The following is a 57,332-nucleotide window of genomic DNA, read 5'->3' as shown; positions in this document are numbered from 1 at the left end:
CGATCGTGCTCAACTCGATGTTCGACCGGGAGATCTACCCGATCTCCGACGAGCTGTGCGCGGTGAAGTGGTGACCGCCGCTGCTCCCGAGCCTTCGGCTGTACCCGATGTCGACGGCGTCTGGTTCCAGCTCGTCCGGGACGACCCGAGCGCGAGTACGCCGTACGGGCAGTATCACCGCGAGGACGACCTGGTCTGGGCCGAGTTCTACGCGGGTGGATCGCTGCGCAGCGGGCGGCTGGTCGGCCGAATGCAACCGGACGGGACGATCAGGGGTGCCTACTGCCTGCTGACCGCTGACGGCGAGCTGGTCAGCGGCGAGTGCCGCAGCATCCCGGAGTACGACCTGCGCGGCAACATCCGGATCACCGACCACTTCCGCCGTAGCGACGGCACTCGCGGGGTCTCCTCCATCGAGCAGATCCCGGCTCCGATCAGGGAGGTCTGAGAGATGACGACGAGACCGCACCTGCTGGTGGTGGCGACCGGGATGCGCCTGTTCCGGGAGTACATCCTGCGCTCGATCGCGCCGCAGTACCGGATCCACATGTTCCTGCACGCGGAACCGACCTGGGAGAAGGAGTACATCGAGGGCTGGACGGTACTGGAGAGCACGCTCGACGCCGAGGCGCTGGTCGTCGCGGCGAAGAAGCTGCACGCCGAGCAGCCGATCGACGGCGTGCTCTGCTGGGACGAGGCCCGCATCCTGCAGACCGCCCACATCGCCGAGACGCTCGGCCTGCCGGGCGGCGACGTCGAGATGATCAACCGCTGCCGCGACAAGCACCTGACCCGTACGGCGCTCGCCGAGCGCGGTGTTCCCCAGCCGGTCTCCGTGCTGGTGGACACCGTCGACGAGGCGCTCGAGACGGCGGACAAGCTCGGCTACCCGGTGATCCTGAAGCCACGGGCGCTGGCCGCCAGCCTCGGCGTGGTGAAGGTCAACTCGGCCGAGGAGCTGAAGGACAACTGGGAGTTCGCGCACGACACCACCGTGCCCGAGGCGCCGCACTACGACGTCAAGGTGCTGGTCGAGGAGTTCGCCGACGGCTACGAGATCAGCATCGACTCGGCGATCTTCCACGGCCAGGTGACGCCGTTCTGCCTTGCCCGCAAGGAGATCGGCTACCCGCCGTACGCCGAGGAGATCGGTCACTTCGTCGACGCGGCCGACCCGCTGCTGGCCGACCAGGAACTGATGCAGGTGCTGGCCGACGCGCACGCGGCGATCGGGTTCACCGACGGCGTCACGCACACCGAGATCATGATCACCGCCGACGGCCCGAAGGTGATCGAGATCAACGCCCGGATCGGCGGCGACATGATCCCGTACCTCGGCCTGCAGGCGACCGGGGCCGACCCAGGCCTCGCGGCCGCGGCGGTGGCGTGCGGCCGCACCCCCGAACTCGTGCCTGACCGGGCGATGGTCGGGGGCGTCCGGTTCTTCTACGTCGACGAGAACGACACCGTGCTCGACTCGGTCGGCTTCGACGAATCGGGGCTGCCGGCAACGATCGACCAACTCGTCGTGCTGATGGAGCCCGGCGCGACCACCAGTCCCCCGCCGATCGGCACGCTGTGGGGCCGGATCGCCTACGCGACCGTGGTGGCCACCACGCTGGACGACTGCCGGGCCGGGCTCGACGCGGCCGAGCAGGCGCTGCGCTGGTCCGGCCACCCCAAGGAACCCGAAGAGGCGACACCATGAGTTCGACGACCGACGAGAGCACCGGCATCTGGGCGACCATCAAGGGCGCCCCGCTGCCGGTGAAGGCGCTGCTGGTCGGCGTCTTCGTGAACAAGCTCGGCTGGTTCCTGCAGGTCTTCCTGGTGCTGTTCCTGACCACCTCGAAGGGTTTCACCGACGTCCAGGCCGGTACGGCGCTGGGCATCTACGGCGGCGGCTCGGTGATCGGCCTGATCATCGGCGGCTCGCTGTCGGACAAGGTCGGGCCGCGGGCCGCGGTGATGATCAGCATGTTCGGCATGGCCGCGTTCGTGCTGGGAATCGCCTACGTCCCGAGCTACACCGCCGTCCTGATCGTGGTCGCACTGGCCGGTGCGGTCGGGCAGTTCTACCGGCCGGCCTCGGCGGCACTGCTGACCGAGCTGACCCCGAAGAACCGCCAGGTGATGATCTTCGCGGTCTACCGGCTGGCGATGAACCTCGGGACGACGGCGGCTCCGCTGATCGGTGCCGCCCTGGTCTCGATCTCGTGGAACCTGCTGTTCATCGGCGAAGCCCTTGCCGCGTTGGCCTACGCGACCGTGGCGATCATCGCGCTGCCCGGCCGGAAGCCGGCGGCGGTCGCCGACGACACGGCCGACGACCCGGCCGCGCCGGAACCGAAGGGCGGCTACCTCGCCGTACTGCGGGACTACAAGTACGTGCTGTTCCTCGTGTGCATGTTCATCAACGCGGCGATCTACATGCAGTACCTGGCCGTCCTTCCGCTGCACATGAAGTCGGAAGGGCTGTCCACCTGGTGGTTCAGCGCGGTCGTCGCGCTGAACGGCTTCATCGTGATCACCTGCGAGTTGCTGGTGACCAAGGTGGTCCAGCACTGGCCGGCCCGGATCGTCGCGATCATCGGCTTCGTCCTGCTCGGCGGCGGCCTCGCGTTCTACGCGCTGCCGGGCGGGGTGGCGATCTTCGTGATCGGCACCCTGCTGTGGACGCTGGCCGAGATCATCGCCGGTCCGACCATGTTCGCCTATCCGGGCATGGCCGCCACGCCGAAGCTCCTCGGCCGGTACGTCGGATCGGCCCACGCCATGTTCGGCCTGGGCTCCGCCCTCGGTCCCTTTCTCGGCGTGTGGGTCTGGAACAACGCCGGCACCCGGGTCTGGGTCTGGTGCGGCGTGGCCGGCGCGATCGGCGTCGTCCTCGCGTACTTCGGCATGTCCAGCGGAGCCGACACGGCCGCCGAGGAACCAGCAGTCGACATCACCCCGGCCAGCGAGCCGTTGCCGAGCGAGAGCTCGTAGGAGGGCCTCATGTCTAGCTACACGATCATCGTGGACCCGTTGTCCACCGGTCAGGAATATCCGGCGGCCTTCAAGGAGGCCGGCCAGGTGCCGGTTGCGGTCCTGAGCGGACTGGAGCCGCCACCGGCGTACACGACGAGTTGGCACCCGGAGGATTTCGAGCACGTGCACTACTTCACGGGTGACGTGGAGGCGCTGGCCGCGGAGTTGCGGGTGTACGAACCGGAGTACCTGGTGCCTGGGGCGGAGAGTGGGGTCGAGTTGTGCGACCAGCTCACCGAGATCCTGGTACCGGGCAGCGGGAACGTTCCTGAACTGGCGTCGGCGCGGCGGGACAAGTGGCAGATGGCCCAGGCGCTTTCTGCTGCTGGGGTTCCGAGGCTGCGGCAGTTCCTGACGTCCGACCCGGCCGAGGCCGAGCACTGGCTGAAGGAGAACGACCTGCTCGGCAAGCGGCTGGTGATCAAGCCGCCGAAGAGTGCCGCCGGCGACGAGGTCTACATCGTCTTCGAGGACGGCGACTGGCGGGAGCGGTTCGACCAGGTGCTCGGCCGGACCAACAAGATGGGCATCACCAACGACGCAGTACTGATCCAGGAGTACGCCGAGGGCACCGAGTACCTGGTGGACAGCTACTCGGTGGACGGGGTGCACTCGCTCGTCGACGTCTGCCGCTACACCAAGGTCAGCCGGGGCGACAAGATCGGCATCTACCACCGGATCGACTTCCTCGCGGCCGACGACCCCGAAGTACTGGCGTTGTGGCCGTACACCCAGCAGGTGCTCGATGCCGTCGGCATCCGGGTCGGGTGCGGGCACTCCGAGGTGATGATGACGGCCGACGGACCGCGCCTGATCGAGGTCGCGGCCCGGCCGGCCGGTGGCGGTCACCAGATGGTCAGCGAACTGGCCACCGGCGACAACCACATCAAGCGGACCGTCGCGCACCGGGTCCGCGGCGAGGTGCGGGACAGCTTCGACCTGGTCCAGCACCTGCGTGGCATCTTCATCTCCGCGGTCCGGGAGGGCTACTTCCGCAACCGCGAGGTGCTCGCTCCCGCCGAAGAGCTGAAGTCCTTCCACTGGATGAAGATCCTGCACGAGGAAGACGCGATCGTCCCCGAGACGGTCGACCTCTTCACCTGCCTGGCCTGGGTCATCCTCATCCACAGCGACGCAGCCACCCTCGACGAGGACTACCAACGCGTCCTCGAAATGGAAGCCGCCATCGTCATCGACGCACCCTGACTTCGGATCTGCGGTAGACAGTGTCTACGCGAATCGTGTAGACACTGTCTCCGTGACTGAAGAGTTGAAGGACCTGGTCTGTCTGCACGCCGCCGGGAGTGCGCCGGCGACGTGGGACGGCGTGCGGGCCGGCCTGGAAGAGGCGGGCTATCGGGTGCACTGCCCGACGCTGGCTGGGCATCGCGGGGCGGCTCGGCGTAGGGCGTACCGGCTGGAGGACTTCCGCGACGACGTGGTGCGGGAGTTGGACGAGCTCGGGCTGGAGCGAGTGACGCTGGTGGGGCATTCGCTCGGGGCGTTCGTGGCGAGTCTCATTGCTGTGCAGGTGCCGGAGCGGGTTGAGCGGTTGGTGCTGGAGGAGCTGCCGGTACCGCCGCGGGGTGCTCAGGATGGGCCGCCGAGCGTCAAGGCGGGTACGGGCGCGGCGCTGCGGGTGATGGGGTTGCTGGGGCGGAAGAAGTTCGATCCGCTGATGTTGCGTGAGGTCGTGGCGGAGTTACGGAAGCCGCAACCTGCGTGGTGGGACGGGCTCATGGCGGTGCCGGCACCGACGCTGCTGCTGGCGGGTGGACCGAAGAGTCATCTCGACCAGTCCCGCTTCGAACTCGTCGCGCAACAGATGCCTACGGCAACCATCGCGACGGTCGACGCCGGCCATCGGATTCACCGGCATGCGCCGCAGAGGTGGCTCGCCGCGGTGACGAGCCACCTCCGAGGCGCCTGAGCTCTAGCGGCGGCGGCGCCAGGGGCCGGTGATGGCGTAGGTGATGCCGGGGGTGTAGACGTTGAAGAACATGGTGCGGCCGTCGGCGGAGAAGCCGACGCCGGCCAGTTCGCCGTACTCCGGGGCTTCGGGTGTGCCGTTGTTGACCGCGTTGCGGGCGAACTTGAAGACCTGACCGTCCTCGGTGGTGCCGAGGATGTGCTGTTCACCGAGGCCGTCCTCACACATCATCAGCCCGCCGTACGGCGACATGGTGATGTTGTCGGGGGCATCGAACTCGGGGTCGTCCGAGCCGGGCTTCGGCCGGGTGAAGATCACCATCAGTTTCAGCGTTTTCGCCCGCGGGTCGTAGCGCCAGACCTGGCCGTCGTGGTCGACCTTCGGGCCGAGTTCGGTGCGGGCGAACGACGACACGAAGTACACGCAGCGGTCCAGCTGGCCCCACCAGCAGCCCTCGAGCTTGTACCCACCGGTGGTCTGCTTGCCGTAGTCCTGGGCGCGGACCGACTCGGTCGTCGCCAGCGGGTCGGGCACCTTCACCCACTCGACGCCGTGGAAGACCGTGCCCGCCTCCTGCACCACCGACAGGTCCGGCAGGTCGGGGATCCGCATCGCCTGGAGTTCGCCGCCGGCCCGCAGACTCCCCCAGCCACCACGTGGACGATTCGGCAGGAACCGGTAGAAGCCACCGAGCGGCGCGACGAAAGCGTCCTCGGTCTCGTAGACGATGCCCGTCGCCGGGTCGATCGCGACCGCCTCGTGCTGGAACCGGCCCATCGCCGTCAGCGGAGTGGGGTGATTGTTGCGGCGGTCGTCGTACGGATCGACCTCGAAGATGAAGCCGTGGTCCTTGGTGTAGCCGCTCTGGCCGGCCTTGAGTTCGGTCTCCTCACACGTCAGCCAGGTGCGCCACGGGGTGATGCCGCCCGAGCAGTTGATCGCCGAGCCGCCCAGGCTGATGTGCTCGCTGGTCTTGTGGTTGTGCCGGTCGACGACCAGGGTGCTGGTGCCACCGGCGCCGGCCGGGTCGTACGTCCGCTCGGGCGGCGCGACCACCTTGATCTTCGCGGTCGGGCTGCTTTCGTGGTTGCGGACCAGCCGGTTGCCGCCGAAGCGGTCGGGGAAGGTGCCCATCCCGTCGAACCGGGACGGCGTCGGCAGCCCGTCCGGCCGGACCGTCCCCTCCCTCGACAGGATCTGGTAGCTGAATCCGCGCGGCAGGTCGAGCATGCCGGCCGGGTCGGGAATCAGCGGGCCGTAGCCGATCTTCGGGCCGGACGTCCCGAGCGCGGGCTCCGCCGTGTAGAGGGCCTCGACGGCTCCCACCACGCTGACGGCGACACCAGCCGCGGCGGCACGGGCGACGAACTGGCGTCTGGACAGGGCATGCGAGTCTTCAACGGACACGGGCGGTCTCCTTGTCAGCACAAACAGTGGTCGCCAGTGAACGTACGGTAAACAACAACCGAACAGCAACAGAGCGCGTGTCAGGTTCTTACAGCGAGCGCACCCAGTTGGCCAGCAGTTCCGCGCCGGCGTCGCCGGACTTCTCCGGGTGGAACTGGGTGGCGGTCAGCGGGCCGTTCTCGACCGCGGCGACGAAACGATCACCGCCGTACGTCGTCCAGGTGACCGCCGGCGCCACCGAGGCGCGGGTGTCCTTGAGCTCCCACTCACGAACGCCGTAGGAGTGGACGAAGTAGAAGCGTTCCTTCTCGATCCCATCGAAGAGCACGCTTCCCGAGGGCACGTCCACGGTGTTCCAGCCCATGTGCGGCACCGGCTCGCCGCCCGTAGGTTGGAGCCGCTCGACGACGCCGGGCCACTGGTCGCAGCCTTCGGTCTCGACGCCGTGCTCGATCCCGCGGGCGAACAGGATCTGCATGCCCACGCAGATCCCGAGCACCGGTCGGCTGGCGGCGAGCCGGCGGTCGACCACGACGTCGCCGCGGACCGAGCGAAGTCCCGTCATACAGGCTTCGAAGGCGCCGACGCCTGGTACGAGCAGGCCGTCCGCGTTCAGCGCGTCCTCGAAGGACGACGTCACCGTCACGTCGGCGCCGACTCGTTGCAGGGCGCGCTCGCCCGAGCGGATGTTGCCCGAGCCGTAGTCCAGCAGGACGACCTTCGGGCTCACAGAGCGCCCTTCGTCGACGGGATGCCGGGCTGGCGTGGGTCCAGCTCGGCCGCGTCGCGGAGCGCCCGCGCGAAGGCCTTGAACTGGGCCTCGACGATGTGGTGCGGATCCCGGCCGGACAGCACCCGGATGTGGATGCAGATCGCGGCGTTGAAGGCGAGTGTCTCGAAGACGTGCTGGGTCAGCGAACCCGCGTAGTCACCGCCGATGATCGCGTACACCTGGCCGTCGGGCTCGCCAGTGTGCACGCAGTACGGGCGGCCGGACAGGTCGACCGTGCAGTGCACGAGCGCCTCGTCCAGCGGCACGGTCGCGTCACCGAAGCGGCGGATGCCGCGCTTGTCACCCAGAGCTTCGCGAAGCGCCTGGCCGAGGCCGATCGCGGTGTCCTCGACGGTGTGGTGCGCGTCGATCTCGAGGTCGCCGACGGTGTTCACGTGCAGGTCGAGCAGCGCGTGCTTGGCCAGCGCGTTGAGCATGTGGTCGTAGAAACCGACGCCGGTACTGATCTCGGCGCGGCCGGTGCCGTCCAGGTCGAGCTCGATCAGCACCTTCGACTCGCTGGTCTCCCGATCGATCCGGGCAGTCCTCGTCATAGCGTTCTTCCTACCTCTGTCTTGAGCACCTTCTCCAGCGACGCGCGGAACGCTGCCATCTCGGCGCCGGTGCCGATCGACACCCGCAGCCAGCCGTCCGGTCCGGTCTCGCGGATCAGCACACCGTCGTCGAGCAGCGACTGCCAGACCGCGTGCCGGTCGGCGAAGGTGCCGAACAACACGAAGTTCGCATCGGAGTCGACCGCGCGCAAACCCTGTGCACGCAGCCATTCCACGGTCTCGTCCCGCTCCACCCGGAGCTGGTCGACCCGGCTGAGCAACTCGTCCGAGTGCCGCAGCGCCGCCCGCGCGACCGCCTGGGTCACCGCGGACAAGTGATATGGCAACCGCACGATCCGCAGCGCGTCCACCAGTTGCTTGCTCGCGGCAAGGTAACCGACGCGTCCACCGGCGAGCGCGAAAGCCTTCGACATGGTCCGAGCCACCGCGAGATTGCTGTACGCCGGCAGCAAGGTGACCGCGCTCGGCGTACCGGCTCGGCGGAACTCCGCATAGGCCTCGTCCACCACCAGCACCGCCCCGATCGCCTTGGTGCGGGCGGCAACCGCCTCCACCAGGTCGATCGGCAACGCAGTACCGGTCGGATTGTTGGGAGAGGCAAGCAGTACGACGGACGGCCGGTGTCGCGAGATCGCCGCGAGCGCTTTGCTCGGGTCGAGGGTGAAGTCGTGCGACCGGCGTCCGACGACCCAGCCGGTGTTCGTGTCGCGCGCGTACTCGGGATACATCGAGTAGGTGGGGGCGAACGACAACGCAGTACGGCCTGGTCCTCCGAATGCCTGCAGGAGGTGCAGCATCACCTCGTTGGAGCCGTTGGCCGCCCAGACCTGCTCGGCGACCAGGTGCGCACCCGACTCACGGCCCAGGTACGCCGCGAGGTCGGCCCGGAGGTCGAGGAACTCGCGATCCGGGTAGCGGTTCAGCCCGCGTGCCGCCTCGGCCACCGACGCGGTGATGTCGGCGACGGTCGCCTCGCTCGGCGGATACGGGTTCTCGTTGACGTTGAGCAGGACCGGTACGTCGAGCTGCGGTGCGCCGTACGGCTCGAAGCTCTTCAGCTCGTCGCGGATCGGCAGTCCGTCGAAGTCAGCCATCGACGGACTCCGTAGCTGTGTCGGGGAAGCGAGCCGTGACGGCCGCGGCGTGACCCGGCAGGTCCTCGGCGTGCGCGAGGTTGACGACGTGCTGGGCGACATCGGCCAGCGCCTGTTGGCTGTAGTTGATCACGTGGACAGCCTTCAGGAAGCTACGGACAGAAAGGCCCGACGAGTGGCATGCGCAACCGGCCGTGGGCAGCACGTGGTTCGACCCCGCGCAGTAGTCGCCCAGTGAGACCGGCGACCAACCACCGACGAAGATCGCGCCCGCGTTGTTGATCTGCGCGGCCCGCTCCTCGGCGTCGGCCGTCTGGATCTCCAGGTGCTCGGCGGCATACGCGTCCACCACAGCCGTCCCCTGATCGAGATCATCGACCAGTACTACGGCCGACTGCTGCCCACCGAGCGCTTCCTCGACCCGCTCCCGGTGCTTGGTCTTCGCGACCTGCTTCGGCAACTCGGCTTCAACAGCCGCGGCCAGCGCCTCGCTCGGCGTCACCAGCACGCTCGCAGCCATCGGGTCGTGCTCGGCCTGGCTGATCAGGTCGGCCGCGACGTGCGCGGCGTCGGCAGTGTCGTCAGCAAGTACGGCGATCTCGGTCGGGCCGGCCTCGGAATCGATGCCGACTTCGCTCTGCAGGAACCGCTTGGCCGCGACCACGTAGATGTTGCCCGGCCCGGTGATCAGGTTGACCTTGCGGCAACCCTCGAAGCCGTACGCGAACCCGGCGATCGCCTGAGCGCCGCCCATCGCGTACACCTCTTCGATCCCGAGCATCGCGCAGACCGCGAGCACCGTCGGGTGCGGCAGACCTCCGAAGTCCTTCTGCGGCGGCGAGGCGACAGCAAGCGACTGCACCCCGGCAACCTGAGCCGGTACGACGTTCATCACGACGCTCGACGCCAGCGGCGCCCGGCCGCCCGGCACGTAGAGCCCGACGCGCTGCACCGGCACCAGCCGCTGGGTGACGCGGCCGCCGGGTGCCGGCTCGGAAGCGACATCGGCACCACGCTCGTCCTCGCTCACTTCGCGGACGCGGCGGATCGACTCCTCGAACGCGGACCGCACCGACGGGTCGAGCTCCTCCAGCGCAGTCTTCAGCGCCTCGGCGGGGACCCGCAGGTCCGCCACAGCCACATGGTCGAACTTCTCGCCGTACTCCCTGATCGCCTCCAGGCCCCGATGACGGACGTCCAGGCAGATCGGTCGGACGACGTCGAGGGCGGCCTCGACGTCGAAAACGGCTCGGGGGACCAGGGCTTGGAGGTCGAGAACCTCTCCGGCTGCCACTCGGCCCCGCAGGTCGACGCGGCGAATCATGCTCGCCAGTCTAGTGGTCGGCTCCGCGCTCCCCCGCGCGCCGTCTACAGCGCGGACCACGGTCGTCGATGGTTGGCACTAGGCTCGCCGTATGGATTCCCGCCTGCCCCTCCTCACCGTCGACACGGTGATCTTTCCCGGGCTGGTGCTTCCCATCCCCGTGACCGACGTCCAGGGCCGCGCGGTGATCCGTGACCTGGTCGAGAACGGCGGCGAACTCGTCTGCGGCGCGGTCGCCGTACGGGACGGCTACGAGCTCGGCGACCGGGTGTTCCGGTCGCTCTACGGCACGGGCTGCGCCGCGACCATCTCCGAGATCGCCCTCGACGCCGCCGACGACGGCCCGGTCGAGATCACGCTGACCGGCAACCGCCGCTTCAAGGTCGCCGAACTGGACACCGAGGGCGACTACCTGATCGCCGACGTCGAATGGCTCGCCGAGGACCCGGGCGACGATCCGCTCGGTACGGCGAACGTCGCGGTGCAGCGCTTCCACCGGTACGCCGCCGCCGTCACCGAGATCAGCCAGCCCGGCCTGCACATCGGCTCCCTCCCCGACGACCCGAGCACCCTGTCGTACCTGATGTCGGCCGCGATGACCCTGATGACCCCGGACCGCCAGAAACTCCTCGAAGCCGTCGACACCACCACCCGCCTGGCCCACCTCGTCGGCCTCCTCGACACCGAAATGGCCGCGATCAAAGCCCTCCCGTCCCTCCCCGCAGTAGACCTCAGCTGGTCGGACATGGCCCCCAACTAACGGTCTCCGATGGCACCCCACCGCCGTACTGTCAGGTGGAAGGGATTGGGGTGGGGATTGTGGAACTGCGGGACAAGTACGTACTCATCACCGGCGGGACCAACGGGATCGGTCTCGCGGCCGCGAAGGCGCTGGGCGCTCGCGGTGCCCGATTCGGTCTCGTCGCCCGCAACGTGGCGAAGGCCAAGTCCGCCGCGGCCGAGATCCGCGCGGCGGGCGGCGAGGTGGCCGACATCTTCCAGGCCGAGCTGACCTCCCAGGCGTCGGTCCGGACCCTCATCGAGGACGTGGCGGTCCAAGCGCCGCCCATCGACGTACTGGTCAACAACGCCGGCGCGATGTACGGCAGCCACCAACTCTCCCCCGACGGCATCGAACTCACCTGGGCGCTCAACGTGCTCGCGCCGTTCCTCATCACCACGCGACTCACCGACCACCTCGCCCCCGGCGCCCGGGTGGTCTTCACGGCCTCCGACGAGCACACGAAAGTCAAGGCCGTCGACTTCGACCACATCGACGGTTCGCAGTACTACAGCCGCACCGCGAAGCTCACCGGCGGCGCCCTGCGTCGGTACGGCGAATCCAAGCTGGCCCTGATCATGCTGTCCGCCGAACTCGCCCGCCGCTTCCCGGCCGTGCACAGCTACTCCTTCGAGCCGGGCTTCGTCGCGACCGGCTTCAACACCAACAACGGCCTGCTGATGCGGGCGATGATGGCGATGGCCAAGCCGTTCGCCCGGACACCCGACCAAGGCGCCGAGACCCTCGTCTGGCTGGCCACCTCCCCCGAAGTCGCGACCGAGTCGGGCCTCTACTACACGCGAAACCACCGCGCAGACCCTTCGCCGGCCGCTCAGGACACTGCCGCCGCCGCGCGGCTCTGGGAGCTCTGCTCGACGCAGACTTCAGGCTGAATCCCATAGTGGTATGGTTCTGGTATGAGTAAGCAGATCACCGTGCGGTTGCCGGACGAGCTGGTCGACTTCATGGACCAGTTGGTCGGCGACAACAAAGCAGCCAGCCGGGCGTCGGTCGTCGCCCGGGCGATGGAGCGCGAGCGCCGCCGGGAGCTGGCCGCACGCGATCTCGCCATCCTCACCGAGCACGGCGACTACCCGGACCTCGACGGACTGGCCGACGCCGCCGCCGGGACCGTCTTGTCCGACCTCGACTGAATGCGCCCGATCCACATCGCCCGGCTGGACAAGCCGAGGCCGGTGGTCGTGCTCACCCGCGAGCTGATCCGCCCGCGCCTCACCAACGTCACCGTCGCCCCCATCACCAGCACCATCCGCGGCCTGTCCACCGAGGTCCTGGTCGGCACCCGCAACGGTCTCGACCATCCCAGCGCCATCAGCTGCGACAACATCCAAACCATCCCCAAGCTCCAACTGGGCCGCCTGATCGGCTACCTCTTCCCCGACCAGGAACCAGCCCTGACCGAGGCAATCACCCTCGCCTTCGACCTGGAGGCCTTCTAGCCTGGGCAAATGGTGGGGTTCGAGCATCACGAGCGGCGGGTGCACCCTGCGTTGCGGTCGTACCTCGGGGATCTCATCGGGTACGCGTACGGCGGCGAGCCGCCTGACCTCCATCGTGGGTTGCCGTCGCAGTACCTGACGGTCGTCATCACGCTGGACGAGCCGTTGGGGCTGGCTGTCGCCGATGAGCCGGTGGAGAAGTTCAGCACGTTGGCGAGCGGGCTGCATTCCACGGCTGTGCGGATCGGTGGTTCGCCTAATCGCTCCGGGCTCCAGCTCGCGCTGACCCCGGTCGGTTGTCGTGCGCTGTTCGGTGTGCCGGCCGGCGAGCTTGCCGCGACTACAGTCGACCTTGACGAGTTGGTTGGTCACACGGCGGTCGAACTCAGCGATCGCCTTCGCGAGACGTCTGACTGGGAGCAGCGGTTCGACATCCTGGAGCAGCTGTTCCTCGAGGCGTGGCGCGACGAGCCGGCGCCCGAGCCGCGCGCTGAGCTCAGCTGGGCCTGGCAGCGGTTGCGCGAGACGGCCGGCGGCGTCGGCGTACAGGAGTTGGCGCGGGAGGTCGGGTGGAGCCGACGGCACCTGAGCGAGCGGTTCCGCGCGGAGTACGGCTTGTCGCCGAAGGTCGCGGCGCGGGTACTGCGGTTCGAGCAGGCGGTCTCGATCTTGAAGCGCCGTCCAATGACCCGGCTGGCAGACCTCGCGGCAGATCTCGGGTACGCCGACCAGGCGCATCTCACCCGCGAATGGCACTCCCTCGCCGGCTGCTCTCCCCGCCAGTGGATGACCGAAGAGCTTCCTATCGTCCAAGCCCCGGAGCCCGCCCCGGCCGCACGCTAGGGATATCTGTGGAGTGCCGGAAACCTATAACGGCGAGTTGTCCACAGGGGTCGAACGGTGTGGTGGTGATTTCCGTAGGATTGCCGGGTGGCTGCTGCTGAGTTTCCGGAAGACGATCCTGCGAGCGAGGCTGCGCAGGTCCTGCACCGCGTCTTCGGGTACGACTCGTTTCGTGGCCAGCAGCAGGAGATCATCGACACCGTCGTCGCCGGCGGTGACGCGCTCGTCCTGATGCCGACCGGTGGCGGAAAGTCGCTGTGCTACCAGATCCCGGCGTTGGTCCGGTCCGGCGTGGGAGTGGTGATCTCGCCGCTGATCGCGCTGATGCAGGACCAGGTCGACGCGTTGACCGCGCTCGGCGTGCGAGCCGGATTCCTCAACTCCACCCAGGATTTCGACCAGCGGCGCGAGGTCGAGCGGGCCTTCCTGTCCGGCGAACTCGACCTGCTCTACCTGGCGCCCGAGCGGCTCCGGGTCGAGGCGACCACGCGGCTGCTCGACCAGGGCAAGATCTCGCTGTTCGCGATCGACGAGGCCCACTGTGTCTCCCAATGGGGGCACGACTTCCGGCCCGACTACCTGATGCTGTCGCAGTTGCACGAGCGCTGGCCCGACGTACCGCGGATCGCGCTCACGGCCACCGCGACGGAGGCGACCCACCGCGAGATCGCCACCCGGCTGAACCTGACCGAGGCCAAGCACTTCGTCGCCAGCTTCGACCGGCCCAACATCCAGTACCGGATCGTGCCGAAGGACAACCCGCAGCGGCAGTTGCTCGACCTGCTCCGCACCGAGCACGCGGGCGACGCGGGCATCGTCTACTGCCTGTCCCGCAACAGCGTGGAGAAGACAGCGACCTTCCTGACCCAGAACGGCATCGAAGCCGTTCCGTACCACGCGGGTCTCGACAGCCGCACGCGCGCGAAGAACCAGTCCCGCTTCCTCCGCGAGGACGGTCTGGTCGTGGTCGCGACGATCGCCTTCGGGATGGGGATCGACAAGCCCGACGTGCGTTTCGTCGCGCACCTGGATCTGCCCAAGTCGGTCGAGGGCTACTACCAGGAGACCGGTCGCGCCGGTCGCGACGGGCTGCCGTCGACGGCCTGGCTGGCGTACGGACTGCAGGACGTCGTCCAGCAACGCAAGATGATCGACACCTCCGAAGGCGATGCGGCCCACCGACGGCGGCTCGGCACGCATCTCGACGCGATGCTCGCGCTCTGCGAGACCGTGCAGTGCCGTCGCATGCAGCTTCTCGCGTACTTCGGCCAGACGGGCGAGGCGTGCGGCAACTGCGACACCTGTCTGACCCCGCCGGAGTCGTGGGACGGCACGATCCCGGCGCAGAAGCTGCTGTCGACCGTCTATCGGTTGCAGCACGAGCGGAACCAGAAGTTCGGCGCCGGCCAGGTGATCGACATCCTGCTCGGCAAACCCACCGAGAAGGTGAAGCAGTTCCGCCACGACGAGCTGACCGTCTTCGGTATCGGCACCGAACTGAAAGACACCGAGTGGCGTGGCGTCATCCGCCAACTGCTCGCCCAGCGCCTGCTCACGGTCGAAGGTGATTACGGCACGCTGCTGCTCACCGACGACAGCGCCGAGGTGCTCGGCCGACGCCGCGAGGTGATGATGCGCCGCGAGCCGGAGCGGGTCGGCCGTTCCTCGCGCTCGTCCTCGGCGAGCAAGAAGAAGACGGCCGTCGCCGATCTGGCACCCGAGGCGGTCGAGGTCTTCGAACGCCTCCGCAACTGGCGCGCCGCGACCGCCAAGGAGCAGGGCGTACCGGCGTACGTGATCTTCCACGACGCGACTCTTCGCCAGATCGCCACCGAACTCCCCGGCACCCTCGCCGAACTCGGCACCATCAGCGGCGTCGGCGAGAACAAGCTCGCGAAGTACGGCGAAGGCGTGCTGGAAGCGCTCGTGGCCTAGCAGGGCGGCCGACGTGCAACTCGTCGGCGACCGCCACGAAGTACCGCAGCTTCGGCAGGTCCCAGATCCACCGGCCCACCTCCTGCGCTCCGGCAGGTCCCAGATCCACCGGCCCGCCTCCTGGGTCTTACCGACGGGCCTTCGGTCAGCTCTGGCCGGCGAAGAGCTTGTTGTGGTCCTGGTCGTAGAAGGTGAACATGGGTGGCACGCCCGGCCAGTTCATCAGCGCGTCCGCGACGACGCCTTGGCCGGTCAGAGCGGCGTGAGCTGCGGCGGCATCGCCGGTCGCCAGCCGGATGCCCGTGTCGGTACCGGCCGGGAACGCGTCAGTGGCCGGGATCAGGGCGATCGACGTACCGCCACCGGGAGGTGCCACGACCAGCCAGCGGCCGCCGAGTTGCGGCAACGGCGCATCCAGCTCTGTCACGAACCCCAGGGTGTGGACGTAGAAGTCGAGCGCCCTGTCCTGGTCGGTGACCGGAACGGCGACCGTACGGATGCCGGTGAAGTGGTTCATCTCGTACTCCTCAGAAAGTGTGCTGACACCCTGAGGTAGAAGCCGCCGCCCGGTTTTCGACATCACCGACGAGCTACTTGGCGACGACTCGCAGCGTGAAGTCCGCTTCGCCGTCGCCGGTGACGCGGGTGCTGAACCCGGCCGAGCGGAGCGCGGCGTAGTCCTTGTCCGAACTCACCTTGCTGCTCAGCGATTCGATCGCCTCGAAGTCGACGTACCCGACCAGTACGGCGTTCTTCGTGTCCGGCACCGCCTGCTTGAAGTTCTCGGTCTGGCCGAGGTTGCCGCCCTTCAGCACCTGCTCGGCGTAGCCCTGGTCGGTCGCGATCACCAACGTGTCGTCGTCCTTGGCCTTCTTGACCGGGATGTTCGCCGTGGTCCGGCTGTGCATCAGGTTCAGCAGCTTGTCGACGACCTCCTCGGCCTTGCCCGGGTCGGTGTCGATCCGAGCCGCGATCTTCGGGCCGTCGGCCTTGTCCTTGTCGATCGCGAGCGCCAGGTTCTTGCCCAGCAAGGGCTTCAGGTCGTCCGGCAGCGTGATGCCGTACTCGTCGGTGAAGTTCTTGGTCAGGTCACCGAGGTTGATCCCGGCCTGACCGGACGACTTCTCCAGCTGGGTCCAGATCGTCCCGACCAGGTTCGCACCGTCGGACAGCGCGAGCGCACCGGCGGTGGTGTCCGGGAGCTTGCCGATCACGTCGCCTGCGTCCTTGGTGCCGACCTTCAGGCTCTGGTCACCGTGCACGACGCCCTTGAGTTCGACGTACTGCGAATCGAATCGCAGAACGGCGGCCGCACTTCCCTCGGGCAACGCGGCGCGCTGCTGCTCGGTCAGCTTGCGCCCTGCCGCCAGCGCCAGGCCCTTGGTGTCTGCCCAGAACGACGCGAACCCCTGCTCGCCCAGCGCGGACATGTCCTTGCTGAACTTCTCGTTGTCCTGCAGCGACGATCCCTTGCTCGCGGCAACGGCCGAGTCGAGCACGGACTGCTCACCGGACAGCAGCACGTACTTTCCGGCGAAGGCTCGCTTCGGTGCGTGGTCATCGTTGGCGAACAGCTTGTCCAAGCCCTTCGTGGCCTTGTCCTGGTTCTTCACCTCGACGGCGACCACGGCCTCGGCCTTGCCGTCGTCGGCTGGTACTGCGGCGACGCCGGCGCGATCGCCGAGCCACGGCTTGATGTCCTTGTCGAAGTCGACGTCGGCGAGGTCGTCACCGGCGTCCTTCTTGATCAGGTCGAACAGCTTCTGCCGCAGGTCGTCCTTGTCGCTGGTGAGCCCGATCTTGTCCTTCGCGGACGGGAACTTCATCAGGAACCGCAGCGCGGCGACCCGCTGGCCGGCCGACGGGTTCAGGTCGATCCGCGCGTAGGCGACCGAGTTCGCCGGCAGCACGCTCGCCGGCTGGTCACCGCCGTTGAGCTTGGCGTAGGCGAAGATCCCACCACCACCGATGACGGCGAGCACGGCCAGCACCGCGATCAGCGGCACCCACTTGGTCCGCTTCTTCCGCGGCTCCGGCTGCCACTGCTGCACCGGCTGCCCCCCGAACGGCGGCTGCCCACCTTGCCCATACTGCCCCGGCCCGTACTGCGCCTGCCCACCCGGCCCGTACTGCGCCTGCCCACCCAGCCCGTACTGCGCCTCCCCACCCGGCCCGTACTGCGGTCCCTGCGGGTAATCCGCAGCTCCCGGCTGAGGCCAAAGCGCCCCCGGATGCCCTTGCCCCGGCCCCTGCCCGTACTGGGGCTGCCCCTGCGAACCGCCATACCCAGGCTGACCCAACGGACCACCTTGAACAGGCTGCCCCTGCGCACCGCCTTGACCAGGCCGGCCGTCCGAACCGCCGTAACCCGGCTGCGCCTGCGAGCCGCCGTACCCAGGCTGGCCCTGTGGACCGCCATGACCCGGCTGGCCCTGCGGACCGCCGCACGGGTGGTGCGGGCCGCCCTGGGGCGGATTGGTGTTGTCAGACATTGATGTCCCCCTCACGTCGCCGGTGGCCTCACCACCGGGCCGGGACAGGTTAGTGCACCTGCGGCGATCCCTCTGACGCGGGAGGCAGCGCGTCGGTTGCAACCGGTTCGCTGCGCCAACTCGCCGCGGCGATGACCGCCGCAGCCAACGCCGCACCGACCAGCCACGCCGCAACCGGCGTCCACGTATGCAGTTCCAGCGGAGCGTCCAGCAGATCACCTGGCTTGGCGTGCTCGAGCCGCGGCTGCAGCGGATCGTGCCCGAGCAACATGCCGACACCCCACGCGACACCACCGCCCAGCACCGAGCCGACCGCGATGATCCCGACCACCCACGGACCGTAGTTGCGCAACCACCAGAACAACGCGGCACCGAGCACCAGCGCGGTGAGGAACCCGATCGCGGTGAACGTCCCGTCCGGACCGAACACCTTGGTCATCTGCTCTTCGCCCAGCGACCCACCGCGCTCGTCCACCGTGTACTGCGCGAGCGGCGAGAACCGCTGCCAGGCCCAGCCGGCGATCGCACCCGCGACCACGAACACCGCCACGGTCACCGCGATCGCCTTGGCCCACGGCAGTCGCGGCTCCGGCGGCGCCTCGAACGGAGTACCGAAAGACTGATACGGCTGCGGCTGATCTGGCTGACTCACCGCCCCAGTGTGGCTCATTCCCGCCAACGCCGGCCCACCGACCCGCTCAGCCCACCAGACAGACAGACCCCAGCAGCGCAGCGCAGCTCAGCCCACCGGGCCGACGGACCCGGGCAGCGCAGCTCAGCCCGCCAGACAGAGGGACCGAGCAGCGCAGCTCGGCCCGCCAGACCGACGGACCCGAGCAGTGCAGCTCAGCCCGCCAGGCAGGACGGGCCGAGTAGCGCCTTCAGGTCCGCCATCAGCGACGAGGTCGGGGTGACCCGGAACCGGTCGCCGATCCGCATCACCGTGGTCTTCCTGCTCGCCTGCAGCCGGAGCTGCACCTCGGTCATCCCCGGGTGCGACTTGAGCACGTCGCGCAACTGGTCGACGACCGGCGGCGTACACCGGTTGATCGGCATCGTGATCACCACCGGACCGCTCGGTCCCTGGGTCAGATCGGGCACCGTGACCTCGTCACCGCTCAGCTCGACGCGGTCCTCGCGGCGGCGGATCCGGCCCTTCATCAAGATGATCGCGTCGTTGCTCAGCAGGTGCGCGTGCAACTGGTACGCCGAGGAGAACATCATCACCTCGATCGAACCTTCGAGGTCCTCAATGGTGACGATCGCGTAGATGTCACCGCGCTTGTTCACCTTGCGCTGGACCGCGGTGACCAGACCGCCGATCGTCACCCGGGTGCCGTCCGGCCGGTCCTCGTCCGCGAGCAGCTGGCCGATCGTGCAGTCGGTGCCGTTGGTGAGCACGTGCTCGACGCCGAACAGCGGGTGGTCCGAGACGTACAGACCGAGCATGTCGCGCTCGTGCGCGAGCTTGGTCGCCTTGTCCCACTCCTCGATCTCCGGCACCCGCACCGTCAGCCGGCTGTTGCCGTCGGCATCGTCCGTGTCGTCGTCGCCCATGCTGAACAGGTCGAACTGGCCGTGCGCCTCGTTCCGCTTGAGGTCGATCGCCTCGTCGACGGCCTGCTCGTGCACCGCGACCACCGCGCGGCGGGCGTGGTTCATCGAGTCGAACGAGCCGGCCTTGGCCAGCGACTCGATCACGCGCTTGTTGCAAACCGGCAGCGGCACCTTGTCGATGAAGTCGACGAAGTCGGTGAACCGGCCCTCGGACTCGCGGGCGGCGACGATCTCGGCCACCACGTTGACGCCGACGTTGCGGATCGCGGACAGTCCGAACCGGATGTCGGTGCCGATCGGGGTGAAGTTCGAGTCGGACTCGTTCACGTCCGGCGGCAGCACCTTGATGCCCATCCGGCGGCACTCGTTCAGGTAGATGGCCATCTTGTCCTTGTCGTCCTTCACCGACGTCAGGACGGCAGCCATGTACTCGGCCGGGAAGTTCGCCTTCAGGTAGGCGGTCCAGTACGAGACGAGCCCGTACGCCGCCGAGTGGGCCTTGTTGAACGCGTAGTCGGAGAACGGGACCAGGATGTCCCACAACGTCTTGATCGCGGCCGCGCTGAAGCCGCTCTCCTTCATGCCGGCCTCGAAGCCGACGTACTCCGCGTCCAGCACCTCGCGCTTCTTCTTGCCCATCGCCTTACGGAGCAGATCCGCTTTGCCCAGGCTGTAACCGGCCAGCTCCTGGGCGATCCGCATCACCTGCTCCTGATAGACGATCAGCCCGTACGTCGGGCCCAGGATCGGCTTGAGCGCTTCCTCCAGCTCGGGGTGCAGGTAGCTGATCTCCTGCTGCCCGTTCTTGCGCAGGGCGTAGTTGGTGTGGCTGTTGGCGCCCATCGGGCCGGGACGGTAGAGCGCGCCGACCGCGGAGATGTCCTCGAAGTTGTCCGGCTTCATCAGCCGCAGCAGCGCCCGCATCGGGCCGCCGTCGAACTGGAAGACGCCGAGGGTGTCGCCGCGGCCGAGCAGTTCGAAGGTCGGGCCGTCGTCGAGGGTGTGGCTGAGTGCGTCGAGGTCGACGGTGAAGCCGCGGCTGGCCTCGATGTTCTTGACCGCGTCGTCCATGATCGTCAGGTTGCGCAGACCCAGGAAGTCCATCTTGACCAGGCCGAGCGACTCACAGCTCGGGTAGTCGAACTGGGTGATGACCTGGCCGTCCTGCTCGCGGCGCATGATCGGGATCAGGTCGATCAGGGGCTCGCTGGACATGATCACGCCGGCCGCGTGCACACCCCACTGGCGCTTCAGGTTCTCCAGGCCGCGCGCGGTGTCGACGATCTTGCGGACGTCCTGATCGGCCTCGTACAACTGGCGGAACTCGCCGGCCTCGGAGTACCGCTTGTGCTGCGGGTCGAAGATGCCGGACAGCGGCACGTCCTTGCCCATCACCGACGGCGGCATCGCCTTGGTGATCCGGTCGCCCATCGCGAACGGGTAGTCCAGCACCCTGCCGGCGTCCTTGATCGCCTGCTTGGCCTTGATCGTGCCGTAGGTGACGATCATCGCGACCCGGTCGTCGCCGTACTTCTCGGTGACGTAGCGGATCACCTCGGGGCGGCGGCGGTCGTCGAAGTCGATGTCGAAGTCGGGCATCGACATCCGCTCGGGATTCAGGAACCGCTCGAAGATCAGCCCGTGCCGCAGCGGCTCCAGGTCGGTGATCCGCATCGCGTACGCGCAGATCGAACCGGCACCGGATCCACGCCCGGGACCGACCCGGATGCCCTGCTTCTTGGCCCAGTTGATGAAGTCGGCGACGACCAGGAAGTACCCCGCGTATCCCTTCGAGACGACGATCTCCATCTCGTAGTCGGCCCGCTTGCGGATCTCGTCGGTGATGCCGCCCGGGTACCGGTGGTGCAGCCCCGCCTCGACCTCCTTGACGAACCAGGACTCCTCGTTCTCCCCCTCCGGGCAGGGGAAGCGCGGCATGAACCGGCCCTCGCCCTCGGTGAAACCGACATCGCACTGCTCCGCGATCAGGAGTGTGTTGTCGCAGGCCTCCGGGTAGTCCTTCCAGACCTCGCGCATCTCGGCGGCGGTCTTCACGTAGAACTCGTTGGCGTCGAACTTGAACCTGTTCGGGTCGGACAGGGTCGAGCCGGACTGGACGCAGAGCAGCGCCGCGTGGGCGACCGCGTCCTCGGGCTTGGTGTAGTGCAGGTCGTTGGTCGCGACCAGCGGCAGCCCGAGCTCCTTGGCCAGCTTCAGCAGGTCGCCCTGGATGTCGCGCTCGATACCGAGCCCGTGGTCCATCAGCTCGCAGTAGTAGTTCTCCGCGCCGAAGATGTCGCGGAACTCGGCGGCGGCCTCGACGGCCTCCTTGTACTGCCCGAGCCTCAGCCGGGTCTGCACCTCGCCGGACGGGCAGCCGGTGGTCGCGATCAGGCCCTTGCCGTAGGTCTGCAGGAGCTCGCGGTCCATCCGGGGCTTGAAGTAGTAGCCCTCGAGACTGGCCAGCGACGACATCTTGAACAGGTTGTGCATGCCCGACGTGTTCTTCGCCAGCAGCGTCATGTGCGTGTACGCACCGCTACCGGAGACGTCGTCGCGGCCGCTGTTCGCGTCGCCCCACTTGACCCGCTTCCGCTCACTGCGATGCGTGTGCGGGGTCAGGTACGCCTCGACGCCGATGATCGGCTTGACGTCGTACTTCTTCGCCGTCTTCCAGAACTCGTACGCCCCGAACACGTAGCCGTGGTCGGTGGTGGCGATGGCCGGCATGCCCATCTCCTGGGCGGTTTTGAACAACTCGTCGATCCGCGCGGCGCCGTCCAGCATGGAGTACTCGGTGTGCACGTGTAGATGCACAAAACTGTCGCTGGACGCCATGTCTTCGCAGACCTCCCAGAGGCGTGAGTGAGCGGGACTGCCACAGCCTATGCGGGCCCACCGACAGTCCTGGAACCGGCGCTCCGACGACGTGCGGGGCCGCCCGCTATCCGGTCGTGGACGAGACCACCGGCACACCAGTTGGATGCTCCACTCTCTCCGCCCGGAGGAGACGGAGAGAGTGGAGCGGCGGGCCCTGGGCCGGAGCAGGGGGGTTTCACGGCCAGGCCCGCCGGTCTTCAGTGGTCCCGCAGCAGGAACCAGCCGGCGCTGTCGGGTGGGAGCTTCTCCCCCACGTCCGGATCGCTGCCGATCACCAGGTCGCCCTCGACCGGAGTACAGACCGGCTTCGACGAGCAGTTGACGACACAGGCGACCCCGTCGCCGCGGGTGAAGGCCAGGACGCCCGGCTCGGTCGGCAACCAGCGGAAATCGCCGCCGGAGAAGGTGGGGATCAGGCGCCGCAGGGCGATGGCCTCGCGGTACAGGTGCAACATCGAGTCACCGGAGTCGAGCAGGTGATCGACGGCGTGCCGCGCGAACCAGTCGGGCTGCGGCAGCCACGGCGCGGAGGACGCGGTCATCGCGGAGAACCCGAAGTGATCCTCACCGGTTGCCCAGGGCAGCGGCACCCGGCAGCCGTCCCGGCCACGCCGTACGCCGTTGCTGCGGTGGAACATCGGATCCGCCAGCACCTCCTCCGGCAGATCGGTGACCTCCGGCAGGCCCAACTCCTCGCCTTGGTAGAGGTAGACCGAGCCCGGCAGCGCGAGCATGAGCAACGCTGCCGCCCGGGCGCGGGCCAGCCCGACCTCGACATCGCCAGGACCGGCGCCCGGCGCACCACCGGCGTACCGGGTGACCGAGCGGGGCATGTCGTGGTTGTTGAGCACCCAGGCGACGGCCGAGCCGGAGGCGGCGATCGTCCCCAGGCCGCGGTCGATCACCTCCGACAGCGTCCGGTCGTCGAAGTCGGCGCGAAGGAACTCGAAGAAGAAGTTCTGGTGCAGTTCGTCCGGCCGCTGGTACTGCGCGACCTCGTCCGCGTCCAGCACGCCGACCTCACCGACCAGGACCCGCTCCCGGCCGGTCCGGGCGGTGTACTCCTCGGCGATCGCTCGCCAGCTTCGCCACACATCGTGCACCTCCGGCTGGTTCCAGGCATGCGGGTTGACCGGATCGCCGGTGAGTTCGTCATGACCGGCGTGTTCGTGGTCGGGCAGACCGTCGCGCTTGTGCAGCCCGTGCGCGACATCGATCCGCAAGCCGTCGACGCCACGGTCGAACCAGAACCGCAGTACCTGCTCGAAGTACGCCGTGACGTCCGGATCGCGCCAGTTGAAGTCGGCCTGCTCGGCGGCGAACGTGTGCAGGTACCACTGCCCGTCCGGCACGCGCTGCCAGGCGGACCCGCCGAAGATGGAGCGCCAGTTGTTCGGTGGCAACTCGCCGTACCGGCCGCTGCCGTCGGCGAAATGGAACCGGGCACGTTCCCGGCTGCCGGGTCCCGCGACCAGTGCCGCGGTGAACCAGGAATGCTCGATCGAGCAGTGGTTGGGGACGACGTCGATCAGCACCTTGAGATCCAGCCGGTGCGCGTCCCGCACCAGCCGGTCGAAGGTGTCGATGGTTCCGTAGTCCGGGTGCACCGCGCAGTAGTCGGACACGTCGTACCCGTGATCGTGCTGCGGCGACGGGTAGAAGGGGTTGAGCCAGAGCCCGTCGACCCCGAGGCTGCGCAGGTACGGCAGCCTGGCCCGGACCCCGCCCAGGTCGCCGATGCCGTCGCCGTCGGCATCGTGGAAGCTGCGCACGTAGACCTGATAGATCACCGCGGTACGCCACCATCCTGGCCCGGCGCTCGGTTCGGTCTGCATGGAGAAGCCTCGTCACGATGTGTCCGTCGTTGTCAGCGCAACGATCCCGGTTACCGGCCGTCCGGGGCATCCGTAGACCTACGGGTTTGTCTACGGACGTGGGAGCGTGCCCACGCCGTGCAGGCGAGTTCAGTCGGTGCGAGTCTCGGCGATCCAGCGCGCGACCTGCGCCCGGGAAGTGAACCCGAGCTTGCCGAGAACGTGCTCCACGTGGGTCTCGACGGTTCGTTGGCCGATCACGAGCCGGGCAGCGATCTCCTTGTTGCTCAGCCCCTCGCTGAGCAGTACTGCGATCTCGTGCTCGCGGCGGGTCAGGCCGCCGGCTCGGCCCGGACTCGCCGCGCTCTCCCGCTCCGCGTCCTTGCCGAGGGCCAGCGACACCGCCTGCTCGAACGAGTACGCCGCGCCCTGATCGAAGGCCTGCTCGAAGGCGGCATCGCCCAGCGCGGCCCGGACCCGCTGCCGCGACTGCTCGTCGAACTGGCTGTACGGCGTGGTCTCGTCGACGTGCGCGCCGCTCGATCGCCAAACGGCTCGGGACGCGCCCATCAGCCGGGCAGCGAGTTCGTTCGGCGCCGCCGTACTCGCGCACCACGACAGCGCTTGAACGCAGAATCCGATGCCGGTCCGGTCGTTCAGCGGCAGCCACAGCCGGATCGCCTCGCGGAAGGATCGAGCGGCCTGCTCGGCATCGTCGTGGTCACGCCATTGGACGATGCCGAGAGTCCAGAGCGCATAGGCCTTCGACGATGCCGCGCCGCGGCTGTCCGCGAGCTCGAACGCCTGCCGGCTGAACTGCTCGACCCGTGGATCACCGAGGAAGAAGGTGGCCGCCGCCAGCAGGATCAGAACGTCGAACTCACCGAGAAGGTTGCCGACGGCCCGGAATCCGGCCAGGCCTTCTTCCAGTCGTGCCACCGCCGCGGGGAGTTCGCCTGCGTAGTTCAGGGCATGGCCCGAGACCTCCGCGATCCTCGCCCGCAGCAGGTCGTCGCCGAACCGCTCGGCCAGCACTTCACACTCGGCCAGCAGTCGGCTCAGCTGCTCCGACTCACCGAGGAACATGGCCAGGTAGCTACCCGCCCACAGCGCCTTGGCGCGGGCCGGTGTCGACTCCTGGGCGAGGTCGAGGGCCCGGAGGAGATAACGGTGACCTTCGCGGAGGAACCCGGCGAACCAGAAGTTCCAGATCGGCGCGGCGATCTCCAGTGCGGCCGGCGCCTCACCGGGTTCGGACAGGCAGAAATCGAGTGCCGCCCGGAAGTTGTCGTGCTCGCGGCGCAGCCGGATGAACCAGTCGGCCTGGCGGGGGCTGAAACTGTCTGCCTCCCACTCCGCGGCCATCCGCCGGTAGTAGTCGCGGTGCCTCATCCGGAGTTCCCGCGCCCGGCCCGCCGCGGTGAGCCGATCCACGCCGTACTGGCTGATGATGCCGAGCAGGTCGTACCAGGCGACGGTGTGATCCGTCATCGCCTTCCGGGTGATGATCGACTTGTTCATCAGGCCGGCGATCAGCTCGAGTACCTCGGCGCGATCGATGCCGTCACCCGAGCAGACCTCCTCAGCGCCTTCGAGGTCGAATCCACCGGCGAACACCGACAGCCGTTCCCACAGCGCCTGCTCAGCCGGCGAGCAGAGGTCGTAGCTCCAGCCGATTGCGGCATCGAGCGCCTGCTGTCTGGCCGGCGCGGCCGTTTTACCTGTGGCCAGCAGCCGGAAGCGGTCCTCGAGCCGGTCGAGGATCTGGGCCGGCGACAGCGTCCGCATCCAGACGGCCGCCAGCTCGATGGCCAGCGGGATGCCGTCGAGACGCCGGCAGAGCTCGATCACCAGTGGGCGGCCGGCTGCGTCCAGCTCGAACTCCGGCGACACCGATCGGGCACGATCCGCGAAGAGCTCGATCGACTCGTACCGCCCGGCGTCGCCGGCCGTCAGCGTGGTCTCCGGCGGAGTGGACAGCGGGGGCACCGGGAAGATCTGCTCCCCTTCGACTCCGAGCACATGGCGGCTGGTGGCGACGATCCGCAACTGCGGGGCCGCCGCGAGCAGCTTGCTCACCAGTACCGCGCACGCGTCGGCCAGGTGCTCACAGTTGTCGAGCACCAGCAACAGATGCTTGTCCTCCAGGTACTCCGCGAGATCGGCGGTCGGATTCGCCGAAACCTGGCTCAGTTCGAGTGCTCCCGCCAGCGTGTGCCCCAGCAGGCCGGGATCGTGCAAGGCGGCGAGCTCGACGAACCAGACGCCGTCCGCGAACGTACGCCGTACGTCGGCACCCAGCCGCATCGCCAGCCGGGTCTTGCCGACCCCACCCACGCCGGTCAGGGTCAGCAACCGGGTGCTCGCCAGCAGCCGCCTGGTACCGGCCAGCTCGCGGCGCCGGCCCACGAAACTGGTCAACTCTGCCGGTAGCTTTCCGCGAGTCGTTGCCAAGGGCTTCGTCTCAGCCATGCCGATCGCTTCCCCGCCTTCCCGGGTCTGTCCCAGGGTAGGCCGGTTCAGCAGACTTCCGGGAGCACCTGCGCCGCCGGAAGCCGTCTCGAGTTACTGGGTGGCGGCGAGTTGGTCGAGGGCGCTGTCGAGGTCTTCGGGGTACGCCGAGGTGTACTCGACGTACTCGCCGGAGCCTGGGTGCGTGAAGCCCAGTCGCATGGCGTGCAGCCATTGCCGGGAGAGTTGCAGGCGCTCGGTCAGCACCGGGTCGGCGCCATAGGTGAGATCTCCGCAGCACGGGTGCCCGATCGCGGCCATGTGGACGCGGATCTGGTGCGTCCGGCCGGTCTCCAGGGTGATCTCCAGCAGCGTGGCGAACCGGAACGCCTCTAGCGTCTCGTAGTGCGTGACGCTCGGCTTGCCGCCCGCGACGACCCCGAACTTGTAGTCGTGATGGGGGTGCCGGTCGATCGGGGCGTCGATCGTGCCGGTGAACGGATCGGGGTGGCCCTGGACCAGCGCGTGGTAGATCTTCTTGACCGTGCGCTCCTTGAAGGCGCGCTTGAGCACGGTGTAGCTGTACTCCGTCTTCGCGACCACCATCAGCCCCGACGTACCGACGTCGAGGCGGTGCACGATGCCCTTGCGCTCGGCGGCGCCGCTGGTTGAGATGTTGAAGCCGGCTCCGGCCAGGTGCCCGATCACGGTCGGCCCGGTCCAGCCCGGCGACGGGTGGGCCGCGACGCCGACCGGCTTGTCGACGACCACGATCTCGTCGTCGTCATGAACGATCCTCAGGTTCTCGACGGTCTCCGGTACGACGGTGATCTCGCCCGGCGGCGGGGGCAGTTCGACGTCGAGCATGACGCCGGCCGATACCCGGGTGGACTTCATCGCCGCAGCCCCGTCGACCTGCACCAGACCAGACTCGATCAGCTCGGCAGCCTTGGTCCGGGAAACCCCGAACAACCGCGACAACGCCGCGTCGAGCCGCTCCCCCGCCAGCCCGTCCGGCACCATCACCGTCCGCGAATCGGCACTCACTTCTTAGCCACCTCTTTGGTGCCGTCGAGCTTGACGCCGCGGAGTGTTTGGATGACCAGCAGGAGGGCTGCCGAGGTGACGGCCATGTCGGCGACGTTGAAGATCGCCCAGTGCGGCGTCTGCAGGAAGTCGACCACGTGACCGTGGAACGGCGACGGCTCGCGGAAGATCCGGTCGGTGATGTTGCCGACCGCGCCGCCGAACAGGAACCCGAACGCGATCGCCCAGCCGATCGAGCCGAGCCGCCGGGACAACCACACCACGCCGACCGCCACGATGATCTGGACCGCGCTGATCACCGGCGTGTAGCTCGTACCGAGGCTGAAGGCCGCTCCCGGATTCCGGATCAGGTTGAACTTCAGCAGCGAGCCCACCACGTTGACCGGCTCGCCCGGCGTCAGATGCTGCAACGCCAGCACCTTCGTCAACTGATCCAGCCCCAGCACCACGAGCCCGACCAGCGCGAACAGCACCACCATCCGGCGCCGTGGGCGTGAAACAGAGCCGGCCGACTCGGCGTCGGCCGACTCTGTGGAGTCTTCAGCTGTGACGTCCGCCGGTGGGGTGGACGCTTGCTCTTCGCTCAGCGGCGTTCTTCGCGTTCTTTGCATGACACGCACAGTGTCGCACGCGGGAACGCCTGCAACCGACCTTTGCCGATCGCCTGGCCGCAGCTCTCGCAGACGCCGTAGGTCCCGTCGTCGATCCGGGACAGCGCCCGCTCGATCTGGTCGAGCATGTCGCGGGCGTTGTTCGCCAGTGACATCTCGTGGTCGCGCTCGAGCGTGGTCGAGCCGACGTCGGCCTGGTCGTTGCCGGCCCCGTCACCGCCGTCGCGGAGCAGTCCGACGATCTCCTGCTCGGCGTCGCGGATCTCTTCCTTCAGGTGCACGGCGTCGGCTTCGAGCTCGGCGCGCAGCTCCTCCACCTCGGCGGCGGTCCACGGCGTCTCGCCGTCCTTGACCTTGAACGAAGTGGGCGACTTCGCGGGTGCCTTGGCCGGCGCGGTCGCCGGGGTCCTGTTCTCGTTCGTCTTCATGGCCACCCTCTTCGTAGGTGTCTGCTTGGCAGGGGTCTTCTTGGCCGGGGCCTTCGATTCTGAAGCCTTCGTGGCCGGTTCGGTGGATTTCGCGGCACTCTTCTCGACCGCGGTCTTGCGTTGGGGGGCGGACTTCTTCGGAGCCGATGTAGCCATCTTTCGACTACCCCCTGCCTTCGTCGGAGACTGAAGCGGACTGGTCGCAAGACAGTAGGGCACGCGAACCCCTCGTGCCAGCCCGACGCGCAGACCGTGGACATACGGTAGTCGGTTCTTCAAGCCCGCTCGATGTTCCGCGCGTCACAACCACATCCCGGACGCGCGTTCAGGCAAGCACTCGCTTCACCCCAGCCGCCACCGCAACAGAATTGTCATGGACGAACCGCGCCGCGGCCAGTGATTAACGATTCGTAGCGGAGTGGATCAGAGTCGTACACTTCACACGCCACCGCAAGGCAGTGATGGGGCCATCACCCCGGAGCCGCCGGAAGAACGGTCCGAGAGGGCTTATTAGAACCGGCAGCGGAAGCAAATGAAGTGGGTGACCCCGTGTCACCAAGGAGGGTGGTACCGCGGAGCCCCGGCGACAGCGCCGGCGCCTCGTCCCTTCGTCACCGAGACACCAGGTTCGTGAAGACGAAGGACGAAGAGATGGCCGAACACCCCAGCACCGGTTGGCAGCAGGTCCCGGCTCAGGTCGACCTGCCCGCGATCGAGCGTGACGTGCTCGAGCACTGGGACACCAACGACACCTTCGCCAAGAGCCTCGCGCAGACGGCCGACGGTCTGCCCTGGACCTTCTACGAGGGCCCGCCGACGGCCAACGGCATGCCCGGCACGCACCACATCGAGGCGCGCGTCTTCAAGGACGTGTTCCCGCGCTACCGGACGATGAAGGGCTTCTCGGTCGAGCGCAAGGCCGGCTGGGACTGCCACGGCCTGCCGGTCGAGGTCGCGGTCGAGAAGGAACTCGGGTTCAACGGCAAGAAGGACATCGAGGCGTACGGCATCGCGGAGTTCAACGCGAAGTGCCGCGAATCCGTACTGCGGAACGTCGACGCCTTCAACGAGCTGACCAACCGGATGGGCTACTGGGTCGACCTGGAGCACCCGTACAAGACGATGGACCCCGAATACGTCCAGTCCGTCTGGTGGTCGCTCAAGCAGATCCACGACAAGGGCCTCCTGGTCGAGGACTACCGCATCACGCCGTACTGCCCGCGGTGTGGCACCGGCCTGTCCGACCACGAGCTCGCCCAGGGCTACGAGACGGTCGTCGACCCGTCGGTCTACGTCCGCTTCCCGCTCACCTCCGGGCCGCTGGCCGGCAAGGCGTCGCTGTTGGTTTGGACGACGACCCCGTGGACCCTCGTCTCGAACACGGCCGTCGCCGTGCACCCGGACGTCACCTACGTCGTAGCCACCGACGGCAACGAGTCGCTGGTGGTCGCCGAGCCGCTGCTGTCGGCTCTCGGTGAGGGCTGGACGGTCACCGAGCAGTTCAGCGGCCGCGAGATGGAGCGCTGGACGTACCAGCGCCCGTTCGAGCTGGTCGAGTTCCCCGAGCCGGCCCACTACGTCGCCCTGGCGGAGTACGTCACCACCGAGGACGGCACCGGTCTGGTCCACCAGTCCCCCGCCTTCGGTGCCGACGACCTCGTGGTCGCCAAGGCCTACAACCTGCCGGTGGTGAACCCGGTCGAGTCCGACGGCCGCTTCGGCGCCGACGTACCGCTGGTCGGCGGTCAGTTCTTCAAGAAGGCCGACTCCGACCTGGTCAAGGACCTGCAGGAGCGCGGCGTGCTGTTCAAGCACGTCCCGTACGAGCACCCGTATCCGCACTGCTGGCGCTGCCACACCCCGGTCATGTACTACGCCCTGCCGTCCTGGTACATCCGTACGACGCAGGTCAAGGACGCCCTCCTCCGCGAGAACGAGAAGACCAACTGGTTCCCCGACTCGGTGAAGTGGGGCCGGTACGGCGACTGGCTGCGGAACAACATCGACTGGGCCGTCTCCCGCTCCCGCTACTGGGGTACGCCGCTGCCGATCTGGCGCTGCGCGGACGACCACCAGGTCTGCGTCGGCTCGCTGGCCGAGCTGGGCGAACTCGCCGGCCGCGACCTGTCCGCGACCGACCCGCACCGGCCGTTCGTCGACGACATCACCTTCGCCTGCCCGACCTGTGGCGAGGAGTCGCGCCGGGTCGCCGAGGTGATCGACGCGTGGTACGACTCGGGCTCGATGCCGTTCGCGCAGTGGGGTTATCCGTGGGTCGACGGGTCGAAGGAGAAGTTCGACCAGGCCTACCCGGCCGACTTCATCGCCGAGGCGATCGACCAGACCCGCGGCTGGTTCTACACGCTGATGGCGATCGGCACGCTGGTGTTCGACCAGTCGTCGTACAAGGACGTCGTCTGCCTGGGGCACATCATGGCCGAGGACGGCCGGAAGATGTCCAAGCACCTGGGCAACATCCTCGAGCCGATCCCGCTGATGAACAACCACAGCGCGGACGCGGTCCGCTGGTTCATGGCCTGCTCCGGCTCGCCGTGGAAGGCCCGCGGCATCGGTCCGAACGTGCTGAACGAAATCGTCCGCAAGGTGCTGCTGACGTACTGGAACACGGTCGCCTTCCACGCCCTGTACGCCCGGCTGGCCGACTGGTCGCCCACGGCCGACGCCCCGCCGGTCGCCGAGCGCTCGGTGCTGGACCGCTGGCTGGTCAGCGAGACGCACCGGCTGGTCCGGGAGACCGACGTCGCCTACGCGACGTACGACACGCAGAAGCTCGGCGTGCAGATCAGCCAGTTCATCGACGTGCTGTCCAACTGGTACGTACGGCGTTCGCGCCGCCGGTTCTGGGCGGGCGACGCCGGCGCGCTGGCCACCCTGCACGAGACGCTCGAGGTGCTCACCCGGCTGATGGCGCCGCTCACGCCGTTCGTCACCGAGCGGGTCTGGCAGGACGTGTTCCGCCCGGTCACGCCCGGCCTGCCCGAGTCGGTGCACCTGAGCGCTTTCCCGCAGTACGACGAAGCGCTGATCGACGACGCGCTCGCGACCCACGTGTCGATGGCCCGCCGGGTCGTCGAGCTGGGCCGGTCTGCCCGGGCCGAGGCGAAGGTGCGGACCCGGCAGCCGCTCAGCCGCGCGCTGGTCGGTTCCGCCGCGATCGCGGACCTGGACGACGAGCTGCTCGGCGAGATCGCCGAGGAACTCAACGTCGGTTCGGTGGAGCCGCTGTCGTCGGCGGGCGCGGACCTGGTCGAGTACTCCGCGAAGGGCAACTTCCGCGAGCTCGGCAAGCGGTTCGCCAAGCAGACCCCGGTGGTCGCGGGCGCCATCGCCGCGGCCGACGCCGCCGCCCTGGCCGCCTCGATCAAGGCCTCTGGTACTGCGACCGTGGTGGTCGACGGCGAGAACGTCGAGGTGGCCGCGGCCGAGGTGCTGCTGTCGGAGCGCCCGCGTGAGGGCTGGTCGGTGGTGAACGAGCAGGGCGAGACCGTTGCACTCGACCTGGAGGTGACGCCGGAACTCAAGCAGGCCGGTCTCGCCCGCGAGGTGGTCCGGATGCTGCAGGAGGCGCGGAAGAACGCCGGCCTGGAGGTCTCGGACCGGATCACCGTCTGGCTCGCCGCCACCGACGCGGAACTGACCGATGCCCTGGGCAAGCATGCCGACCTGATCGCCCGCGAGGTGCTGGCCACCGAGCTGACCCAATCGGCGCCCTCGGCAACCAACGACCTGGCCACCGGCACCGACGAAGACCTCGGGCTCACTTACTGGCTGGCCAAGGCCTAGCGGGGCGGGGAGACCCGGCGTTCGCGAAGAGTGGGAGTGACACCCAGATGGTGAAGGGTGTCGACCAGCAGAGTCCGCGCGGACTCGATGCGGTCGGCACCCAACGCCTCCCGTAGCTCGGCGTCCAACTCCCCTCGCAGTCGCCGCGCCGCCGCGATCACCGCCTCACCCCGAGCAGTCAGTACGACGAGTCGCGCGCGGGCGTCGGCGGGATCGGCCTCGCGACTCAGGTAGCCACGCTTCTCCAGGTCGGCCACCGACTTCGAGGCTGCTTGCTGGGTCACGCCCAGTCGCTCAGCCAGTGCGCCGATCGTCAGCGGTCCGCCGATCAGGTGCTGGAAGACCACGCCGTCGGCGAACCGGGCATCAGCGAACCCGTCCGAAGCCAGCCTGCGCTGCAGTTCGTCGGCGAGCGCCCAGCCGGTGAACAACGAGGCAAGCGAGAGATCCGCCTGCGCGGGATCGAAGTCTGCCATGCCGCCGCACTATACAACCACGGTTGTGCATCCGCTAACCTACAACCATGGTTGTGCAAAAGGAGTTCAGAGACAGAGCGCATGAAATCGTCTGGTCCACGGTCGCGACGGTCGGAGCCGATCACCGGCCGAGAAGTCGCATCCTGCACCCGATCTGGGAACTGACCACGCCGTACCGGCTGCGGATGTTCGACGTCGACACCCTGACCGGCAAGAAGGAGCCGGCGGTCTGGCCCTGACAGCGTGTCACCGCGAAGGGACCGTGTGTCAAAAGTGTCCAGACATGACGAAGAGGCGGTGCTGCCGGATTAGCACCGCCTCTGTGTCAGGTGTTTTTAGACGCCGTGGCCGTGAGCCTGGGCGCGCGCCTCCGGACGGAAGCCGTTGCGCGGGCTCAGCGTGTCATCGCCGTTGCCGAGTGCCTTCAGCTGCTCGGTGAAGTACGTCTTCAGCCGGCTGCGGTACTCGCGCTCGTAAGCGTGCAGGTCGTCGATGGTGCGCTCGAGCTGACCCTTCTGCTTCTCCAGCGTGCCCAGCATCTGGGCGCGGCGCTCGGCGATCTCACCGTCCAGCTTCTCGGCGCGGGCACGGGCCTCGCCGGTCATCCGGTCGGCCTTGCCCCGAGCCTCGTTCTCCAGGCGCTCGGCCTTGGCGCGGGCCTCGCCGATGATCTTGTCGGCGGTGTCCTTCGCCTCCTGGACCAGGTCGTCGGAGTGCTTGGTGGCCATCTCCAGCAGCCGCACGGCGGAGCTGGAGGCGTCGCCGACGGTTCCTGCTGCAGCAGCAGCCCCCGCGGCGGCTACCGGAGCAGCGACGACCGGCGGTGGCTTCTCCTCCGGCTTCTCCACAACGACGGGAGCAGGCTTGGGCTGCTGGACCACGGGCGGCAGCGCGGCGGTCTGGTCGACCACCGGGCGCTCCTGCCCCGATCCGGCCCGCTGAGCGGCGGCCAGCTTGGCCCGCAGCTCCTCGTTCTCGGCGAGAAGTCGCTCGAGCTCGGCCTCCACCTCGTCGAGGAAGGAGTCGACCTCTGTGACGTCGTAGCCCTCCCGCAATCGGACGGGCGTGAACTGCTTCGAGCGGACGTCATCCGGCGTCAGCGGCATCTTTCACCTCGTTTGTCTGTGTCTTGGCGGAGTCCCCGTGGTCTGCACCTCGGCGACTCAGTAGATCACGTTATCGCTTCGTTGTGTTCCGGCGGAATCCGGGCGGTCGATAACGCTCCCCGACGCACCTGTGTCGGGGCCTTCATACCCACTCCCATCCTGCTCACTCTTCGGTTCACAGCGAGTTGATCGCGGTCGAATTGATCGACATCGCCACCGAGACGAGCACGAACAGCATCAGCATCGACAGGTCGATCCGGATGCCGCCTGCGCCGATCGGGGGCAGGATCCGCCGCAACGGGCGCAGGAACGGATCGGTGACGGAGTAGATCAGTTCGAACAGCAGCAGCAACGGCCCTTTCGGGTGCCACTGGGGCGCGAACATGACGATCAGACTGAGCACGAAGCGCGCCACCAGCATCAAGAAGAAGGCGAGCAACACCCAGCTGAGAACACTGAGGACGAACCCGAGAGCAACCATGTCAGGAAGAGTGTAGAAGACCGGGGCCAACCGGCCGTCAGCTCTGGTTGTAGAACCCGTCCGCGGCGATCTTTTCCTTCTCCTCCGCGGCCACCGTCACGTTCGGCGGGCAGACCAGGAACACCTTGGTGGTGATCCGCTCGATCGAGCCCCGGCAGCAGAAGATCAGGCCGGCCGCGAAGTCCACCAGCCGCTTGGCGTCGGCGTGGTCCATCTCGGTCAGGTTCATGATGACGGGCGTGCCGTCGCGGAAGTGCTCACCGATCACGCGCGCCTCGTTGTAGCTGCGCGGGTGCACGGTGGTGATGCGGGCCAACTCGGTAACCTCCGGGGAAGATGCGACTCCACGCCGATCTGGGAACTTGCTGACCGTGCCGACCTGCTCGTCACGAGCGGACTCGCGGACCGCCGGGACCGGCTCGGTCTCGTGGGACTCCCCGTCGACGGCCTCGTCCTCGTACTCGTCGTAGCCGTCGTCGTACTCGTCGTCGTAGCGGGCGTTGTAGCGCTCGCCGTCCTCGACCAAGCCGAGGTACACACCCATCTTGCGCAACGCGCCGCTCATGGCCCTCCAGCCCTTCTGTCGAGTATCGATGTCGACACTAGCCCAGAGGAGTACGCGTTCCGAGTAATGCGCGCCCGAGCCGAACGTGTGTCGCTCCGTGCCTGATCGCGGCTTCCAGATCGCCGGTCATCCCGGCCGAGATCCAGTCGGCACCGGCATGTTCGGAGCGTAATCGGGAGGCTACGTCGGCCAGCCCCGCGAACGCCTCGTCGGGATCAGCGCCCAGCGGGGCAACGGCCATCACCCCACCGAGCTCGAGCCCGTCCGCCGCCGCGACCTCCGCGGCAAGAGCCGGTACGTCGGCCGGCTCGACTCCGCCGCGGTTCACACCGGTGGCCGCATCGGCGGGTCCGTACGCCGCCAGGCTCACCTGCAGCAGGCACCGCAGTACGCGGCCTTCGTCCACTGCCGCCTTGGACAACGCGGTGACCAGCGAGAGGCGGTCGACCGAATGGACGACCTGGGCGTGCCGGGCGACCGAGCGCGCCTTGTTCGACTGGAGCTGGCCGACGAAATGCCAGACCAGGTCCGGGCACTCGGGGGCCTTCACCTTGAGCTCCTGCTCACGGTTCTCCCCCACCTCGGTGACGCCCAGGTCCGCGAGAGCCCGTACATCGCTGACTGGGAAGGTTTTGGTGATCGCCACGAGGGTGACCGACCCCTCAGGTCTCCCGGCCGCCTGACAGGCCGCCTGGATCCGTTCCCGGACCCTTCGGAGGTTCTCGCGGAGTTCGTCCTCGCGGCTCACGGCTGCAACCTGACCAGTCCGGCCATCCGGCCGCTGACCGCGCCTTCGCGCCGGTACGAGTACAGGTTCGCCGACTCGATCGTGCAGCTGGTTGCGTCCACCACCTCACAGTCGAGGTCGGCCAATTGCGCGACGACCCCGGCGGCCACGTCGATCGAGGGTGTCCCCCAGGTCGTTTCGGCGTACGACGCAGGCACCCGCTCGGCGACCTCGGCGCGCATCTCCGCCGGCACCTCGTAGCACTTGCCGCACGCATACGGCCCCAGTACTGCGGTGATCCGGCCGGCGCCGAGTTCGCGCATGGCCGCCACGGTGGCCGGTACGACGCCGGCGTACATCCCGCGGCGTCCGCAATGAGCGGCACCGACGACGCGGTTGCCCTGATCGGCCAGCAGCACCGGCAAGCAGTCGGCGGCCCGGACGCACAAGGCCACGTCGGTCCGAGTGGTCACGAGTGCGTCCGCCTGCGGCATCGGCCGGACCGGCACCTCGTCATCCGGCCCGACCACGTGAACGTCCCGCCCGTGCACCTGACTGACTCGCACGACGCCATCCGGACCGACTCCGAACTCCGCCGCGATCCGCCGGTAGTTCTCCGCGATCGGTTCCTCGCCCTCGCCGGACGGGCTGCCGAGGTTCAGCTCGCCGTACGGCGGCCGGCTGGCCCCTCCGAACCGATCGGTGAAGGCGAACCGGACACCATCGAAGACCTCGTCGTAGCCGAACACCCCTGAAGGCTATCCAGCAATCACCAGCGAACCGAGTTCCGCGCGCGCCTCGTCGGTCACACTGCGGCGCTCCAGGCCGGTCGGCAGTTCCGCGACATGCTCCAGCGCCCGGCGACAGGCCTCGTCGAAGGCGTCGGCCGCCGGTACTTCGACGTCGGGCCGCACCCCCACACCTTCCCAGTTGGTGTGGGACACCGGATTCTCCGCGCGCTTGACCGGCACCGTCGCCTCCAGGTGCGGATGCACCTTGAATCCGTCGCGCGGGTGGGCTCCCCCGCGGGTGCGCTCGCCGACCACGGTCGCCCGGCCGAGTTGTTGCAGGTCGTAGGCCAACTCCTCGGCGGCCGAGAACGAGGTCGAGCTGGTCAGCACCCAGATCGGCTTGCTGCCGCCGAACCGCGGACCGGGCAGGTACGGCGTGGTCCAGAACTGCCGCCGGGTGTCGTCGGACGGACTGACCAGATCGTTCAGATGCACCGGCTCGCCGTCGAACAGGTGGCTACACAGGAAGGCCACCATGTCCGGCGATCCGCCGAGGCACCGGCGCAGGTCGATCAGCAACGCATCAGTTGCCGACAGCAACGACATGGCGGCGCTCACCTGGGCGCCCGCGTGGGCCGGATCGAACAGCAACGGCCGGATCTCCAGCAGGCCGACATTACCGGGCAATCGCTCCACCCGGGCCATCCCGCCGGCGGCCAACTCGGCCCGTGCCACCCAGGCAGCCTCCTCGGCGACCGGGTCGGTCTCGTCGACCACCTCGTCCTGGTGGAACTTGAGCCGCAGATGCTTGTCCTCGTTGCCCACTTGCAGGTCGGCCGTCACCCGGTCTGCCAGCGACTCGGGGTCGGACAACTCGTCGTACCGGCCGTCGGCGGTGGCGGCCCGCAGCCGCTCGGCGATCTCCGCTCCGGTGCTGGGAAACACGTAGTACTTCGCGACCAGCACCGCGAGGCGCTCGGTCACCTGCCTGATCTCGTCTGTACGCATGCCGCAGAGTGAATCATCGATCTTGACAAAGCGTCAAGAACTCTTGACGCTTGACTCATGACCGACCAGAACCCCGAACCCGCCGACCGACTGGAGATCTCGTCGGCAGAGCAGTTCAAAGCACTTGGGCACCCGCTGCGGCATCGGCTGCTGTTCGCGCTCGGGCAGGGAACGGCGACGATCAGCCAGCTGGCGAACGCGCTGGACACCCGCAAGGGCAACATCGCCCACCACCTCGGCGTACTGCGGGACGCGGGCATGGTGCAACTGGCGGGGACCCGGCAGGTCCGCGGCGGCACCGAGCAGTACTACCGGCGCAGCGCCAGGATCTTCGACTTCACCGGCGAAGGCCGCCGGGCGAACACCAGCGTCGCGTTGCAGGCCGTGGCTGCCGAACTGGAGGGCTCGACCGGTGAGCCGCTGTTGAATCTGCGCAACCTCCGGCTGACCGAACGCCAGGCGAGCGAACTGATGGAGAAGCTCGACGGCCTGGTCGACTCGCTCGAGGACGCCGGACCTGGCGAGGCGCGGTACGGCGTACTGGTCACCGTCTATCGGCCGCGGCAATGAGAAACGGGAGCCCGAAGGCTCCCGCTCTCCTGCAAAACGCCGATCTACTTCAAGAGACCTACTTCAAGAAGTCCGGGATGTCGAGGTCGTCCTCGTCGTTGTCCGGCTTGCGGGGCTGCCGCTGCGGCGGCTGGCTGGTGGCCGGCGAGGTGCTCGGGCCAGTGGTCGGCCACGAGTGCTGCGTCGGCGCCGGCGTCGCAGGTGCGGGCGGCTGGTTGGTGGACGGCTGGTGCGCGGTCCGCACCGGCTCCCCTGCCTGCGGGCGAGCGGAGTGGGTCGTCCCGGAGCCCGGCCGGCCCTGGTCGGTGTTCGGCACCGGCACGGTGTCGTCCGTCGGCGTCCCGGCCGGGATCTGCGTCGCGCCCGACTGCCCGCGCTGCTGACCACCCTGCTGCGTGCCCTGACCACCGTCCGTCTGGCCGGCACCGGCCTGACCGACGCCCGACTGGCCGACGCCTGCTTGACCAACACCTGCTTGACCAACACCTGGCTGGCCGGCGCCGGGCTGGCCCGCCGGGGTGGACATCGGGGCGCTGTACGGCGCCTGGCTCTGCTGGCCGGTCTGCTGCTGCGCACTCTGCGCCGATTGCTGCTGCGCCTGCTGCTGGGCAGCCTGGGCCGCGGCCTGCTCGGCGCTGGACCGGGGCACGCCCTGGGTCGCGACATCGCCACCCGCGGCGGGCAGCCGGTTCTGCGGGCGGGCCTGGTTCATCGCCTGCTCGCGGCGCTTCGGCATCCCGCCGTCGAAGCCGGCCGCGATCACAGTGACCCGCACCTCGTCGCCGAGGGCGTCGTCGATGACCGCGCCGAAGATGATGTTCGCGTCGGTGTGCGCGGACTCCGAGACCAGCTGGGCCGCCTCGTTGATCTCGAACAGGCCGAGGTCCGAGCCGCCCGCGATCGACAGCAGTACGCCGTGCGCGCCCTCGATGCTTGCCTCCAGCAACGGAGACGAGATGGCCGCCTCGGCCGCCGCGACCGCGCGGTCCTCGCCACGGGACGAGCCGATGCCCATCAGCGCCGAACCGGCGTTGGACATCACCGCCTTCACGTCGGCGAAGTCCACGTTGATCAGGCCGGGGGTGGTGATCAGGTCGGTGATACCGGAGACACCCTGCAGCAGCACCTGGTCGGCCTGCTTGAAGGCGTCCAGCACCGACACGGCGCGGTCGGAGATGGTCAGGAGGCGGTCATTCGGAATCACTATCAGGGTGTCGACTTCTTCACGGAGGGTGGCGATGCCGTCCTCCGCCTGGGTCGCGCGCCGCTTGCCCTCGAAGGAGAACGGCCGGGTCACCACACCGATGGTCAGTGCGCCGAGCGACCGGGCGATCCGGGCCACCACCGGCGCGCCGCCGGTGCCCGTACCACCGCCCTCACCCGCGGTGACGAAGACCATGTCGGCGCCCTTCAGCGCCTCCTCGATCTCCTCCGCGTGGTCCTCGGCGGCCTTCTGCCCGATCGCCGGGTTCGCCCCGGCGCCGAGGCCGCGGGTCTCCTCCCGGCCGATGTCGAGCTTGACGTCCGCGTCACTCATCAACAGCGCCTGCGCGTCGGTGTTGATGGCGATGAACTCAACGCCCTTCAGACCGTGCTCGATCATCCGGTTCACGGCATTGACGCCGCCTCCGCCGATGCCGACGACCTTGATGAGTGCCAGGTAGTTCTGCGGTGCCGCCACGTCCGCGCCTCTCGCCTCGTTCTGTTCCCGTTATGGCCGGTTGGCCGTCCGAGCTGCGCCTGCTCCCCGGACACACCCTGTGCACCGGTCTCCGCCGGGTCCCCAAGCTCAGGAATCCCTGTGGATCGAGGGGTTTTAACCCTCAAGTAAAATCAGTGGGTTTTAACCCTCAAGTACACAGTTAGAGTTATGTCAACTTTAGATTACGCCAGACGCTACGGAGCCTATCCGGCAAAGTCCACGCGCCTCGCCGCCGCATCCCAGGATGTGACGCTTCACTTCTTTTCGCCTTTGGTGACAGGAAGATCGGGCGCCGACACGTCGTAGGTCCTCGCCTGCCGCTTCATCAGCACGCTGAGTACTTCGGCCTTGCGCGCGGAGTCATCGGAACTGCCCCAGACCACCTTCACCCCGGACCCGAGGTTCAGCGTGATCGAGTCCGGCGAGGCCGCCGAGATCGAGGCCACCTGCGCCCGCAGTGCGACCGGCAACGCGGCCGAAACCGTCACCACCGAACGGATCGTGACGTCCCGGCGGGCGCCGACCACGAGCGCCTCGGGCAAGCCGTCCGGCCGGGTCGGCACGCTCTTGAACGACACCCCGGTCGCGTCGACCAGTTCGAACTTCTTCCCGTCCGTCACGACCACCACCGGCACCCGCTCGGTGACCACGATCTCCAGCCGGTTCGGCCATGCTCTGGTCACCTGCGCGTCGGCGACCGCGGGCACGGTCCGGACCCGGTCCGCGATCGCGCTCAGGTCCACCTTCGCCAGCGGCGTACCGATCGGTGCGCCGGCCACCTCGACGATCGTTGCCTCCGGCACCGTATCGGTCCCGGTCACCTGGACGCCGGTGACGGCCAGCAGCGACGAGAAGTAGAAGATCCAGACCGTCAGCCCGGCCAGCACGACGACGAGGCCACCGATCGCCCAGGGCAGCCAGCCTTTCCACCGCACCAACCGCTGCCGGCGAGCGAAGCGCTGTTGTGCCCGGGCAAGGTCAGTGCTTTGACTCATCGGACCGACACCACCGCGATCACTCGATCGTCGCGGCGTTCAGCGCCGCCCGCTCGGCCAGCAGCCCGACCACCTCGGGCCCGATCAGGGTTACGTCACCGGCGCCGAGCGTGACCACCAGGTCACCCGGTACGGCGAGGTCGGCGACCACCCGCGGTACGGCCGACCAGGACGGCTCGAACCGGACCTGCTCGGGCTTCAGCGGCACGTGATTCGCGATCAGCGCGCCGGTGACACCGGGCTCGGGGTCCTCCCGGGCGGCGAAGATGTCCATCACGACGACCTCGTCGGCCAGGGCCAGCGCCTCGGAGAACTCGGTCGCGAAGATCCTGGTCCGGCTGAACAGGTGCGGCTGGAAGCACGCGATCACGCGGCCCTCCCCCGCCACCTGCCGGGCCGCGATCAGGTCGACCGTCAGCTCGGTCGGGTGATGCGCGTAGGAGTCGAAGACCCGGACGCCGTCTTCCTGGCCCTTGAACTCGAACCGGCGACCGGTCCCGGTGAAGGACGCGAGCCCTTCGGCCAGGTCCGCGGCGGAGAAGCCGAGCCCCAGGCCGACGGTGAGCGCGGCCGAGGCGTTCAGCGCGTTGTGCTTGCCGGCCTGTTGCAGGTGCACGACGGGCAGCTTGCGGCCCCGGAACACGGGCACGAACGACTGGGTCGCGCCGTCCGCGGTCAACTCCGTGACCCGGGTATCCGCGTCCTCCGACTCGCCGTACGTCCGTACGTCGATGCCGCGGGCGCGGGCGAACTCGGCCAGCGCGCGGGCACCCGGATCGTCGACGCAGATCACCATGAAGCCGCCGGGCAACACCCGGTCGCAGAACTGCTCGAACGCGAGCCGGTAGCTGGCCTCGTCGCCGTAGTTGTCCAGGTGGTCCGGCTCGACCGAGGTGACGATGGACACCTCAGGGCTGTAGGTCAGGAACGACTTGTCGGACTCGTCGGCCTCGGCGACGAACAGGTCCCCGTTGCCGTCGTGCGCGTTCGACCCGGACTCGTTCAGGTTGCCACCGATCGCGTAGGACGGGTCGACACCGCAATGCTGCAGCGCGACCGTCAGCATCGATGTCGTGGTGGTCTTGCCATGAGTTCCGGCCACGGCGATCGTGCGCCGACCGACCATCACCGCGGCGAGCGCGGCCGCCCTCGGCAGGATCGGAATCCCGGCTGCCTGGGCTGCGACCACCTCGGGGTTGGTCTCGCGGATCGCGGTCGATACGACCACGGTGTCGGCGTCCGCGACGTGCTCCGCGGCATGGCCGACCCAGCAGGTCGCGCCGACTGCGCGCAACGCGGCCAGCACCCGGCCGTCCTTGGCGTCGGAGCCGGATACCTCGATGCCCCGGGAGGCCATGATGCGGGCGATACCGGACATCCCGGCGCCGCCGATACCCACGAAGTGCACCCGGCCGAGCTTCTCGGCGGGGAAGATCGTGTCAGGAGCGGTGACGATCACGAAGCAGACCCCACCACATCGAGGATGATCTTCGCCAACCGGTCGTCGGCATCGAGCCGGATCAAGCCTTGGGCAGCAGCGGACATGCTCTGTAGACGCGCCTTGTCGTGGACAAGTTGCGGCACGGTCGCGCGAACCCAGTCGGGCGTCACCTCCGCGTTGTCCACCAGTAGCGCGCCACCGGCGTCCACGACCGCCTTGGCGTTCACCCGCTGCTCACCGTTGCCGATCGGCAGCGGAACGTAGATGGCGGGCAGGCCGACACCCGACACCTCGGTGACCGTGTTCGCACCCGCGCGGCAGACGACCAGGTCGGCCGCCGCGTAGGCGAGCTCCATCCGGTCGATGTAGTTGAGCACGCGGTACGGGTACGGCCCGGTCTGCGGGATCTCCAGGGTGTTCTTCGACCCGATCGCATGCAGCACCTGTACCCCGGCTGCCTGCAGGTCAGCCGCGGCACCGCCGAAGCCTTCGTTGAGCCGCTGCGCGCCCGTCGAGCCACCGGTGACGAACACGGTCGGCGCGTCCCGGTCCAGCTGGAAGAACGCGCGCGCCTCGGCCCGGAGCGCGGCCCGGTCCATCGTCGAGATCGCCCGCCGGATCGGCAGGCCGACGTACTGGGCGTGCGGCAGGTCGGTACCGGGGAACGAGGTCGCGACGGTCTCGGTGCAGTAGCGAGCGGCGAACTTGTTCGCGATGCCCGGCATCGCGTTGCCTTCGTGCACGACGATCGGCGTCTTGCGGCGCCAGGCTGCGACGTACGCCGGGGTCGACACGTAGCCGCCGAAGCCGACCAGCACGTCGGCCTTGGCCTCGTCGAGGATCTTGCGGGCGGCGCTGACCGAGCTGAGCATCTTGCCCGGTACGGCGAACAGCGCGGGCGTGGGCTTGCGCGGCAACGGGACCGGCGGGATCAGCTCGAGCCGGTAACCGGCTTCGGGGATGACCCGGACCTCGATCCCGCGCTCGGTTCCGAGGGCGAGGATCTCGACGGTCGGGTCGATCCGGCGCAGGGCGTCGGCGGTAGCGATCAGGGGGGAAGTATGGCCGGCGGTACCACCACCGGCCAGGACGATGCTCGGCACAGCTTTCAACGCTCCCGCGTGTTCTCACGGCCAGGGTGGCCAGGTGTACGCCACGAAGACACCCACCAGAACAGAGGCCGCCGGGATTCCTTCAGGGCGGCCTGCGCGCCGGGCTCGGCCTTCGCGAAGGACAGCAGCATGCCGATCGCGATCAGCGTCGGCAGCAGTGCGGACCCACCGTACGACAAAAGCGGGAGCGGGATACCCACGATGGGTAGCAGTCCGATCACGGCGCCCAGGTTGACCAGCGTCTGGGCCATGATCCACACGGTGATTCCGGCCGCGGCGTACCGGATGAACGGCTCGGTGGTCCTGGTCGCAATCCGGACACCGGCGTAGGCCAGCGTGAGGAACAACGCGAGCACCGTGAGTGAACCGATCAGCCCGAGTTCCTCACCGATCACCGCGAAGATGAAGTCGGTGTGCGCCTCGGGCAGGTTGCCCCACTTCTGCCGGCTGTTGCCGATCCCGACGCCCCACCAGCCACCGGTGGAGAGCGCGTAGAACGCGTGGTACGCCTGCCAGCCGACGCCGCTCGGGTCCGCGAACGGATCCATGAACTGCGCGACCCGGGCCATCCGGTAGCTCTCCTGGCTGACGAAGAAGCCGCCGATCGAGCCGACCACGGCCAGCATCCCGACGAAGAGCCTGGTCGGCGCGCCGACCACCCAGATCATCCCGACCATGACGGCCATCAGCACCAGCGACGTCCCGAGGTCGTGCTGGCCGATGATCAACGCGATCACCAGGCCGCACACGGGCACCATCGGAACCAGCAGGTGCTTCCACTGGGTGAGCAGCTTCTGCTTGCGGGCGTAGAGATCCGCGCACCACATCACCAGCGCCAGCTTGGCGAACTCGCTCGGCTGGATCTGCAGCGGACCACCGAAGGAGATCCAGTTCGTGTTGCCGTTGACGTTCTTGCCCAGACCCGGCACGTAGGTGAGCACGAGCAGGAAAACCGAGCCCAGCAACGCGACGTAGGCGAGCATCCGGAAGTGCCGCGGGGTCATCCGCGAGGCGACGTACGCCATCGGCAGGCCGACGGCGACCCAGATCAACTGCCGGTAGGTGATCGTGTAGGGGTTGCCGTAGGTGTTCAGCGACATCACGCTCGACGCCGACGCGACCATCAACAGCCCGAGCACCAGCAACAGCCCGGTCGCCCCGAGCAGGATGTGGTACGACGTGAGCGGCCGGTCCAGCACGTCCTTCAGCGCCGAGACCCAGCGCCGGTCGGTCGCCGGGCGCGCGCCGGACGCAGCTTTGTCGTCCGGCCGGTCAGTGATCGTCGTCATGCGATCACCCCTGACTCAGCGGTCGCCCAGCCGCAGTACGGCTTCGGCGAAGGCATCTCCGCGGGCTCCATAGTTGGCGAACATGTCCCAAGAAGCGCAGCCAGGCGCGAGCAGCACGGTGTCTCCCACCTGTGCGAGCTTCGCAGCCTCCCCCACCACGGTCTCCATGGCACCAGTGTCCGTCGCCTCGACGGTGATCGTCGGGACATCGGGCGCGTGTCGGGCGAGTGCTTCAGCGATCACGGCCTTGTCCTGGCCGAGCAGCACGACGCCGCGCAACCTCGGCGCGGCGGCGATCACCAGCTCGTCGAAGGTCGCGCCCTTCGCCTGACCGCCGGCGATCCAGACGACGTGCTCGTAGGCGAGCAGCGAAGCCTGTGCTGCATGAGGATTCGTCGCCTTCGAGTCGTCCACATAGTTGACTCCGGCAACTTCCCCGACGTGGGCGATCCGGTGCGCGTCCGGCCGGAACTTCCGCAACCCGTCCCGTACCGCGGTCGCCGGTACTCCGAACGCGCGCGCCAACGCGGCCGCGGCCAGTGCGTTCGCCACGTTGTGCGGAGCGGGTGGGACGACGTCGGCGACGGCGGCCAGCTCGAGGGCCGAGGACGCGCGCTGCTCGACGAACGCACGGTCGACGATCAGGTCCTCGACCAGGCCGACCATCGAGATCGCCGGCGTACCGAGGGTGAAGCCGATCGCCCGGCAGCCCTCGATCACGTCCGCGTCCAGCACGAGTTGCTCGGTCACCGGGTCGGCCACGTTGTAGACGCAGGCGATCTGGCAGTTCTCGTAGATCCGGCCCTTGTCGGCCGTGTAGGCCTCCATCGAGCCGTGCCAGTCGACGTGGTCGGGCGCGAGGTTGAGGACGGCCGCCGAGTGCGGGGACATCGAGGAGGTGAAGTGCAACTGGTAGCTGGACAGTTCGACAGCGATCACGTCGAACGGTTCGGGGTCCATCACGGCTTCCAGCAACGGCAGACCAACGTTGCCCGCGGCAACGGCCCGGTGACCGGCGGCGGTCAGGATCGCGGTCAGCATCTGAACCGTCGTCGTCTTGCCGTTCGTGCCGGTGACACAGAGCCAGGGTGCCGCGTTCGCCGGGTCGCGCAACCGCCACGCCAGCTCGATCTCGCTCCAGATCGGGACGTTCCGTTCAGCGGCAGCCGCCAGCAGTGGCGCGTGCGGAGGGATGCCTGGCGAGGTGACGACGATCTCGACGTCGGCCGGCAGTTCCGCCGTACTGCCCGGGCCGAGGGTGATGGTCGCACCGAGGGTCTCGAGGATCTGCGCCTTCTCGCGAAGCGCTTCGGTGTCCCGGTCGTCCAGTACGACGACGTGCTCGGCGCCGGCCTGCAGCAGCGAGTCGGCGCAGGCGTAGCCCGCAGTACCGAAGCCCAGGACGACGAAGCGGGTCGTCGACCAGCCTTCGTCGGTGCGTGTCGACAGACTCATCCGGCCACCCATTCCGCGTAGAACAACCCGAGCCCGGTGGCGACGCACAGACCGGAGATGATCCAGAACCGGATCACCACGTTGACCTGTTCCCAGCCGAGCATCTCGAAGTGGTGCTGCAGCGGTGCCATCCGGAACAGCCGCTTGCCCACCCCGGTCGTGCGTTTGGTGACCTTGAACCAGGAGACCTGCAGGATCACCGAGGCGGTGATGATCACGAACAGACCGCCGAGCAGCAGCACCAGGAGTTCGGTCCGGGTCATCACCGCGAGACCGGCCACCGCACCACCCAGCGACAGCGAACCCGTGTCGCCCATGAAGATCTTGGCCGGCGACGCGTTCCACCACAGGAAGCCGAACAACGCGCCGGTCAACGCCGCGGCGACGACGGCGAGGTCGTGTGGATCTCGTACTTCGTAACACCGCGAGCCGGGCGTGGTCGCACAGCTCTGGTTGAACTGCCAGATGCAGATCAGCGTGTACGCACCGAACACCATCATCGAGGCGCCGGTCGCCAGGCCGTCCAGACCGTCGGCCAGGTTCACTCCGTTCGACATCCCGGCGATCAGCAGCAGGATCCAGATCACCACGAGCACAGGCGCCAGATGCAGCCAGTTGATGTCGCGAATGAAGGAGATGAACGGCGACGCCGGCCGCTGCCCGCGGCCGTCCGGGAACTGCAGGGCGAGCACGGCGAAGGCGACCGCGACCAGGGTCTGGCCGGCCAGTTTCGCCTTGCTGCGCAGGCCGAGGCTGCGCTGCCGGACGATCTTGATGAAGTCGTCCAGGAAGCCGACCGCGCCCATCCCGACGAACATGAACAACACGAGCAGGGCCGACGCACTCGGCTCGGTCATCGTGAACAGTTTCGCCGCGAAGTACCCGACGACGGTCGCGGTGATGAAGACGGTGCCGCCCATCGTCGGCGTACCGCGCTTGGTGTGGTGCGAGGTCGGCCCGTCGTCGCGGATCTCCTGCCCGTAGCCACGCTTGGCCAGCAGGTTGATCGCCAGCCGCGTGCCGAGCAGCGTGAGCGCCATCGACACACCGCCCGCGAACAGGATCGAGATCACTGCGAAGCCTCCTCGAGCAGCGCGGTCGCCAGCCGGTCCAGTCCCACGAACCTGGACGCCTTCACCAGCACCACATCTCCCTGCCGCAGTTCCTTGCGAAGCAACTCCAGTGCCTCGTCCGAGGTTTCGACGTACGCCGACTCGTTGCCCCACGATCCTTCCAGGGACGCGCCGAGGTGGATCGGGCGGGCCGCCTCGCCGACCGCGACCAGCCGGTTCACGTCCAGCCGGACAACCAGCCGGCCGACCCCGTCGTGCTCCTGCTGCGAGTCGTCACCGAGCTCCCCCATCGGCCCGAGCACCGCCCAGGTCCGCGCGCCACGGGCGCGGCCGATCGCCACCAGCGCCTTGAGCGCGGCCCGCATCGATTCCGGGTTGGCGTTGTACGCGTCGTTGATCACCGTCACGCCGTCGGCGCGCTCGGTGACCTCCATCCGCCACTTCGACTGGGTGGTCGCCGCGTTCAACCCGGCGGCGATCTGCTCGGGCGTCAACCCAGCGGCCTGTACGGCGGCCGCCGCGGCCAACGCGTTCGGAACCTGGTGCTCACCGACCAACTGCAGCTGTACGGCGTGCTGCGTGTCCGCGATGTGCAAGGTGAAGCCGGGCCGGCCGTCCGCATCGAGTACGACGTCGGTTGCCCTGACGTCCGCCTCTGGGCCTTCACCGAACCTGACCACGGACTCCTTGGTCCGCGAAGTCATCGCCGCGACCCGCGGGTCGTCTGCGTTGAGGACCGCGGTCCCGCCCGGCAGCACGGCCTCGATCAGCTCGCCCTTGCCCTGCGCGATCGCGTCCTGGCTGCCGAACTCGCCGATGTGGGAATGGCCGACGTTCAGCACCAGGCCGATCTTCGGCGGCGTGATCCGGCACAGGTAGGTGATGTCGCCGATGTGCCGGGCGCCCATCTCGGCGACCAGGAACCGGGTCCGCTCGTTCGCCTGCAGCGCCGTCAGCGGGTGCCCCAGCTCGTTGTTGTGCGAACCGGCCGGCGCCACCGTCTCGCCGTACGGCGCCAGCAGCTGGGCGATCAGGTCCTTCGTGCTGGTCTTGCCCTGCGATCCGGTCAGGCCGACGATCACCAGGTCGGGAAGCTTCGAGATCACCAGCCGGGCGAGTTCGCCCAGCGCGGCCTGTGCGTCCTCGACGACAATGCAGGGCGCGCCTTCGATCGGGCGGGTGGTGATCGACGCGACCGCGCCGGCCTCGGTGACCGCGGCGACGTAGTCGTGGCCGTCCACCTTCTCGCCGGCGAAGGCGACGAACAGGCCGCCCGGCTCGACCTTGCGGGAGTCGATCACGACAGGGCCGTCGACGACCGCCTCGGAGTCCACGCCGACGAGCTCGCCGCCGACAGCTTCGGCGATCTGGCCGCAACTGACTGGGATCACAGTGCCTTCTCCTGGGTCGCCGCGAGCAGTTCGCGCACGGTCTCGCGGTCGTCGAACGGGTGGATCACGCCGCCCACGTCCTGACCTGTCTCATGGCCCTTGCCGAGCACCACCACGGTGTCCCCCGGCCCGGCCAGTCCGATGGCGGTGGAGATCGCCTCGCGCCGGTCCCCCACCTCGCGCAGTTCCACACCCGGTACGGCGGCCCGCGCGCCCTCGATCGCCGCGGCCCGGATCGTCGCCGGGTCTTCGCTGCGAGGGTTGTCGTCGGTCACGATCACCACGTCCGCGGTCCGCGCCGCGGCAGCGCCCATCGCGGGCCGCTTGCCGGAGTCGCGGTCGCCGCCGCAGCCGACCACGGCGAACAACCGGCCTTTGGTCGCACCCCGGGCCGCTTGCAGCGCGAGCGCGACCGCGTCGGGGGTGTGCGCGTAGTCGACGATCACAGCCAGCCCGTCGCCTCGCTTGAAGGTCTCCATCCGCCCCGGTACCGCGGCCGTCTGCAACCCGGCTGCGATCGCCTCGGCCGGTACGTCGACCTGCCGGAGCATCGCCACGGCCAGCAGCGCGTTGGCCACATTGAAGTCGCCCGGCAGCCTGATCTCGACCGTGAGCGTCTCGCCCGGTCCCTGAATGTCCAGCACGGTCGTGCCGTGCTCCGACTGATGCGTGGCGGAAACAGTCCAGTCCGCTTCCCGCGTGGTCGAGACCGTGACCAGCGGTACTACGGTCTGCGCGGCAAGGCGACGGCCGTACTCGTCGTCGATGTTGACGACCGCGAGATCGCAGCGTTCTGGCGTGAACAGCGATGCCTTCGCCGCGAAGTAGTCCTCGAACGTCTTGTGGAAGTCCAGGTGGTCCTGGGTCAGGTTGGTGAACCCGGCCACGGCGTACCGCGCGCCGTCGACCCGGCCCATCGCGAGCGCGTGGCTCGACACCTCCATCGCACACCAGGCGACGTGCTTCTCCCGCATCACCGCGAACAAGGCCTGCAGATCGGTGGCTTCGGGGGTCGTCCGCACACTCTTCACGACCTCGGCCTGGGCGCCCGAGCCGATCCGGGTCTCGATCGTGCCGATCAGGGCCGCCTGGCCGATGGTTCGCAGTACGGAATCGAGCAGGTAACTGGTCGTCGTCTTGCCGTTGGTCCCGGTGACGCCGAGCAACTGCAGGCCCTTCGTCGGTTCGCCGTAGATCTTGGCGGCGACGGCGCCGAGCACGTTGCGCGGTTTGTCGACCACCACGGTCGGCAGCCCGGCGGCGAGAGCACGCTCCTCCCCGGCCGGATCAGTCAGTACTGCGACTGCGCCGGCAGCCTTTGCCCCCTCGACGAAAGCTGCTCCGTGAGTGACGGCGCCCGGCAGAGCGGCGTACAAGTCACCAGGCAGGATCGAGCGGGAGTCGAGCGACACGCCGGTCACCTCGGCAGCGGCCGCGGGAACACGCGCCCCGGCGGTTGTGGCGAGCTCGGCGAGGCTGATCGGGACTGTGTGCCGCGGCCTGATCGCGGCAACGGCGCCGCCTGCAGCAGTTGGGGTGGACACGGGCCCAGAGGCTACCGCTCCCGGCCCTGTCGCACCTACCTGACCCTGCGTCACCAGGTGAGCGGAGTGACGGGCGACTTGGCACCGGTGGGCGGTACGGCGTACTTCTGCAGCGCGTAGCTCATCACGTCGCGGAACACCGGGCCTCCCTGGAAACCGCCGCCTCGCCCGTTGGTCGGGTTCTGCAGGACGACGTACGTGACGAAGCGCGGGTTGTCCGCCGGGGCAAACCCGGCGAACGAGGTCGCCCACTTGCGGTAGCAACTGCAGGCGGAGTCCACTTCCTGGGCCGTACCGGTCTTGCCCGCGACCCGGTAGCCCGGGATCTGGGCCTGGGTGGCCGTGCCGCCCTTGCTGACCACGGACTCCATCATCAGCGAGACCTCCCGGGCGGCGTTCTCACTCACCACCCGGCGCGACGGTGCCGACGGGTTCGGGATCACCTGACCGTTGGGGCCGAGGTAGTTCTTCACCAGCTTCGGCGGGGTGTAGACGCCGCCGTTGGCGACCGCGGCGACCGCTGCGGTCATCTGGACGGCGTTGGCGGACAGCCCCTGGCCGAACGCCACGTTCGACCGGGTCAGCTCGCTCCATTCGTCGCCCGGCGGCATCAGGCCGCGGCTCTCGCCGGGGAAGTTCAGCCCGGTCGGCTCGCCGAAGCCGAAGTTCTTCAGGTAGTGCACGAACTGCTGGATCGGCATCTGCTGGGCGGCCATGATCGTGCCGACGTTCGACGACTTCGCGATCACGCCGGAGATGGTCAGGTTCAGCAGGCCGTGGTCGAAGTGGTCCTTGATCGTGCGGCGCTGGACCGTGTACGACCCGGGCACCTGGAGCTTGGTGTCCATCGAGATCAGCCCGGCGTCGGCCAGCGCGGCCATCGTGACGACCTTCTGCACGCTGCCCGGCTCGTAGACCTGCTCGAGCGCGGGGTTCTTCAGCGCGGCCGCCTTGACCGGCTTGTTCGGGTCGAAGGTCGGGTAGTTCGCCATCGTCAGGATCTCGTTGGTCTTCAGGTCGATCGTCACCACGGTGCCCGATTCGGCCTTGTACTGCTTGACCGCCTGCTCGATCCGCTTCTCCGCGAACCACTCCAGGTCGGCGTCCAGGGTGAGCTGCGCGCCGGTACCGGACTTCGGCTCCTCGACGGTGTGGTCGGCGTTCGGGATCTTGTTGCCCTTGGCATCGACCTCGTACATCGCCTTGCCGTCGGTACCGGACAGCTTGTCGTTCAGTCCGTACTCGAGGCCGGACAGGCCCTGCCCCTCGGCGCCGACCACGCCGACCACATTGGCGGCGATGGTGCCGTTCGGATGGCTGCGGATCGGGTCTGCCTCGGTGTAGAGGCCGGCCAGCAGCGGCTGCTTGGCCTTGGACCGGTCCTTGTTCTGTGCCTTGATCTCGGCCGAGATCTGGCTCCAGGTCTGCGGACTGACCTGATGGGCCAGGTAGGTGAACCGGCCCTTCTTGGTCATCGCCTGCACCAACTGGTCGTACGACGTACCGGACAGCTTCGGCGACAAGATGGCGGCCAGGTCGCCCGCGACCTTGCTGGTCTGGGAGGGGTCGGCGGTGATCGCCACGGCGTCGTCCGACACCGACAGCGGTACGCCGTTGCGGTCCACGATGTCGCCGCGCGAAGCGTGCAGGACGAAGGGCTTGGTGTTCTCCTTCGTCGCGGCGAGCGCGTAAGAGTCGGGGTCGACGCCCTGCAGCAGGATCAGCCGGCCGGCGAACAGCGACAGCACGAACGCCATCACGCCGAGCGTCACCCGCAGCCGCAGCGTGGGGCGGCCGAGCTTGAGCGTGCGTGGCGGACGCTTCGGCTTCGGCCTGCGCGGCGCCGGTGGCCGCGTGCTCTGCGGCGGCCGCTTACGTGGCGGTACCGCCTTCTTGCCTGGAGCCCTCTTGCTCGGAGTGCCTTTGCTGGCAGTGCTCCTGCTGGCGGTGCTCTTGCTTGGCGCGTTCTTGCTGACTGCCTTCTTGCTTGCGGCTTTCTTGCTCGCAGCGGCCTTCAGTGGCCGCCCGTCAGGCCCCGTACGCCGAACAGCTGGCCGCGCGTCGCCGGCGGCCGTCTTCCTCGGCCGATTGGGCGCAGCCTTCTTGGCCGCCCTCCGCGGCGCGTCGCCCGTCGGCCGGCCGGCAGCTGGTGCTTTGCGTGCGCTTTGCGGCCCGTCGGCACCAGCGCGTGGCTTGCTGCCTGAGACCGGGCGCTTGCCCTGGGTAGCGGACGGACGGCGGGGAGCGTTACGGGGCGGGTTACCCCGCTCCGGTTCACCGCCACGTCTACGTGGCGGCTCATCACCCCGTCGCTCCGTCATCCGATCATCCCCCGGTGGTCGTGGTGGTCCCTGTCGTGCCCGGCGGCTTGGTGGTCCCGGCCGGCGGCTTGGTCGTTCCGACTGGCGGCTTCGTAGTACCCACTGGCGGCTTGGTCGTGCCCACTGGTGGCTTCGTAGTACCGGCTGGTGGCTTGGTCGTGCCCACTGGCGGCTTCGTCGTGCCGACGGGTGGCTTGGTGGTGGTCACCGGTGGCGTCACCGGCGGGGTGACCGCCGGCGGATTCGGCTTGGGCAGGGCGTCGGGGCTGAACATCGCCGCACCCGTCCCCGCCTTGGCCTCCTCCGGTACGCCGAGGACGCGGCCGTCCGACAAACGCAGGAACACCGGATTCTGGTTGGGCACCATGCCCATCCGCAGCGCCCGGTCCGCCAGGTTCTGCGGCGACTCCAGCGTGCGCACTTCGCGTTCCAGCTGCTCCTGCTGGTCCCGGAGCTGGTCGGCCTGCTGGTTCAGGGCGGTGACCTGAAAGGTGCCTCGCTGCAGCTCGGTGTTGAGCAGCAGCAGGCCCACCAGGCCGGCTGCGAGCAACGCCACCACGAAGATGACGAACGGCATCCGCGGCGGCCGGAACGGCGCGCCGTAGACGACCCGCAGCTTCGGCTCCTGCTTGGTCGCCGGGGCCGGTGTGACCCGTGCCTTGGACGGACTGAACACAGTACTCATCAAGCCACCAGCCCTTTCTCCCGGACGCGTTCGGCCGCCCGCACGCGAACGGAGGCCGACCGCGGGTTCACCGCGAGCTCCTCCTCGGTCGGCCGTTCGGCACCCCGGGTCAGCAACTTCAGGTACGGCTCGTGACCGGCCGGAATCACCGGCAGGTCATCGGGCACGTCGGTCTTGGTCGCGGCCGCCAGCGTCTGCTTGGCGATCCGGTCCTCCAGCGAGTGGTAGCTCATCACCACGATCCGGCCGTGCAGCGCCAGCGCGGCGACCGCCGCCGGCAGCGCGCGCCGCAGTACGTCGAGTTCGCCGTTGACCTCGATCCGCAGAGCCTGGAAGGTCCGCTTGGCCGGGTGTCCCCCGGTCCGCCGGGCCGCCTGCGGGATCGCGTCGCGGACCAGCTCGGACAGCCGGGCGCTGTTGGCGAACGGCTCGGCCTCGCGCGCCTTGACGATCCGGTCCGCGATCCGGCGGGCGAACTTCTCCTCGCCGTACTGGAACAGGATCCGGGCCAGGTCGGCCGCGGAGTAGGTGTTGAGGATGTCCGCGGCCGTGGTCGGCGCGGTGCTGTCCATCCGCATGTCCAGCGGCGCGTTCTGGGCGTAGGCGAAACCACGGTCCGCCTCGTCCAGTTGCATCGAGGAGACACCGAGGTCGAACAGGATCCCGTCGATCGCGGGGATGTCGAGGTCGGCCAGCACCTGCGGCAGTTCGTCGTACACGGCATGCACGAGCGTGATCCGCTCGCCGTACGGCGCGAGCCGCTCGCCGGCCAGTCGCAAGGCCTCCGGGTCGCGGTCCAGTCCGATCAGCCGGGCTTCAGGACAGGTCCGCAGGAATGCTTCGGAGTGACCGCCAAGGCCGAGGGTGGCGTCGACGAGGACGGCACCGGGGTGCGAGAGCGCGGGGCCGAGCAGCGCGACGATGCGGTCCAGCATGACTGGAACATGCCGACCCTCCGCACCGCGCTCTACGCCGCTCATCTCGACCCTTCGATAACAGCGGGAGCGACCCTGCCCCCGCAGGTTGTGCTTGCCGTGCCGTGCCGTCGCGCTGGGGCGGGTGGAGTGCGGTGGAGTTTCGTCCGGTCAGATCGCGGGTTCGCCTTCCGGGGAAGTACCTCTGGTCTTGGCGCCGGGGAAGTGGCGTCAACACCGAGGTCGGAAGTCGGACCCGTGATCTCACCGGACGACTCGTGCTCCGGTTGCTGCTGTTGTACTAGTCGAACTCAGAAGATGCCGGGCAGGACCTCCTCGGACAGGTCGGCGAATGCCTGCTCCTGCTCCGCGGAGTACCGGTTCCAGCTCTCCGTGTTCCAGATCTCCACCCTGTTCATCGCCCCGATGACGACACAGTCGCGATCCAGTCCCGCGTAATCGCGCAGCATCGGCGGGATGGTGACCCGGCCTTGTTTGTCCGGCACCTCGTTCGAGGCGCCGGCGAACAACATCCGCAGGTAGTCCCGGGCACCTTTGTTGGTGATCGGAGCCTGCTTCAGCTGCTCGGTCAGCTGGACGAACTCCGCTTCGGGCCACACGAACAGCGACCGCTCCTGTCCACGAGTGATCACCAGACCCTCCGCCAGCTCGTCCCGGAACTTCGCCGGTAGGAACAGTCGGCCCTTGTCGTCGAGCTTGGGGAAGTGCGTTCCGAGGAACACATTTCACCTCCCCGTTGCGGTCTCTCCGTCTCAGGTCGAGCTATCACTACCACTTCAGTACCACTGCGCTCCACCTTACTCCACTTTCCCCCACCGTCAACGAACTTCGCTCCACTCGGCGCGCATTTCGGCGCGCCGTACGCTGGAGGTCACGGATCGGCAACTGCGGGTGAGGTCCATTTCGATGAACTCCGAAACGACTGGTAACGAAACGCGCGGGGATCTAGGCCCGACCCCTGCCCCGGGTCAGAATGAGTCGGCCATCAACCAAAGGGGAGGACCAAGGGTGAGCACCACCGCGACCAGCTCGGCCATGGATTTCGACGAGCTGACAGAGGTGGCGGGACGGGTCCGCCGAGCCATCGAGACTGTGATCGAGGGCAAACCCGATGTGGTCGAAGTAGCCATCACCGTGCTGCTCGCCGAAGGACATCTACTCATCGAGGACGTACCGGGCGTCGGTAAGACGATGCTCGCCAAGGCGCTGGCCAAGTCGATCGACTGCAGCGTGCGCCGGATCCAGTTCACGCCGGATCTGCTGCCTTCGGACATCACCGGCGTGTCGGTGTTCAACCAGGAGGTCCGCGACTTCGAGTTCAAGCCGGGCGCGGTGTTCGCGAACATCGTCGTCGGCGACGAGATCAACCGGGCGTCACCGAAGACCCAGGCCGCACTGCTGGAGTCGATGGAGGAGCGCCAGGTGACCGTCGACACCACGACGTACCAGCTGGACGCGCCGTTCATGGTGATCGCGACGCAGAACCCGATCGAGATGGAGGGGACCTATCCCCTGCCGGAAGCACAGCGTGACCGCTTCATGGCCCGGCTCTCGATGGGGTACCCCGAGCCGGCCGCCGAGCTGCGGATGCTCGACGGGCACGCCGCCGCCGAGCCGCTGCAGACCCTGCAGCCGGTGACCGACGGCCAGCAGATCCTGCGCCTGGTGAAGACAGTGCACTCCGTGCACGTGTCGGAGTCGGTGAAGGAGTACGCCGTGGCGCTGGTCGGGGCCACCCGCAGGTCGCAGGAGCTCCGGCTGGGTGCCAGCCCTCGAGCCACCCTGCATCTGATCCGGGCCGCGCGTGCCGCTGCCGCACTCGACGCCCGCGAGTTCGTGCTGCCGGACGACATCCAGGAACTCGCCGTACCGGTGCTCGCGCACCGGGTACTCCCGGCCGCCGAAGCTCACCTGGGTGGGCGCGGAGCGGCAGACATCATCGCCGGGCTGGTGGCCTCCGTGCCGCTCCCCCGTAACCGTCGGGACTGAGACATGCGGCAGGCACTGCGCGGGCTGACCACCAGAGGGCGAGCCTTCGTCGCAGCGGGGATCACTGCTTCTCTGTGTGCGTTGCTGCTCGGCCAGAAGGACCTACTCCGCGTCGGCATCCTCCTGGTGGCGCTGCCGATCGTGGCGGCGCTCGTGGTCGGCCGGACCAGGCTGCGCCTGCAGGTGCGCCGCAGTCTGGCGCCGGACCAGGTCCCGGTCGGCACGCAGGCGACGGTGGAGTTGACACTCACCAACCAGGGCCGGATGCCGGCCGGGCTGCTCCTGCTCGAGGACCGTATTCCTTACGTCCTCGGGCATCGGCCGCGGTTCGTCGTCGACCGGGTCAGCCCGAACTGGCGGCGTACGGTCTCCTATCCGGTGAAGTCGGACGTCCGCGGGCTGTTCCAGGTCGGTCCGCTGATGCTGACCGTGGCGGACCCGTTCGGCTTGGTGGAGACCAGCAGGACCTTCACCCGCAGCCAGCACCTGCTGGTGACGCCGCGCGTCTACCGGCTGCCGGAGGTGCGGCTCGGTGCGGATCGGGCGGGCTCGGGCGAGAACCGGCCACGCGCGATCGCGTCGGCCGGCGAAGAGGACGCGACTGTGCGCGAGTACCGCGACGGTGACGACCTGCGGCGGGTGCACTGGCGCTCCACTGCTCGGCGTGGCTCGCTGATGGTGCGTCGCGAGGAGCAGCCGTGGCAGAGCCGCTGCGCGATCTTCCTGGACGCACGCAGCATTTCCCATCACGGGCACGGCCCTTCTTCCAGCCTCGAGTGGGCCGTCAGCGCGGCGGCGTCGGTCGGTATCGACCGGATCCGCCGCGGCTATGTGACCACCCTGCTGGGCGGACCGACCACGCTCTCAGCGATCAGCCACCGTAGCTCGACCGCTGTGCACCAGCCGCTGGTCTCCCAGCAGTTGCTGACCGAGTGCGCGACCGTCGAGGAGCACAAGTACGCCGAGATCGGTCCGCTGCTGACCGTCGACCGGCACATTCAAGACCCCAGCCTGGTGGTGGCTATCGTCGGCGCCTGTACTTCCGAGGACATCACCTCGCTCAACCGCTGGCGTACCAGCCAGGCGACCGGAGTGGCGCTCTTGCTCGATGCGGCAAGCTGGTCAGTAGGCGCGGAAGGCACCGAGAAGGCCGCCCGGCTGACCGCGGCCACTGATGCCACCGAGAACGAACTGCGCCGCAACGGCTGGCGGGTAGCCAGAGTGCAGCGCGGTGACCATCTCCCGACCGTGTGGTCCACCCTCGGACTGCGGAGCGGAAGGATCGCATGACCGTCTCGATGCCACGCCTTCGTACCGGCGGGGAAGCCCGATGACCGGCCACGCCAGGATCTCCCTGGCCTCCTGGGGAGCGACCGTCCTCGGCTCGCTCGTACTGACCCCGGTGTTCTCGGGGCCGTTCCTCTTCGTCAGTGCGTTCTTCTGCGCGGCCGTCACCGGCGTCGGGATCCTGCTGCAGAACCTGCGGGTACCACGGTTCGTC

The 57,332-nt window shown here is 68.4% G+C and carries 51 protein-coding genes and 1 pseudogene (2 of these 52 only partly in view); 18 read left to right on the top strand and 34 right to left on the bottom strand.

Translation table 11 applies throughout. The features are described from left to right. The 6 genes in view from DIZ26_RS12350 to DIZ26_RS12325 are tightly spaced (at most 52 nt apart) and all read left to right on the top strand, a layout consistent with a single transcriptional unit that may run on beyond the window. Nucleotides 1-74 carry the end of an FAD-dependent oxidoreductase gene (locus DIZ26_RS12350; protein WP_112240545.1) on the top strand. 2,308 nt of this gene lie to the left of the window's left edge, so only the last 74 of its 2,382 coding nucleotides appear in the window; the start codon falls outside the window, past its left edge; its stop codon occupies nt 72-74. Further along, a complete protein-coding gene (locus DIZ26_RS12345; protein ID WP_157979686.1) occupies nt 71-448 on the top strand; it encodes a hypothetical protein in 378 nt (125 codons plus the stop codon). Before DIZ26_RS12350 ends, DIZ26_RS12345 begins: the two co-directional genes overlap by 4 nt. A 3-nt stretch (nt 449-451) precedes the next feature. Beyond that, the gene (locus DIZ26_RS12340; protein ID WP_112240542.1) at nt 452-1,708 is read left to right on the top strand and encodes an ATP-grasp domain-containing protein; all 1,257 of its coding nucleotides are present in this window, start codon (nt 452-454) and stop codon (nt 1,706-1,708) included. Continuing rightward, nucleotides 1,705-2,988: an MFS transporter gene (locus DIZ26_RS12335; protein ID WP_112240540.1), complete on the top strand. Its 1,284-nt coding sequence runs from the start codon at nt 1,705-1,707 to the stop codon at nt 2,986-2,988. Before DIZ26_RS12340 ends, DIZ26_RS12335 begins: the two co-directional genes overlap by 4 nt. A gap of 9 nt (nt 2,989-2,997) precedes the next feature. After that, nucleotides 2,998-4,236 carry an ATP-grasp domain-containing protein gene (locus DIZ26_RS12330; RefSeq protein ID WP_112240538.1) on the top strand — a complete coding sequence of 413 codons (1,239 nt, stop codon included), beginning with the start codon at nt 2,998-3,000 and terminating at the stop codon, nt 4,234-4,236. 52 nt (nt 4,237-4,288) lie between these two features. Continuing rightward, the gene (locus DIZ26_RS12325; RefSeq protein ID WP_112240531.1) at nt 4,289-4,960 is read left to right on the top strand and encodes an alpha/beta fold hydrolase; all 672 of its coding nucleotides are present in this window, start codon (nt 4,289-4,291) and stop codon (nt 4,958-4,960) included. A gap of 3 nt (nt 4,961-4,963) precedes the next feature. Here the strand turns inward: DIZ26_RS12325 and DIZ26_RS12320 are convergent, their stop codons facing one another. The 5 genes from DIZ26_RS12320 to hisD form a co-directional block, all read right to left on the bottom strand. Beyond that, on the bottom strand, nt 4,964-6,367 hold the full coding sequence (locus DIZ26_RS12320; RefSeq protein ID WP_112240529.1) for an alkaline phosphatase PhoX: 1,404 nt from the start codon (nt 6,365-6,367) through the stop codon (nt 4,964-4,966). 88 nt (nt 6,368-6,455) lie between these two features. Further along, the gene (gene hisH, locus DIZ26_RS12315; protein WP_112240527.1) at nt 6,456-7,097 is read right to left on the bottom strand and encodes an imidazole glycerol phosphate synthase subunit HisH; all 642 of its coding nucleotides are present in this window, start codon (nt 7,095-7,097) and stop codon (nt 6,456-6,458) included. Further along, nucleotides 7,094-7,693 carry an imidazoleglycerol-phosphate dehydratase HisB gene (hisB, locus tag DIZ26_RS12310; protein ID WP_112240525.1) on the bottom strand — a complete coding sequence of 200 codons (600 nt, stop codon included), beginning with the start codon at nt 7,691-7,693 and terminating at the stop codon, nt 7,094-7,096. Before hisB ends, hisH begins: the two co-directional genes overlap by 4 nt. Further along, on the bottom strand, nt 7,690-8,808 hold the full coding sequence (locus DIZ26_RS12305) for a histidinol-phosphate transaminase (RefSeq protein WP_112240524.1): 1,119 nt from the start codon (nt 8,806-8,808) through the stop codon (nt 7,690-7,692). The genes hisB and DIZ26_RS12305 overlap by 4 nt, the downstream gene beginning before the upstream one ends. Next, entirely contained in the window at nt 8,801-10,132 is a 1,332-nt protein-coding gene (gene hisD / locus DIZ26_RS12300; RefSeq protein WP_112240522.1) for a histidinol dehydrogenase, read from the bottom strand. Before hisD ends, DIZ26_RS12305 begins: the two co-directional genes overlap by 8 nt. 91 nt (nt 10,133-10,223) lie before the next feature. Between hisD and DIZ26_RS12295 the strand changes: the two genes are divergently transcribed. The 6 genes from DIZ26_RS12295 to recQ all read left to right on the top strand — a co-directional run bounded on the left by DIZ26_RS12295 (nt 10,224) and on the right by recQ (nt 15,151). Further along, nucleotides 10,224-10,892: an LON peptidase substrate-binding domain-containing protein gene (locus tag DIZ26_RS12295; protein WP_112240520.1), complete on the top strand. Its 669-nt coding sequence runs from the start codon at nt 10,224-10,226 to the stop codon at nt 10,890-10,892. A gap of 50 nt (nt 10,893-10,942) precedes the next feature. After that, the gene (locus DIZ26_RS12290) at nt 10,943-11,806 is read left to right on the top strand and encodes an SDR family NAD(P)-dependent oxidoreductase (RefSeq protein ID WP_198676052.1); all 864 of its coding nucleotides are present in this window, start codon (nt 10,943-10,945) and stop codon (nt 11,804-11,806) included. Between the two features lie 24 nt (nt 11,807-11,830). Beyond that, entirely contained in the window at nt 11,831-12,067 is a 237-nt protein-coding gene (locus DIZ26_RS12285; protein WP_112240515.1) for a ribbon-helix-helix domain-containing protein, read from the top strand. Then, nucleotides 12,068-12,373, top strand: a complete 306-nt coding sequence (locus DIZ26_RS12280) for a type II toxin-antitoxin system PemK/MazF family toxin (protein WP_112240513.1) — start codon at nt 12,068-12,070, stop codon at nt 12,371-12,373. A 9-nt stretch (nt 12,374-12,382) separates the two neighbouring features. Beyond that, a complete protein-coding gene (locus DIZ26_RS12275) occupies nt 12,383-13,216 on the top strand; it encodes a helix-turn-helix domain-containing protein (RefSeq protein ID WP_112240511.1) in 834 nt (277 codons plus the stop codon). A gap of 87 nt (nt 13,217-13,303) precedes the next feature. Continuing rightward, a complete protein-coding gene (gene recQ / locus DIZ26_RS12270; RefSeq protein ID WP_112240509.1) occupies nt 13,304-15,151 on the top strand; it encodes a DNA helicase RecQ in 1,848 nt (615 codons plus the stop codon). Nucleotides 15,152-15,296: 145 nt separating this feature from the next. Here the strand turns inward: recQ and DIZ26_RS12265 are convergent, their stop codons facing one another. From DIZ26_RS12265 to DIZ26_RS12225, 9 genes are all read right to left on the bottom strand, one after another. Beyond that, nucleotides 15,297-15,668 (bottom strand): VOC family protein, encoded by a 372-nt coding sequence (locus DIZ26_RS12265; protein ID WP_112240507.1) that lies wholly within the window; start codon nt 15,666-15,668, stop codon nt 15,297-15,299. A gap of 73 nt (nt 15,669-15,741) precedes the next feature. After that, nucleotides 15,742-17,643: a DUF3352 domain-containing protein gene (locus DIZ26_RS12260; RefSeq protein WP_112240505.1), complete on the bottom strand. Its 1,902-nt coding sequence runs from the start codon at nt 17,641-17,643 to the stop codon at nt 15,742-15,744. Nucleotides 17,644-17,692: 49 nt separating this feature from the next. After that, nucleotides 17,693-18,295: a hypothetical protein gene (locus DIZ26_RS12255; protein ID WP_232828289.1), complete on the bottom strand. Its 603-nt coding sequence runs from the start codon at nt 18,293-18,295 to the stop codon at nt 17,693-17,695. 194 nt (nt 18,296-18,489) lie between these two features. Beyond that, entirely contained in the window at nt 18,490-22,038 is a 3,549-nt protein-coding gene (gene dnaE / locus DIZ26_RS12250; RefSeq protein WP_112240501.1) for a DNA polymerase III subunit alpha, read from the bottom strand. Between the two features lie 239 nt (nt 22,039-22,277). Continuing rightward, the gene (locus DIZ26_RS12245; RefSeq protein WP_112240499.1) at nt 22,278-23,915 is read right to left on the bottom strand and encodes a glycoside hydrolase family 13 protein; all 1,638 of its coding nucleotides are present in this window, start codon (nt 23,913-23,915) and stop codon (nt 22,278-22,280) included. A gap of 129 nt (nt 23,916-24,044) precedes the next feature. Next, a complete protein-coding gene (locus DIZ26_RS12240) occupies nt 24,045-26,366 on the bottom strand; it encodes an ATP-binding protein (RefSeq protein WP_112240497.1) in 2,322 nt (773 codons plus the stop codon). Nucleotides 26,367-26,459: 93 nt separating this feature from the next. Next, nucleotides 26,460-27,368, bottom strand: coding sequence for an RluA family pseudouridine synthase (locus tag DIZ26_RS12235; protein WP_112241127.1), 909 nt, complete (start codon nt 27,366-27,368; stop codon nt 26,460-26,462). Nucleotides 27,369-27,388: 20 nt separating this feature from the next. Further along, entirely contained in the window at nt 27,389-28,003 is a 615-nt protein-coding gene (gene lspA / locus DIZ26_RS12230) for a signal peptidase II (protein ID WP_112240495.1), read from the bottom strand. Next, nucleotides 27,976-28,431 carry a TraR/DksA family transcriptional regulator gene (locus DIZ26_RS12225; RefSeq protein WP_198676051.1) on the bottom strand — a complete coding sequence of 152 codons (456 nt, stop codon included), beginning with the start codon at nt 28,429-28,431 and terminating at the stop codon, nt 27,976-27,978. Before DIZ26_RS12225 ends, lspA begins: the two co-directional genes overlap by 28 nt. Before the next feature lie 651 nt (nt 28,432-29,082). On the opposite strand from DIZ26_RS12225, the gene ileS reads away from it, so the two are divergent. Next, nucleotides 29,083-32,235, top strand: coding sequence for an isoleucine--tRNA ligase (gene ileS, locus DIZ26_RS12220; protein WP_112241125.1), 3,153 nt, complete (start codon nt 29,083-29,085; stop codon nt 32,233-32,235). On the opposite strand, the gene DIZ26_RS12215 is transcribed toward ileS, so the two are convergent. After that, nucleotides 32,232-32,711, bottom strand: a complete 480-nt coding sequence (locus DIZ26_RS12215) for a MarR family winged helix-turn-helix transcriptional regulator (RefSeq protein ID WP_112240491.1) — start codon at nt 32,709-32,711, stop codon at nt 32,232-32,234. The genes ileS and DIZ26_RS12215 overlap by 4 nt on opposite strands. A 47-nt stretch (nt 32,712-32,758) precedes the next feature. On the opposite strand from DIZ26_RS12215, the gene DIZ26_RS37840 reads away from it, so the two are divergent. Then, nucleotides 32,759-32,950 carry a hypothetical protein gene (locus tag DIZ26_RS37840; RefSeq protein ID WP_198676050.1) on the top strand — a complete coding sequence of 64 codons (192 nt, stop codon included), beginning with the start codon at nt 32,759-32,761 and terminating at the stop codon, nt 32,948-32,950. Between the two features lie 96 nt (nt 32,951-33,046). Here DIZ26_RS37840 and DIZ26_RS12205 read toward each other — a convergent pair whose 3' ends face one another. The 6 genes from DIZ26_RS12205 to DIZ26_RS12180 all read right to left on the bottom strand — a co-directional run bounded on the left by DIZ26_RS12205 (nt 33,047) and on the right by DIZ26_RS12180 (nt 37,329). Beyond that, on the bottom strand, nt 33,047-33,817 hold the full coding sequence (locus DIZ26_RS12205; protein ID WP_112240489.1) for a DivIVA domain-containing protein: 771 nt from the start codon (nt 33,815-33,817) through the stop codon (nt 33,047-33,049). A 175-nt stretch (nt 33,818-33,992) separates the two neighbouring features. Further along, a complete protein-coding gene (locus DIZ26_RS12200; RefSeq protein ID WP_112240487.1) occupies nt 33,993-34,298 on the bottom strand; it encodes a YggT family protein in 306 nt (101 codons plus the stop codon). 37 nt (nt 34,299-34,335) lie between these two features. Further along, nucleotides 34,336-34,863, bottom strand: a complete 528-nt coding sequence (locus DIZ26_RS12195) for a cell division protein SepF (protein WP_112240485.1) — start codon at nt 34,861-34,863, stop codon at nt 34,336-34,338. A gap of 37 nt (nt 34,864-34,900) precedes the next feature. Next, nucleotides 34,901-35,611, bottom strand: coding sequence for a YggS family pyridoxal phosphate-dependent enzyme (locus DIZ26_RS12190; RefSeq protein WP_112240483.1), 711 nt, complete (start codon nt 35,609-35,611; stop codon nt 34,901-34,903). After that, nucleotides 35,608-36,339 (bottom strand): peptidoglycan editing factor PgeF, encoded by a 732-nt coding sequence (gene pgeF / locus DIZ26_RS12185; protein WP_112240481.1) that lies wholly within the window; start codon nt 36,337-36,339, stop codon nt 35,608-35,610. Before pgeF ends, DIZ26_RS12190 begins: the two co-directional genes overlap by 4 nt. Before the next feature lie 9 nt (nt 36,340-36,348). Next, nucleotides 36,349-37,329, bottom strand: a complete 981-nt coding sequence (locus tag DIZ26_RS12180) for a S41 family peptidase (RefSeq protein ID WP_112240479.1) — start codon at nt 37,327-37,329, stop codon at nt 36,349-36,351. Between the two features lie 57 nt (nt 37,330-37,386). Between DIZ26_RS12180 and DIZ26_RS12175 the strand changes: the two genes are divergently transcribed. Continuing rightward, a complete protein-coding gene (locus DIZ26_RS12175) occupies nt 37,387-37,899 on the top strand; it encodes an ArsR/SmtB family transcription factor (protein WP_112240477.1) in 513 nt (170 codons plus the stop codon). A gap of 685 nt (nt 37,900-38,584) precedes the next feature. On the opposite strand, the pseudogene ftsZ reads toward DIZ26_RS12175, so the two are convergent. From ftsZ to mraZ, 13 genes and pseudogenes are all read right to left on the bottom strand, one after another. Then, nucleotides 38,585-39,580, bottom strand: a pseudogene (gene ftsZ / locus DIZ26_RS38305) (cell division protein FtsZ); the annotation flags it as partial. A 275-nt stretch (nt 39,581-39,855) separates the two neighbouring features. Beyond that, the gene (locus DIZ26_RS12165; RefSeq protein ID WP_112240473.1) at nt 39,856-40,596 is read right to left on the bottom strand and encodes a cell division protein FtsQ/DivIB; all 741 of its coding nucleotides are present in this window, start codon (nt 40,594-40,596) and stop codon (nt 39,856-39,858) included. A gap of 19 nt (nt 40,597-40,615) precedes the next feature. Next, on the bottom strand, nt 40,616-42,055 hold the full coding sequence (murC, locus tag DIZ26_RS12160; protein WP_112240471.1) for a UDP-N-acetylmuramate--L-alanine ligase: 1,440 nt from the start codon (nt 42,053-42,055) through the stop codon (nt 40,616-40,618). After that, complete coding sequence (gene murG / locus DIZ26_RS12155; protein WP_112240469.1) at nt 42,052-43,140, bottom strand: undecaprenyldiphospho-muramoylpentapeptide beta-N-acetylglucosaminyltransferase; 1,089 nt, start codon at nt 43,138-43,140, stop codon at nt 42,052-42,054. The genes murC and murG overlap by 4 nt, the downstream gene beginning before the upstream one ends. Nucleotides 43,141-43,145: 5 nt before the next feature. Next, entirely contained in the window at nt 43,146-44,438 is a 1,293-nt protein-coding gene (gene ftsW / locus DIZ26_RS12150) for a putative lipid II flippase FtsW (protein ID WP_112240467.1), read from the bottom strand. A 15-nt stretch (nt 44,439-44,453) separates the two neighbouring features. Then, entirely contained in the window at nt 44,454-45,893 is a 1,440-nt protein-coding gene (gene murD / locus DIZ26_RS12145; RefSeq protein ID WP_112241123.1) for a UDP-N-acetylmuramoyl-L-alanine--D-glutamate ligase, read from the bottom strand. Continuing rightward, nucleotides 45,890-46,966: a phospho-N-acetylmuramoyl-pentapeptide-transferase gene (mraY, locus tag DIZ26_RS12140; protein WP_112240465.1), complete on the bottom strand. Its 1,077-nt coding sequence runs from the start codon at nt 46,964-46,966 to the stop codon at nt 45,890-45,892. Before mraY ends, murD begins: the two co-directional genes overlap by 4 nt. After that, on the bottom strand, nt 46,963-48,357 hold the full coding sequence (locus tag DIZ26_RS12135) for a UDP-N-acetylmuramoyl-tripeptide--D-alanyl-D-alanine ligase (protein WP_112240463.1): 1,395 nt from the start codon (nt 48,355-48,357) through the stop codon (nt 46,963-46,965). The genes mraY and DIZ26_RS12135 overlap by 4 nt, the downstream gene beginning before the upstream one ends. Continuing rightward, nucleotides 48,354-49,901 (bottom strand): UDP-N-acetylmuramoyl-L-alanyl-D-glutamate--2,6-diaminopimelate ligase, encoded by a 1,548-nt coding sequence (locus DIZ26_RS12130; RefSeq protein WP_112240461.1) that lies wholly within the window; start codon nt 49,899-49,901, stop codon nt 48,354-48,356. Before DIZ26_RS12130 ends, DIZ26_RS12135 begins: the two co-directional genes overlap by 4 nt. A 50-nt stretch (nt 49,902-49,951) precedes the next feature. Continuing rightward, complete coding sequence (locus DIZ26_RS12125) at nt 49,952-51,658, bottom strand: peptidoglycan D,D-transpeptidase FtsI family protein (RefSeq protein ID WP_232828288.1); 1,707 nt, start codon at nt 51,656-51,658, stop codon at nt 49,952-49,954. A 568-nt stretch (nt 51,659-52,226) separates the two neighbouring features. Then, nucleotides 52,227-52,907: a hypothetical protein gene (locus tag DIZ26_RS12120; RefSeq protein ID WP_112240459.1), complete on the bottom strand. Its 681-nt coding sequence runs from the start codon at nt 52,905-52,907 to the stop codon at nt 52,227-52,229. Beyond that, nucleotides 52,907-53,887 carry a 16S rRNA (cytosine(1402)-N(4))-methyltransferase RsmH gene (gene rsmH / locus DIZ26_RS12115; RefSeq protein WP_112240458.1) on the bottom strand — a complete coding sequence of 327 codons (981 nt, stop codon included), beginning with the start codon at nt 53,885-53,887 and terminating at the stop codon, nt 52,907-52,909. The genes DIZ26_RS12120 and rsmH overlap by 1 nt, the downstream gene beginning before the upstream one ends. 245 nt (nt 53,888-54,132) lie before the next feature. After that, nucleotides 54,133-54,564, bottom strand: coding sequence for a division/cell wall cluster transcriptional repressor MraZ (gene mraZ / locus DIZ26_RS12110; protein WP_112240456.1), 432 nt, complete (start codon nt 54,562-54,564; stop codon nt 54,133-54,135). A gap of 313 nt (nt 54,565-54,877) precedes the next feature. Here mraZ and DIZ26_RS12105 point away from each other — a divergent pair, with 313 nt between their 5' ends. The 3 genes in view from DIZ26_RS12105 to DIZ26_RS12095 are tightly spaced (at most 40 nt apart) and all read left to right on the top strand, a layout consistent with a single transcriptional unit that may run on beyond the window. Beyond that, nucleotides 54,878-55,831 carry an AAA family ATPase gene (locus DIZ26_RS12105; RefSeq protein WP_112241121.1) on the top strand — a complete coding sequence of 318 codons (954 nt, stop codon included), beginning with the start codon at nt 54,878-54,880 and terminating at the stop codon, nt 55,829-55,831. Between the two features lie 3 nt (nt 55,832-55,834). Next, nucleotides 55,835-57,121 (top strand): DUF58 domain-containing protein, encoded by a 1,287-nt coding sequence (locus DIZ26_RS12100; protein ID WP_112240454.1) that lies wholly within the window; start codon nt 55,835-55,837, stop codon nt 57,119-57,121. A gap of 40 nt (nt 57,122-57,161) precedes the next feature. Continuing rightward, nucleotides 57,162-57,332, top strand: partial view of a transglutaminase family protein gene (locus DIZ26_RS12095; RefSeq protein WP_112240452.1) — the beginning only. Its footprint extends 2,190 nt past the window's final position; 171 of the gene's 2,361 nt are visible here — the first part of the coding sequence; its start codon is at nt 57,162-57,164; its stop codon lies beyond the right edge, outside the window.

The organism is Kribbella monticola (genome assembly GCF_003261635.1).
Classification (GTDB): Bacteria; Actinomycetota; Actinomycetes; order Propionibacteriales; family Kribbellaceae; genus Kribbella; species Kribbella monticola.
Note: the sequence above shows the minus strand (reverse complement) of the source record. Positions and strands in the feature narration are given on the sequence as shown.

What these genes read in the sequence shown, in the direction of transcription:
- DIZ26_RS12340 (WP_112240542.1), top strand. Translation starts at nt 452, where the DNA reads ATGACGACGAGACCGCACCTGCTGGTGGTGGCGACCGGGATGCGCCTG.
- DIZ26_RS12335 (WP_112240540.1), top strand. Translation starts at nt 1,705, where the DNA reads ATGAGTTCGACGACCGACGAGAGCACCGGCATCTGGGCGACCATCAAG.
- DIZ26_RS12330 (WP_112240538.1), top strand. Translation starts at nt 2,998, where the DNA reads ATGTCTAGCTACACGATCATCGTGGACCCGTTGTCCACCGGTCAGGAA.
- hisB (WP_112240525.1), bottom strand. Translation starts at nt 7,693, where the DNA reads ATGACGAGGACTGCCCGGATCGATCGGGAGACCAGCGAGTCGAAGGTG.
- DIZ26_RS12305 (WP_112240524.1), bottom strand. Translation starts at nt 8,808, where the DNA reads ATGGCTGACTTCGACGGACTGCCGATCCGCGACGAGCTGAAGAGCTTC.
- hisD (WP_112240522.1), bottom strand. Translation starts at nt 10,132, where the DNA reads ATGATTCGCCGCGTCGACCTGCGGGGCCGAGTGGCAGCCGGAGAGGTT.
- DIZ26_RS12295 (WP_112240520.1), top strand. Translation starts at nt 10,224, where the DNA reads ATGGATTCCCGCCTGCCCCTCCTCACCGTCGACACGGTGATCTTTCCC.
- DIZ26_RS12285 (WP_112240515.1), top strand. Translation starts at nt 11,831, where the DNA reads ATGAGTAAGCAGATCACCGTGCGGTTGCCGGACGAGCTGGTCGACTTC.
- DIZ26_RS12280 (WP_112240513.1), top strand. Translation starts at nt 12,068, where the DNA reads ATGCGCCCGATCCACATCGCCCGGCTGGACAAGCCGAGGCCGGTGGTC.
- DIZ26_RS12275 (WP_112240511.1), top strand. Translation starts at nt 12,383, where the DNA reads ATGGTGGGGTTCGAGCATCACGAGCGGCGGGTGCACCCTGCGTTGCGG.
- DIZ26_RS12265 (WP_112240507.1), bottom strand. Translation starts at nt 15,668, where the DNA reads ATGAACCACTTCACCGGCATCCGTACGGTCGCCGTTCCGGTCACCGAC.
- DIZ26_RS12260 (WP_112240505.1), bottom strand. Translation starts at nt 17,643, where the DNA reads ATGTCTGACAACACCAATCCGCCCCAGGGCGGCCCGCACCACCCGTGC.
- dnaE (WP_112240501.1), bottom strand. Translation starts at nt 22,038, where the DNA reads ATGGCGTCCAGCGACAGTTTTGTGCATCTACACGTGCACACCGAGTAC.
- DIZ26_RS12245 (WP_112240499.1), bottom strand. Translation starts at nt 23,915, where the DNA reads ATGCAGACCGAACCGAGCGCCGGGCCAGGATGGTGGCGTACCGCGGTG.
- DIZ26_RS12240 (WP_112240497.1), bottom strand. Translation starts at nt 26,366, where the DNA reads ATGGCTGAGACGAAGCCCTTGGCAACGACTCGCGGAAAGCTACCGGCA.
- DIZ26_RS12235 (WP_112241127.1), bottom strand. Translation starts at nt 27,368, where the DNA reads ATGGTGCCGGACGGGCTGGCGGGGGAGCGGCTCGACGCGGCGTTGTCG.
- lspA (WP_112240495.1), bottom strand. Translation starts at nt 28,003, where the DNA reads ATGCAAAGAACGCGAAGAACGCCGCTGAGCGAAGAGCAAGCGTCCACC.
- DIZ26_RS12225 (WP_198676051.1), bottom strand. Translation starts at nt 28,431, where the DNA reads ATGAAGACGAACGAGAACAGGACCCCGGCGACCGCGCCGGCCAAGGCA.
- ileS (WP_112241125.1), top strand. Translation starts at nt 29,083, where the DNA reads ATGGCCGAACACCCCAGCACCGGTTGGCAGCAGGTCCCGGCTCAGGTC.
- DIZ26_RS12215 (WP_112240491.1), bottom strand. Translation starts at nt 32,711, where the DNA reads ATGGCAGACTTCGATCCCGCGCAGGCGGATCTCTCGCTTGCCTCGTTG.
- DIZ26_RS37840 (WP_198676050.1), top strand. Translation starts at nt 32,759, where the DNA reads ATGGTTGTGCAAAAGGAGTTCAGAGACAGAGCGCATGAAATCGTCTGG.
- DIZ26_RS12205 (WP_112240489.1), bottom strand. Translation starts at nt 33,817, where the DNA reads ATGCCGCTGACGCCGGATGACGTCCGCTCGAAGCAGTTCACGCCCGTC.
- DIZ26_RS12200 (WP_112240487.1), bottom strand. Translation starts at nt 34,298, where the DNA reads ATGGTTGCTCTCGGGTTCGTCCTCAGTGTTCTCAGCTGGGTGTTGCTC.
- DIZ26_RS12195 (WP_112240485.1), bottom strand. Translation starts at nt 34,863, where the DNA reads ATGAGCGGCGCGTTGCGCAAGATGGGTGTGTACCTCGGCTTGGTCGAG.
- DIZ26_RS12180 (WP_112240479.1), bottom strand. Translation starts at nt 37,329, where the DNA reads ATGCGTACAGACGAGATCAGGCAGGTGACCGAGCGCCTCGCGGTGCTG.
- DIZ26_RS12175 (WP_112240477.1), top strand. Translation starts at nt 37,387, where the DNA reads ATGACCGACCAGAACCCCGAACCCGCCGACCGACTGGAGATCTCGTCG.
- DIZ26_RS12165 (WP_112240473.1), bottom strand. Translation starts at nt 40,596, where the DNA reads ATGAGTCAAAGCACTGACCTTGCCCGGGCACAACAGCGCTTCGCTCGC.
- ftsW (WP_112240467.1), bottom strand. Translation starts at nt 44,438, where the DNA reads ATGACGACGATCACTGACCGGCCGGACGACAAAGCTGCGTCCGGCGCG.
- murD (WP_112241123.1), bottom strand. Translation starts at nt 45,893, where the DNA reads ATGAGTCTGTCGACACGCACCGACGAAGGCTGGTCGACGACCCGCTTC.
- DIZ26_RS12125 (WP_232828288.1), bottom strand. Translation starts at nt 51,658, where the DNA reads ATGGCGTTCGTGCTGTCGCTGTTCGCCGGCCGGCTGATCCTGCTGCAG.
- DIZ26_RS12120 (WP_112240459.1), bottom strand. Translation starts at nt 52,907, where the DNA reads ATGAGTACTGTGTTCAGTCCGTCCAAGGCACGGGTCACACCGGCCCCG.
- rsmH (WP_112240458.1), bottom strand. Translation starts at nt 53,887, where the DNA reads ATGAGCGGCGTAGAGCGCGGTGCGGAGGGTCGGCATGTTCCAGTCATG.
- DIZ26_RS12105 (WP_112241121.1), top strand. Translation starts at nt 54,878, where the DNA reads ATGGATTTCGACGAGCTGACAGAGGTGGCGGGACGGGTCCGCCGAGCC.
- DIZ26_RS12100 (WP_112240454.1), top strand. Translation starts at nt 55,835, where the DNA reads ATGCGGCAGGCACTGCGCGGGCTGACCACCAGAGGGCGAGCCTTCGTC.